A 57,094-nucleotide genomic window follows, 5' to 3' on the forward strand; every position below is an offset into this window, starting at 1 on the left:
CATCCGCCAGGCGATCGCGGCCAAGACCAACATCACCTACAAGCTGCTGTACAACGACGCGGTCGCGATGACCGGCGGGCAGCCGGTGGACGGCACGATCAGCGTGCCCGAGATCGCGCGCCAGGTGCAGGCCGAGGGCGCCAAGCGCGTCGTGATCGTCTCCGACGAGATCGACAAGTACGACGGCCACCACGGCGAGTTCCCCGCCGGCACCACCTTCTTCCCCCGCACCGAGATGGATGCGGTGCAGCGCGAGCTGCGCGAGGTCGAAGGCGTGACGCTGCTGATCTACGACCAGACCTGCGCGGCCGAGAAGCGCCGGCGCCGCAAGAAAAAGGAGTTCCCGGATCCGCCGCGCCGCGTCTTCATCAACCAGGCGGTGTGCGAGGGCTGCGGCGACTGCGGCCAGGCCTCCAACTGCCTGAGCGTGATCCCGGTGGAGACCGACTGGGGCCGCAAGCGCCAGATCGAGCAGAGCTCGTGCAACAAGGACTTCTCCTGCCTGAACGGCTTCTGCCCGAGCTTCGTGACGGTCGAAGGCGCGGTGCTGAAAAAGCGTGCCGGCGCGGCCTTCAGCGCCGAAGACCTGGCCGCCGAGATCCGCCGCATCGGCCCGCCGGCGCCCTGGGACTGGACCGGCCCGTTCGACATGCTGGTGACCGGCGTGGGCGGCACGGGGGTGGTGACGGTGGGCGCGCTGATCACCATGGCCGCGCACCTGGAAGGCAAGCAAAGCTCGGTGCTGGATTTCATGGGCTTCGCGCAAAAGGGCGGCGCGGTGCTGAGCTTCGTGCGCGTGGCGCCGACGCCGGACCTGCTGAACCAGGTGCGCATCGACACCCAGCAGGCCGACGTGCTGCTGGCCTGCGACATGGTGGTGGGCGCCTCGGGCGACGCGCTGGGCACGGTCAAGCACGGGCGCACCGTGGTGCTGGCCAACACGCATGAGCTGGCCACCGCGGCCTTCGTGCGCAATCCGGATGCGAGCCTGCAGGCGAAAGGTTTGCTCGCCAAGCTGCATCACGCCGCCGGCACCGAACGCGTGTCGACCCTCGACGCGCAAGCCATCGCGCAAGCGCTCATGGGCGACACCATGCCGAGCAACATCGTGATGCTCGGCGCAGCCTTCCAGAAAGGCCTGGTGCCGGTCGGCGAGGCCGCGCTGCTGCGCGCGATCGAGCTCAATGGCGTGGCCATCGAATCGAACAAGGTGGCGTTTGCGTTGGGCCGCATCGCGGCCGTCGACCCCTCGGCGCTGGAGCGCCTGGCCGGCCACAAGACGGTGGAGGATCCGGGGGCCGGCCAGCTCTTCGGCACCGGCGGCCTGGTCGAGCGGCGAGTGGCTTTCCTCACCGACTACCAGGACGAGGCACTCGCCAGGCGCTATCAGGCCCTGGTGGATGCGGTGCACGCACAAGAGTCCGCGCTCGGCATCGATGGCACGCCGATGACCGAGGCCGTGGCTCGGCAGTTCTCTCGCCTGCTGGCCATCAAGGACGAGTACGAGGTCGCGCGTCTTTACACCGATGGCCGCTTCCAGGCCGCGTTGGCCGAGACCTTCGAGTCCGGCACGCTCAACTTTCACCTGGCACCGCCGCTGCTGGCGCGGCCCGGCCCCGACGGCCGGCCCCGAAAGATGCGCTTCGGGCCGTGGATGATGACCGCCTTCCGCTGGCTGGCGCAGGCGCGTCGCGTGCGCGGCACCTGGCTCGATCCCTTCGGCCACACCGAGGAGCGCAAGCTCGAACGGCAGCTCGCTGACGACTATGAGGAGCTGCTACGCGGCACGCTGCTGCCGGCCTTGTCCACGGCCAACCATGCCGCCGCCGTGGCGCTCGCCCGCTTGCCCGAGCGCATCCGCGGCTACGGCCACGTGAAGCTGGCCAACCTCGCCACCGCCCGCGCCCAGCAGACCGACCTGCTGCAACGCTTTGCGTCCGGCGAAGCGCCTGCAGCCGCCCCTGCGCCCGAGCGCAAGGTCATCGCGATCAGCGCGCTCTAGCAGCTGCGCGCAAGACAAGCGGCGCGGCCCTGCGCCGGCCGCCAGGCCGGCTCGTCAAACATGCTGGAACCTCCCTCCTGGAGGGAGGCCCGGAGGGAGCGGCCCAACAAGCTGGAGCCCCTTCCCGGAAGGGGCCTGGGGAAGCCTTACGTTCGGGCCCCACGGGCCCGTTCTGATCCGAGCGGCAAGCCGCCGCTCGGATCAGAACGGCCCGGCCGCCAGCCACTGCTCGATCTGCGGCTTTCGGTCGTTGCCCCAGAAGGGCTCGCCGTCGATGACGAAGTAAGGGGCGCCGAACACGCCGGCCGCTATCGCCTCTTCGTTGGCGCGCTTCAGGCGCTCCTTCCACATCGGGTTGTTCCAGGCGTGCTCCGCCGCATCGGCGTCCAGGCCGGCTTCGGCCGCGAGGGCTTTCAGCGAGGCCGGCTCGTTCAGCGGCACGCCGCGCGTGAAGTAGGCGCGAAAGCCGGCGCGCGCCCAGGAGGCGGCAGCGTCCTCGCCCTCGCTGTCCTTGAGCCACCAGAAGACGCGCGCGGCGTTCTGGGTCGGGATCGGGAAGGGCTCGGGCTGGGTGAAGGGCACGCGCTCGAAGCCGGCCGAACGCTGGAAGTCGCGGAACGCATAGTCCCGCTTGATCGGGTAGGCGACCGGGCTGCGAAGCTCCGCCGCGGAAAAGGTCACCCCCAGCAGGATGGCCTGGCGTCGAACGGTGCGGCCGTGACGCGCCGCCAGCGCGTCTATCCATTCGTTGGCGATGTACGAGTAGGGCGACGAGAAGTCGAAGTAGAAGTCGATCGGCGCTTTCATGCGGCAGACGATACGACGAAGTCGGACGGCCCGACAGGGGGCCCGCTCACCCGGGCGACAGGGGCCGGACCGCCTCGGGGAACAGGCTCGGCGACGCCGTGCAAAGCTGCCGAACTGGGTCCCGGCGCTGGCACCGATCTGCATGCGGACACTGAGAATCCGTAGTTACCCGGATCCGACGACAGCACTCCCCGATGCCAACCCTCTTTCAACCCGCCTCGCGGCGCGCAGTCCTCGCGGCACTTGCCGTTTTGACGTTTTCCATCGACGCCCAAAGCGCGCCACCGGCCGCCGCCCCGGCGTTCGCCGCCTCCGCGGCGGCCACACCGCCCTCGCCCGTGCTCGACCGCCTTCGCCAGGGCGGCACGCTGGTCCTGGCGCACCGCGAATCCTCGGTGCCTTTCTCCTACCTCGATGCCGACAAGAAGCCGATCGGCTATGCGATGGACATCTGCCTTCGGCTCGCCGAGGCCCTCAGGAAGGACCTGGGCCTGAAGAACCTGCCGGTGGCTTTCAAGCTCGTCACGCCGGCCAACCGCATCGCCGTCATCGAACAGCACGAGGCCGATCTCGAGTGTGGCGCCACGACCAACAACGCCGAGCGCCGGCAGAAGGTGGCCTTCACCGTGCCGCACTACATCACCGGCGCGCGGATCATGGTGCGTGCCGACACCAAGCTCGAGGAGCTGCCGCAGTTCGAGGGTCGTCGCCTGGTGTCCACCAAGGGCACGACGCCGATGAAGGTGATCGACCAGGCCAACCGCGAGCGCATGCTGCGCATCCAGGTCCTGGAGGCGCCGGACCACGCCCGCGCCGTCGAGATGGTGGAAAAGGGCGAGGCCGACGGCTTCGCGATGGACGACGTGCAGCTCTACGGTCTCATCGCCGGCCGTCCCGACCCGAGCCGGCTGAAGGTCGTCGGCAAGCTGCTGACGATCGAGCCGCTGGCCATCATGCTGCCCAAGGACGACCCGGGCCTGAAGCACCTCGTCGACGACGAGATGAAGCGCCTGATCCACAGCCACGAGGCCTACGCGCTGTACGAGAAGTGGTTCGAAAAGCCCATCCCCCCCAAGGCAGCCGCGCTCAACCTGCCGATGAACTACCTGCTACGGGACTTCTGGAAGTACCCCACCGACGTGGTGCCCTTCTGATGGCTACGCCGGGGTCATGCCAAGGCCCCTGCCGCCTCAGCGCCGGAACGTCCCGTCGTCGCTGATGAACGACAGGTCGACGTAGGCCAGGCCGGAGTGGTCGTTCGGGCCGTAGGTCAGCTCCACGCCGCCTACCCCGCCGCCGATGTTGGCGTGGTTCAGTGCCTCGAGTGCGCGCTTGAAGCTGGCCCGGGTGATCTGGCCGTTGCCCTCGGCGGCCTTCCTCAGGCCGGCGACCAGCACCTTGGCCGCGGCATAGCCTTCGATCATGGCGGGCGTGAGTTCCTTGATCCCCTTCGCGGCAGCCAGTCGGCTGGCCTCGGCAATCATGGGCGTCGCCAGATGGCGCTCGGACGGGAACACCTGGCTCACGATCACCCCGGTCCGGTCGCGGCCGAGATCGTTCACGAAGCCGGTCGACGCGTTGTTGGACAGCGTGCCGACGGTGATGGACGAGCCGCCGCCGATGCGCAAAGCCTTGATCCCCGCCGCGACCGACACCGGCGAGCCGATCATGATCACGGCCAGCTGCTTCTTCTCGACGAGCTTCTTGATGCAGGTCGTGTAGTCGGGCTTGGTCTTGTCGATCGGCTCGCTGACGGCGGGCGTCTTGCCGGCCGCCTTGAAGACCTTGAGCGCACCCTGCATCGCATCGGTGCCGAAGGAGTCGTTCACGTAGCACAGCCCGACCTGCTCTATCCCGGTCATCCCGAGGTGGCGCGCCAGGCGTTCGGACTCCGCCTGGTAGGTCGTGCGCACGTTGAAGATCCAGGGGTTGACCGGCTGGTGCAGCACCATGGCGCCGGAGGACGGCGCGAGCAGCACGATCCTGGCCTCCTCCAGCACCGGCATGATGGCCTGGGTGTGGGGCGTCCCGCGGTTGAGGAACAGGGCGACGACCCTGGAATCCGCGACCAGTTTCTTCGCGTTCTCGAGGCTGAGATCCGGCTGGTTCTTGTCGTCCAGCGTGACCAGATCGATGGACTGGCCCGCGATGCCGCCGTCGGCATTCACATCGTCCAGGTACAGCTTGGCACCGAGGTTGATGTCCGCCACCGAGGCCGCCACCGGGCCGGTGATGCCGGTGGTCTGGCCGATGCGGATCTCGGCACCGGCCGGGAGGGACGACAGGCTCAGGAAGGCGCTGAGGACGAGGGTTCCGAACTTGGGGTACTGCATGGGTTTCAGTCGGCTGGGTTGGCAACGGCGTCGTCGGACGGACCGACGCCGGGAACGGGATCCTGCTGGGAGCTGGGGCGGCTGCTCGCCGCGATGCAGGCGATGGACCCGAGCAGGGCCACTGCGCTGGCGCAGAACAGCGGCTGGTAGGAGTCGATCCTCGAGGCCGCGAACGCCATCAGGGCACCACCCGCAGCCTGCGCCAGTGCGAAGCCGGTGGTGAGCAGGCCCCAGGTCTTGCGGTGGTGCGCGGCCCCTACGCGATCGAGGGCATATGCCGAGACGAGCGAAGCGATGCCCGGCGTGAAGATGCCCATCAGCAATGAAGAAGCGAACAGCGCCGCCGGGCTGCTGCTCAGCACGGGCAGGACAGCCGCGATTGCCTTGAGGACGAAGCCCGCGAGCAGGCAGCGCCTGAGGCCCAGCGAATCCGCCAGCGTGCCGGTCAGCAGCGGCCCGGCCGCCGCACCGATGCCGAACATCGCCCAGTAGGCGCCCCCGGCGGCCAGCGGCAGGCCCAGTTCGCGCACGAGGTAGTCGACCCAGAACATGGTGTGCGCGAGGTAGCCCACTGCATTCAGGCCATAGGCCAGCAGGAGAAGGCCCACCGTCATCCGGACCGCAGAAGGAAGCGGTTCGGGGGTGCTCGCCGCACCGGTCGCTTCTGCCTTCTGCTCCACGGGCCAGGGCCTCCAGGCCAGCACGGTCGCCAGGAGGCACACGCCACCCATGCCGATCCAGGCCCCGGAAACGCCCCGCAGGCTGGAAAGGCCCGACCAGGCGGCGCCGGTGACGAGCAGCGGCACGAGCGACCCGGACACCACCGCCCCGAGGCCGACGCCGGAGAACACCACCCCGCTCGCCCGGCCGCGGACCCGTGGACTGTGCGCCGGCAGCACCACCGCCGCGGGCAGCACCATCAGGACGGCGCCGCTGACGCCTGCCATCGTCCGCCAGAAGCCGTACCACGGCATGGCGGCTCCCTCGACGGCGCACGCGAAGAAGCTCGCGGTGCACACCAGCATGGCACCGCGCAGCAGCGTGGCGCTGGACAGGCGCCTTCCCAGCCAGTCGGCCAGGGGCGCGCCCACGACATAGCCGACCAGCGTGGCGACTCCCAGGTAGGAGGCCTCGGCCTTGCTGAACCAGCCGGCCCCGACCAGCGCCGGCATCAGCGCGATGAAGGCAAAGCGGCCAATGCCGTTGCCGATGAAGGTCGCGCACAGGCCCGCCAGGCTCAGGCGGTTGAACACCCGCTCAAGCAAGCCCGGCCCCTTTCCGAGACGACATCCGGCGCCCGCCGCGACAGGGACCGCGCTTCAAAGCGCACCGAACAGCGAGGCGGTGGCGAAGGCCTCCTCTTCGCTGGGCAGGGCTTCGGGCGGACCGCAAGGCGATGCCGCCTGCCCGCCGCGGACCATGGACAACATCCGGCCGACCGCCCGGCCGGCGTCCACGAGTGCGGTGGAGTTGACGCCCGGCCGCGGGATGACGAAGGTGCAGAACTTCGAGCCTTCGGTCGGGATGCCCAGGGCCCAGGCGTTCTCGATGACGCTGCCATCGCGGGCTATCCAGTGGTGCTGTCGATCGATGTCTATGCCGCCGGGATGGAACCCCTCGTTGTGGAACAGGCGGACGTGACCGTCCGCCAGCAGGCCTTGGAGCAGCGGCGAAGCATCCTCGGCCGGGCTGTGCATCGAGATCCTGGCCTTGACGAGCACATCGACCGGGGGCGATGCGGCTTCCCAGTGCCTGGCGCGAATGCGCCTCCGCCGATCGGGAGCCGAAGCCTCGCAGGCCGCGCCCGGGCCGTAGCCCGCTTCGAGCACGCCCGCCTCGATGAGCGCCAGCATCTCGCTGATCCGCGACTCGGGCGGCCCGACGGCGAGGCGGTTCATGACGGGGAGGAACTCGGCCAGCACCCAGCGATGGGAAGCCTCGGTGAGGCCGCCGAACTCTATGGCCGCGCGAAGGTTGTCGCGCAGGTCTCGCAGCACGTCGCAGGCGGCCTTCAACGCACTGCCCCGATTGCCCTTGCGGGCCTCGTTCACGTCGTGGCGAAGGTGCTCGATGAACCACCGTTCGTAAGCCTCGCGCCCGCCCAACGCGTGCGCAGGCACCGGCTGCGCAAGGGCGCCCCACGAGAACCTGTCCTCAAGGGGAATGTGGCGGGCGACGAGCTCCCGGCGTTGATGCGCATCGGCCGCCGCGGCGAACTGCTCACCGAACCGCAGCGCTGCCGCCTCGCCCTGGTGCTCGCGCAGGTAGGCATCGCACCAGGCGTACTCCATGTCGGCTGCCAGCAGCGGCAGCACGTCTTCGACGAAGTCGAGCTTTCGCTGGGCAGCCCACTCCCGCACCTTCGCCAATTGAAGAAAGTGCGCGCGGTACTGCCCTGACACGCCCTTCTGGTTGACGGCCCGCGCACTCAGCGGGAGGCCGGAGCGGGAGAAGAGCAGCAGGCGCGGTTCGTGGCCCGAGCGCACATAGGCCTTCCTTCGCGAGTCCGGGTCCGTCACGAAACGCCCCCCTCGCCCCACGGTGAGGTCGGCCACCACGTCGAAGGCGGTCAAGCCCATGCCCTCCACCGCGACGGTCATCCCCGCCGAGACCCCGGCCAGCTTCGCCGCCATGGGGTAGGGATCGTCGACGACCAGCGTGCCGCGGGGGCCAGCGGCCGCCGCCACCGGCAGGCGGGCCCGCGACGACATCGGCTTGGTGTGTCCGGTGGTCAGGAAGAGATGGTCGACATGGACCTCCTCGTGCCCGGCTTTCAGCGCCCAGTGACCCTTGGGCTCCCGGCGGGCGTGCTCCACCTCGGTCGGCTTGAAGTGAATGTGGAGGTGCGGCGGGGCCAAGGCACGGACGTAACGGAAGGCCCACATGAGATATCGACCGAACAAGCCCCGGGGGTAGTAGGCATCGGGACTGATCTCCGCCCCCGACAGCGAAGGCTCCAGGCCCATCCGGGCCTGCTCCTGCAGCCATTGGAAGAAGGTCGGACCGCTCATCACCGGCCCGGCTCCGACGACGGACGCGTCGCAGAACTGCGTGAGCTGGCCGGCGACCGTGTTGACCAGGTGGACGCTCGATTGGCGAGGGTCGTGGCAACCGGCACCCGGAGGATCCGGATCGAAGAGGAAGACCTCCAGTTCGCCGGACTGGTGCTGCCGCTCATGGGCCACGATGCGTTCCAGGACGGTCAGGCCACGCGAGCCGACCCCCACGATACCGATTCGAACGACTCCCAACGCGCTCCTCCCGCAGGGCCTCGGGAACCAGTCACACGTCGTCGCTGGTTCTTGCTCTCGGCCGTCTCTCCCCAACTATAGGGGGATGTCCGGCGTGTCCACCTTCTATCGAGTTACGTGGACGTATCAACATGTAAAACAACCGGCCTGACCAGTGAGTTTGCCGGCGCGGCACAGAACACTTGATCAGGCCAGGGCGCGCCCGATGAGGATCTTCTGGACCTCGGAGGTGCCTTCGTAGATCTGGCACACGCGCACATCGCGGTAGATGCGCTCGACCGGGAAGTCGCTGACGTAGCCATAGCCGCCATGGACCTGGATTGCCATGGAGCACACGCGCTCGGCCATCTCGCTGGCGAACAGCTTGGCCATCGCGGCCTCCTTCAGGCAGGGGCGGCCGGCGTCCTTCAGGCTGGCGGCATGCCAGATCAGCTGGCGCGCGGCCTCGATCTGGGTGGCCATGTCGGCCAGCTTGTGCTGCACCGCCTGGTGCTCGAAGATCGGCTGGCCGAAGGCCACGCGCTCCTTGGCGTACTTCAGCGCGGCCTCGAAAGCCGCCCGTGCCATGCCGACCGATTGGCTGGCGATGCCTATGCGCCCGCCCTCCAGACCCGACAGCGCGATCTTCAGGCCCTGCCCCTCTTCGCCCAGCCGGTGGGACACCGGCACGCGGCAGTTCTCGAACAGGATCTGGGCGGTGTCGCTGGAGTGCTGGCCCATCTTGTCCTCGATGCGCGCCACCGCGTAGCCAGGCGTGTTCGTCGGCACCACGAAGGCCGAGATGCCTTTCTTGCCCGCCGCCTTGTCGGTCACCGCCATCACGATGGCCAGGTCGCCGTTCTGGCCCGAGGTGATGAACTGCTTGACGCCGTTGAGCACGTAGTGGTCGCCATCGCGCGTGGCGGTGGTGCGCAATCCACCCGCCTCGGAGCCGACATGCGGCTCGGTGAGGCAGAAGGCGCCCAGCATCTCGCCCCGGGCCAGGGGCTTGAGGAAGCGCTGCTTCTGGTCCTCGTCGGCAAATGCCATGAGGATGGAGCAGACCGGGCAGTTGTTGACACTGACCACCGTCGACGTGCCCCCGTCTCCGGCCGCGATCTCCTCCAGGATCAGCGACAGCGAGAGGTAGTCCATCCCGGCACCGTCGTACTCGGCGGGCACGGCGACGCCATAGCAGCCGAGCTCCGCCAGCCCCTTCAGCTCGGCGGCCGGGAAGTGGTGCTCCTTGTCCCAGCGCGCCGCGTTCGGCGCGATCTGGTCCTGCACGAAGGCACGGACGGCGTCCTGCACGGCACGGTGGTCGTCGCTGAGCAACATGATGTGATGTCCTGCTGGAAAGTCGTTGGAAACGGGCCCGCCGTCACACGCGAGCCAGGGGAATGCGAATGAGATCCTGGGGGCGGTTCATGCCACGGGTGGCGCCGAGGTGATCCACCACCAGCACGTCGCCTTCCAACCGGGTGCGCCCGCGAAGCTGCGGCGCTAGAACCTGTGTGTCGAGCCAGGCCGGTCGCCGGTCGACCGGGACGTGTTCCCGCGTCAGGGCGAAGGCGAGTTGCAGTGCCGCATGGTGCAGCGCCACGTCGGCCTGCCGCGCGACATAGGGCGCGTAAAGCGGCGTGCCGATGTCGAGCAGCACACCACCCAAGGTGTTGCGCCACGCGAGGCGGGGCCAGTCGGACTGAGGCTCCACGAAAGGCGGACGAGACAGGGCCGGCGGCAAACCCTGCCGAACTGCGGCGAGGGCCTGGAGCCAGACGGCATCGCTCCGGGTCTTGGTGAGGTTGGGGAGCAGGCCGAGGCACACCAGCCGGTCTCCCCAGCCACGGTCCGGGCTCACGGTTTCAAGCGGGGTCCGGCAGGCAGCGCCCGTGGCTTCGGCGATGCTCGCCCGCGCGAAGTTTGCTTCGTAGGCCATCCAGCGCGTGGCGTCAGTCGCTCCTTCGGACAGGGTGGACGTCGCCCGACTGGCGGGCTCGAGCAGGGAGGGATAGGCCGCGACGATGGCGGCCGCCACACGCCAGGTGCGGCGAGCCACGCCCCAGGCCACGGCGTGGCCCAGCAGGCTTCGACTGCCGGCGAGCAACGCGTTGCCCAGGCGGCTGGCGTGATCCAGGGCGTCGGCCACGCCCACCCTGTCGCCGCGCGCCGCAGCCGAGAGTGCGACCCCAGCCCACCAGCGCCCACACGTGGACGCCCCCAGCGCGTGCGACGCATTGCGCAGCAGCATGCGCTGCGCCTCTTCGACTGGCGGCAGCCGTTCCTCGAAGGGCATGTCGTCGATGGCCGCAAGGCAACGGCGACCCAGCTCTGCATGACGCCCCACTTCGTCCGCCAGTCTGGCGGAATCCCGCTCGAGGGCCGCTTTGCACCCGAGGTCTGCCTCCGCGCAATCCAGCATTCCCTCGAACGGCTGCTTCACTGCCTGCCATGAGGAACGTGCGCCATCCTCGTTGGCGCTCCACTGTTCACGACCCCACGCTGACGGATCCGCCCCTGGCGGCGCGGCGACACCAACCAGCACGAAGAAGGCATTGCGCTCGTCCGGCACAGCGGGGGCCGGCAAACGCAGGACGGAAGGCAGCTCCGTGGGAGCACTGTCGACAAGGTTGCTGGCCACCCATGCAGCGGCCAGGGCGAGCACCGCGGCCAGGACACCGACGAGCCCGCGGAGCAGCCGGCGAAACAAGGGCCGCTTGCCTGCCCGCGCCCCCGCGCCGCCGGCCCATGCCGCGTCAGCAGGCATCACCAGTCCAGGCCCTGGCCGTCATGGTTCAGGAAGCGGCCGTTGTCGGCCGGCGTGAGCGCGGCCAGGGTGTTGCGCAGGGCGCGCACGCTCTCGGCCACGTCGAGGTCGGCGCCGTCGCCGCCCATGTCGGTGCGTACCCAGCCGGGGTGCAGCGCAACGCAGATGGCCCGGCCGGCCAGGGCGATGGAAGCATCCTTCAGCACCGAGTTCACCGCGGCCTTGGAAGCGCGGTAGAGCCAGCCGTCGGCGCCGGCGCGCAAGCCCATCGAGCCCATGCGCGAGGAGATGACGCCCAGCCGCGCGCCTTCGGCCAGCGCATCGACCAGCTGCGGGATGACGCGCATCGGACCGAGCACGTTGGTGTGCATGACGCGGTCGAAGTCGGTGGCCGTGGGCGTTTCGAGGCCGCTGGTCTTGGGGCCGTAGACCCCGGCATTGACGACGATGGTGTCGAAACCTTCTCCGTCGACCTGCCAGGCCAGGCCCGACACGCTGGCCGCATCCGTCACGTCCAGCCTGAGCACGCGCGCGCCCAGGCTGCGCAGGCGCGCCAGCGAAGCGTCGTCTCGCGCAGTGGCGAAGACCCGCGCACCGTCGGCCAGGTACTGCGTCGCCAGCTCCAGGCCGATGCCTCGCGAGGCCCCGACGATCAGCACGGTCGGTGTCATGGCCTGACCTCCGCCTGCACCAGCCGCCCGGCCAGGCCGAGGAACAACACGCCGCCCGCCGCGTTCAGCAGGCGCTTGAGCCCGGGCGAGCCGCCGAGGCGCCGCAGGGAGGCGGTGATGACGACGAGCCCCAGCAGGAACGACATCCCCTGCACGATGGACCACGCGCCCAGCACGAGGAAGGCCACGGTCTCGTGCCCCGACCCCGGCGTGATGAACTGCGGCAGGAAGGCCAGGAAGAACAGCGCCACCTTCGGGTTCAGCACGTTGGTGAGGACGCCCTGCCGGAACACGGCAGCAAAGGACGCGCTCGTCAAAGGCCGGGCTGCAGCCGCAGCGGCCTCGCCTCGCAGCGCCTGCCTCAGCATGCCGATGGCCAGCCAGACGAGGTAGGCCGCGCCGGCCCACTTGACGATCGAGAAGGCCCAGACCGAGACTGCCATCAGCGCCGCCAGGCCGAAGGCCGCCGCGAGCGTGTGCACAACGCAGCCCGCGCACACGCCCAGCGTGGCGGCCAGGCCCGCGCGCCATCCGCCGGTGAGCGTGCGGCTGACGGTGTAGAGCATGTCGACGCCTGGTGTCGCGTTGAGCACGAACACCGTCAGCGTGAACAGCGCCAGGTCGTGGATGCCGAGCGCCTGCAGCATGTCAGAGCAGCTCGACAGCCATCGCCGTGGCCTCGCCGCCACCGATGCACAGGGCCGCGACGCCGCGCTTCCTGCCCTGCTTGCGCAAGGCGCCCAGCAGCGTCACCACGATGCGGGCCCCCGAGGCGCCGATGGGGTGGCCCAGCGCGCAGGCGCCGCCGTGCACGTTGACGATCTCGTGCGGCAGCTGGAACTCGGCCATGGCTGCCATGGTGACCGCGGCGAAGGCTTCGTTGACCTCCCACAGGTCGACCTGGCTCGACGTCCAGCCGGCCTTCTTCAACGCCTTCGCGATGGCGCCTGCCGGCGCCGTGGAGAACCACTCGGGCGCCTGGGCATGCACCGCATGCGAAACGATGCGCGCCACCGGCTTCGCACCCAGCCGCGCGGCGGTGGACTCGCGCATCAGCACCAGCGCGGCGGCGCCGTCGGAGATGGAGGAGGAGGACGCCGCGGTGATGGCGCCATCCTTCTTGAACGCGGGCTTCAGGCCGGGGATCTTGTCGAGCTTGGCCTTGAAGGGCTGCTCGTCGAACTTGACCACCGTGTCGCCCGCCTTGCCGGGCAGGGTGATGGGGGCCATCTCCCATTCGAAGCTGCCATCCTCGTTGGCCGCCTTGGCGCGCAGGGTGGACGAGATCGCGAACTGATCCATCGCCTCGCGGCTGAACTGGTACTTGGCGACGCAGGCCTCGGCGAACACGCCCATGGCCTTGCCGCGCTCGTAGGCGTCTTCCAGGCCGTCCATGGCCATGTGGTCGTACATCGCGGCCGAGCCGTACTTGACGCCCTTGCGCGCGAACATCAGGTGCGGCGCGTTGGTCATGCTCTCCATGCCGCCGGCGACCATCACCTCGGCCGAGCCGGCCAGCAGCATGTCGTGGGCGAACATCATCGAGCGCATGGCCGAGCCGCACATCTTGCTCAGGGTGACGGCGCCGGTCGAATCCGGCAGGCCGGCGCGGCGCATGGCCTGGCGGGCCGGCGCCTGGCCCTGGCCCGCCATCAGGCAATTGCCCATGAGGACTTCGTCGACGGCGTCACCCGGCACGCCGGCGCGCTCGACGGCGGCCTTGATCGCCGCGGCACCGAGCTCCCAGGCGGCGAGGGACGAGAAATCGCCGAGCAGGCCGCCGATGGGCGTGCGCGCGGCGGAGGCGATGACGATGGAATCAGCCATGGGGAAACTCCTTGCGAGAGAACTCAGGAAATTCAGAAGTGCGCGCTGCGCGCGCCGCCCCGCCGCTGCACCGAGAAGCGCTTGTCGGGGTCGTAGGGGAAAACATCATGCACATGGCCGGCGGCGATGCGCTGCTTGTGGCTTTGCCAGAAATCGGCGTCCAGCAGCTCGGCGTGGTGCTTCATGAAGATCTCCCGGACCGCGGGATTGCCCAGCAGGAAGGGGCCGAAGGTCTCGGGAAAGACATCGTGCCGGCCGACCGAATACCAGACCTCGCCCGACATCTCGTCCTCCTCGTGGCGCGGTGCCGGCACGCGCCGGAAGTTGCAGTCGGTGATGTACTCGATCTCGTCGTAGTCGTAGAACACGACCTTGCCGTGGCGGGTGACGCCGAAGTTCTTCCACAGCATGTCGCCGGGGAAGATGTTGGCCGCCACCAGGTCCTTGATGGCGTTGCCGTACTCGAGCACCGCGTGCTCCATCTGCTGGCGCGTGGCGTCGGCCAGGAAGATGTTCAGCGGGATCATCCGCCGCTCGATGTAGACGTGGTTCAGGATCACCTCGGGCTGGCCGTCGCCGTCGCGGTCGGAGATCTCCAGCAGGCTGGGGCAGAACTTCTGCAGCTCCTCGATCAGCTCGTCCTCGAAACGCGAGCGCGGGAAGGCCACGTTGCTGAACTCCAGCGTGTCGGCCATGCGCCCGACGCGGTCGTGCTCCTTGACCAGGCGGTACTTGCGCATGATCTCGGCACGCGTGGTGTCCTTCTGCGGCGGGTAGTAATCCTTGATGACCTTGAAGACGAAGGGAAAGCTCGGCAGGTCGAACACCAGCATCACCATGCCCTTGATGCCGGGCGCGATGCGGAAGCGGTCGGAGCTGTGCCGCAGGTGGTAGAGGAAGTCCCGGTAGAAGATGTTCTTGCCCTGCTTCTGCAGGCCGATCGCGTTGTAGAGCTCCCAGCGGGGCTTGCGCGGCATCAGCGAGCGCAGGAAGGTGACGTAGGCCGAAGGCACCTCCATGTCGACCAGGAAGTAGGCCCGCGCGAAGCTGAAAAGCAGCAGCAGGTCATCCTCGCCGAACAGGGCGGCGTCTATGGTCAGCTGGCCCTGGGCGTCATGCAGGATGGGCAGGGCGAACGGCAGCTCGGAGAAGCCGTTGACTATCTTGCCGACCGCATAGGCACCCTTGTTGCGGTAGAAGAGGCTGGACAGCACCTGGATCTGGAAGTTGGCGCGAGGACGGAAGTCGCCCAGCTTTCGCACCATGGCCGCCACCACGTCGTCCACGTCACGGTCCAGGTCGGCGAAGGGCCGCTGGAGCTGGAAGTTGGTGACCATGCGGACGACCGCTTCGTGCAGCGTGTCGCGCGTCGGGTAGTAGGCGCGGTAGGTCGGCGCGTCGCCGGGCTCGTCGTTCTCGATGTACTCGGTGGAGATCGCCGGCCGCACAAAGATGAATTCGTTGTGGAAATAGCTGCGGTGCAGGATCTTGGTGGTCACCGAGTTGAAGAAGGTCTCGGCGCACTCGGGCTGGTGGTGATTCGTCAGCAGGCCGATGTAGTGCAGCTTGATCTGCTGCCAGACGTCCATCGGCAGCGAGTGCGCCTTGAACTCGTTCTGCAGGCGCTCGGCGTTCTCTTCCACCCGGCGGTCGTAGAACTCGATGCGCTCGCGCTGCGCACGCTGCTGGCCGTGCCAATCCGCCTGCTCGTATCGCTGCTTCGCCGAGCGGCCGACCTCGCGAAAGAGCCGGTAGTGCTTGTTGAAGCCGTCGAGCATCGCGTGGGCGATGTCGAAGGCGCGGGTGTCCGTCAGCTGCTGAGGGAACATCGTCCGGCCGCCTTCAGGCATAGCGCGCATGGATGCCCGCGAGGGCCGTCGCATAGGCCTGTTCGACCTCCGCAGCGGCGGACACCGTCATCGACAGGTCGTTCAGCAGGCCGTTGTGCAGGCCGTAGACCCAGCCGTGCACGACGACCGTCTGGCCCCGCTCCCAGGCATCCTGCACGACGGTCGTCGTGCAGACGTTGCGCGCCTGTTCCAGCACGTTCAGCTCGACCAGGGCGTTGACCTGCGATTCGGCCGGCACGCCGTCGAGCCAGGCGCGGTGCTGGTGGCGCACGTCCTGCACGTGGCGCAGCCAGTTGTCGACCAGGCCGAGCCGGGTGTTGTGCAGCGCGGCTTTCACGCCGCCGCAATTCGAATGGCCGACGACGATGATGTGCTGCACCTGGAGCCCGTCGACGGCGAACTGGATCACCGACAGCGCGTTGAGATCCGAGTGAACCAGCACGTTGGCCACGTTGCGGTGGACGAACAACTCGCCCGGCAGCAGGCCGACCAGCTCGTTGGCAGGCACGCGGCTGTCGGCGCATCCGATCCACAGGTATTGCGGCGTCTGCTGGTTCAGCAGCCGGGTGAAGAAGCCCGGCTCGCGTGCCTCGGTGGCATCGGCCCAGGCGCGGTTGTTCTCGAACAGTTCAGTCAGCTGGATGGACATCGTCGGGCGGCTGCAAGCAGAGGATCGCGCCAGTGTACGAAGCGGTACCGGGGACCCAGGCAGTTGACGTTTACGTAAACGTCAATCATAACGCCTCAGCGACGTGCCCCCCACGCTCAGGGGATTGGGACCCCCCAGTCGCCTCGCCACACTGCCGCCTCCTCTAACCACAAACGTCAGGAGCTCCCGATGAAACGTCATTTCCTGCTGGCCAGCCTGCTCGCCGCCGCCATCGCCACCCCCGCCCTGGCTGCGGGCGACAAGTTCGACCGCACCTCGCTCGGAAGCAAGTGGGTGATCACCTCGGGCAACCTGTTCATCACCAACAACCAGCTGCAGGGCAGCGACACGGGCCTGGGCTACCTGAAGAAGGCCGCCGCCGGAGTCACCGGCCAGGCGCTGGTCCAGCTCAATGGCACCGGCCTGCAGTACGGCGCAGTGGCCGTCGGCAACATCGCCGGTGGCAACAACGCCTTCGTCAAGATCCAGTCGCAGGATGGCGGCGGCATGTTCGACCACGGCGGCTTCTACGTCGGCAACAACAGCGGCGTCCTGTTCTTCACGCTCGATGCCCCGATGGCCAGCCCGGCCACCTTGAAGGTCGTCCTCACTGGCAATGTCGCCACCATGACCATCAAGAGCTCGTCGGGCACGCAGGTCTACCAGTTCGACTACGGCCAGAACTTCGGCACCGGCGGCGGCCTGGGCACCTTCGGCCCGATCAGCCTCGACAACTTCAAGAGCAGGACGTCGGTGGAAGACGCCTTCGCGCCGGCGCCGCGCAAGGTGATGATGTCCGACGCGATCGACCTGTCGCTGTAAGCGCTCCGGCTTTTCCCCTTCAGGCCGCCTTGGCGCTTGCCCGCGCCTTGGCGGCCTTTGCGCTCTTGGCGCCTATGAGCGAGCGGCACCGCGCCTCATGCTGCGCGATCTCGGCCAGCGTCACCTGGATGTCCTCCAGCTGCTGCTCCAGCTGGCGCCGGTGGTCGCCCAGGACCCCGAGAAAGGCCTCGAGCTGGGGCCTTTCGTCGCTGCCCGACTCGTACATGTCGACCAGCTGCTTGATTTCCTGCAGGGTCAGGCCCAGGCGCTTGCCGCGCAGCGTGAGCTTCAGCCGCGTCCGGTCCCGGTGGGTGTAGACGCGGTTGCGGCCGGCGCGGGCCGGCTGCAGCAGGCCGACATCCTCGTAGAAGCGGATCGCCCTCGGGGTGATGTCGAACTCCTGGGCCAGCTCGGTGATGGTGAAGGTCGGCGCGGCCTCTTCGGCCGGGGCCAAGACCGTCTTCGGGCGGGCGGGAGCACTCATGGATAGACTTGACGTTAACGTAAACGTCAGTCTACGCGAGACTCCCCACCCATGATCGTCTTCATCGATTGGCGCCTGCGGCCTGATCGCAGCGCCGCTGCCCAGCCCCCGCGGGCCGAAGGGCACCCATGATCCATCCGCACGAGAGTCAACTTCGGTACCCGCTGGGCGACACGCTGCCCGCCCCGGGCGAAGCCATCGAGATAGCGCCCGGCGTGCGCTGGGTGCGCATGGGCCTGCCGTTCGCGCTCGACCACATCAACCTGTGGCTGCTGCGCGACCGATCGGAGGATGGCCGCGACGGCTGGGCGATCGTCGATTGCGGCATCGCCACCGACGCCACACGCGCCGCCTGGGAGCGAGTGTTCGATCACGCGCTGGAGGGATTGCCGGTGCTGCGGGTCATCGTGACGCACATGCACCCCGACCACATCGGCCTGGCCGACTGGCTGTGCGAGCGCTGGGCTTGCCGCCTGTGGGTCAGCGCGACCGACTGGAACGCCGCCCGCATGGCCAGCCAGCAGACCACCGGCTTCGGCGGCGAAAGCGCGGCGCGGTTCTTCGGTGAGCACGGCCTCACGGATCCTGAAGCACTGGACAAGGTGAGGGCACGCCGGAACTACTACGCCTCGATGGTGCCGTCCGTGCCCCAGGCCTTTCGCCGGCTGATGGATGGCCAGCGGCTGGCCATCGGTGCGGCCCAGTGGCACGCCATCGCAGGCTTCGGGCATGCACCCGAGCACATCGCGCTGCACAGCGAGGCGCAAGGCGTGCTCATTTCGGGCGACATGGTGCTGCCGCGCATTTCCACCAACGTCAGCGTGATCGATCTCGAGCCCGAGGGCGACCCGCTGCCGCTGTACCTGGCCTCGATCGAGCGCCTGCGGGCATTGCCGCCCGACACCCTGGTCCTGCCCTCGCATGGCAAGCCCTTCTTCGGCCTGCACCAGAGGATAGCCCAGTTGAAGGGCCACCACGACGAGCGCCTGGCCGAAGCGCTGGCCGCCTGCCGCGAGAAGCCCACCAGCGCGGCGGAGTTGCTGCCGGTGCTGTTCAAGCGAGTGCTGGACCTGCACCAGACGACCTTTGCCATGGGCGAGGCCATCGCCCATCTGCACGCGCTGCAGAGCCAGGGACTGGTTCGCCCGACGTCCGGCGCGGACGGCGTGAAGCGCTTCAGCGCACCGGTCTGAAGCCGTGAGACGGCCGTGGGCTCAAGAAAAAGGCCGGTCGGCTGTACAAGCCGACCGGCCACTTGGGTACACGGTATACGCTCGATCCTCCCTGGACCGCCCCTTCGCTCACACGTGATGACAGCGAATGGTGAGACTGTGCCTGCGAAGCGCCGCCCGAACCATCCCCCTTTGGGGGGAAACATGCTGCAAGAAGCGACAGAGCGTGCCGGTTGACGGCCGTCAGCCGAAGATCGGCAGGACGGGATCTCGCAGCTGGGCCTTGCGGTCTTCCAGGTCGGGGATGACCGATCGCACGACTTCCCAGAACGCGGCGCTGTGGTTCATCTCGCGCAGGTGCGCGAGTTCGTGGGCGACCACGTAGTCGATCACGGGCAGCCCGAAGTGGACCAGCCGCCAGTTGAGGTGGATGGAGCCGTCGGCCGAAGCGCTGCCCCAGCGCGTCTGGGCGGAGCTCAGGCGCAGGCGCTTGACCTTGACGCCCAGCCGCAACGCGAACTCGGCACAGCGCTCCTCGAAGACTCGGCGAGCCTGGCGCTGCAACCAGCTCTGAACCGCGTCGCAGATCTGGGCCGGCAGCGCCGTCTGGGGCAGGCCGATGTGCAGCGTCAGCCGCGGCACGCCGGGCAAGGCTTCGGCGTCGGTGTTGAGCACGGCACCGGCGACGCGCGGATCCAGCACCAGGATGATGGATTCGCCGAGGAAAGGCAGCGTGGCGCCGTCGCGCCAGTCGACGCGTGCGGCCTCCAGCCGGCGCTGCCGCTCGCGTTGCTCACCCAGCTTGCGCAGGATCCAGGCGCATTTCTCGCGCAGCGCGGATTCGATCTCGCTGACGCCCACCCAGCGCGGCGCGCTGACCGCCAGGCCTTCAGGACCGACGGTGAATCCGATCGACTTGCGCCGCGCCCTGCGCAGCAGGTAGGCCACCTGGCATTCGCCAAGGCGGATTTCGCGATCGGCACGCGGATGGCGGTGGACCACCGGCACCGGAGCGGCCGCCACGGGAGCGGGCGGCTGGGGCAAAGTGGGTCGCGGGACGGCGGTTCGGGGCGGCACAGGCGGCGGCACATCGAACAGTGACAACTGCTCGGGCACATCGGCAACGAACCTGCGCGGCATGAGCGCGGATTCTAGAGGCCGGGCAGTTGTTCAGGCCGGCGTGCGGTACGCCTCGGGATCCAGCCGGCGCATCTCGGCTTCGATCCAGGTCTCGACCTCGCGCGTGACCTCGTCGGGCTGGCGCCCCACGACGGGGATCGGGCGGCCGATGGACACATCGATCAGGCCAGGTCGCAACAGAAAGCTCTTGCGCGGCCAGCAGCGGGCCGAGGTGACGGCGATGGGCACCACCGGGGTGCCGGCGCTGATCGCCAGGCGGGTCGCCCCGCTCTTGTAGGTGCCCTGCTGCCCCCGCGCCGTGCGGGTGCCCTCGGGGAACATGATCACCCAGCTGCCCTGGCTCATGTAGCGCTTGCCCTGCTCGGCGACCTTGCTCCACGCCTCGTTGCGCTTGCTGCGATCGATGTGGATCATGTCCAGGCTGCCGATGGCCCAGCCGAAGAAGGGGATCCACAGCAGCTCGCGCTTGAACACGTAGCACAGCGGATGAGGCATGAGCATCGGGAAGGCGAAGGTCTCCCAGGTGGACTGGTGCTTGGGGGCCAGCAGCACGGCGGCGCGCTTGTCAGCGGCGGTGGGCACGTTCTCCATGCCCTGCACCCGCCAGCGCACCCCGCAGATGAGCCGCGCGCCCCAGATGGCGGTGGTCAGCCATCCCGCACAGATGCGATACAGCGGCGCGCCGCGCACCACCGGAGAGACGATGACGACGAAGGTCGCCCAGGGCACCACCGTCACGGCCAGGAAGAGGAAGAACAGCGCAGAACGAAGGATCCAGCCGAGACGTTGCATGTCAGGAAAGGGAGTGCGGCCGCCGCTCAGACGGCGAATCGGGAGGCCAGCTCCTGCTGGAGCAGGTGGCTGGCGAAGGCGGCGAGGTCGTCGTGCACGACCATGCCCGGCACCGCGGCCAGCCAGGGGGCGAGTTCTTCCTCGGTGAGATGGGCTGCCCGGCCCGTGCGCACCAGATGCGGCGGGCATCCCGCGGCACGTGCCGCCTGCAGATCCCGCAGCGTGTCGCCCACCATCGGGACGTCTTCCAGATCGACGCCGTAGCGCTCCGCGATGTCACGCATCATCCCGGGCAGCGGCTTGCGGCATTCGCAGTTGTCTTCGGGCGTGTGCGGACAGAAGAAGACCGCATCGATGCGGCCGCCCTTGGCTGCGAGCAGCTTCATCATCTGCAGGTGCACGGCATTGACGGCGGCCATGTCGATCATCCCGCGGCCTATGCCCGACTGGTTGGTGGCCACCACCACGTGCCAGCCCGAGTGGTTGAGCTTGGCCACCGCCTCGAGCGCCCCGGGGATCGACTCCCACTCGGCCGGCTCCTTGACGTGGTCCTCGCGGAAACGGTTGAGGATGCCGTCGCGGCCGAGGATGACGAGCTTGGGCGCTTGCATGGGCATGGCGGGCGTCCGGCTAGCTGGCCAGGCGGGAGAGGTCGGCCACGCGGTTCATCGCTGCATGCAGCCGACCCAGCAGCGCGAGGCGGTTCGCACGCAGCGCCGGATCCTCGGCATTGACCATCACATCGTCGAAGAACGCGTCGACCGGTGCCTTCATGGCGGCCAGCGCGCATAGCGACGCGGTGTAGTCGCGGCTGTCGAACAGCGCATCCGAGCGCGGCTGGATGCTGCCCAGCACCTCGAACAGCGCGCGCTCGGCGGCTTCGCCCAGCAGGGACTCGCGCACCTCGGTGGACAGCGCGCCTTCCACCTTCTTCAGGATGTTGCCGACGCGCTTGTTGGCGGCGGCCAGCGACTCGGCCTCGGGCAGCGCGGCGAATGCGCGCACCGCCGCCAGGCGTTGGGGCAATTCGGCCCAGATGTCGGGGCGCAGGGCCACCACCGCATCCACCTCCTTCGCGCTGTAGCCCAGCTCCCGCAGGTAGCCGACCAGCCGGTCGAACAGAAAGTTGAGCACCTCGGCATGCGCCTGACCATGGCTCGCGGGGAAGGCCGCGAAAGCTGCGTTCACCATCGCCGGCAGCGACACCTGCAGCCGGCGCTCCACCAGCATGCGGATCACGCCGAGGGCGTGGCGGCGCAGCGCGAACGGGTCCTTGTCGCCGGTGGGCTGCTGGCCGATGCCGAACAGGCCGGCCAGGGTCTCCAGCTTGTCGGCGAGGGCGACCACGACGCCCACCTCGTTGCGCGGCAACTCATCGCCGGCGAAGCGCGGCTTGTAGTGGTCCTCGACCGCGAAGGCCACGGCCTCGGGTTCGCCGTCGTGCCGGGCGTAGTAGCCGCCCATGATGCCCTGCAGCTCGGGGAACTCGCCGACCATGTCGGTCAGCAGGTCGGCCTTGGCCAGCAGGGCGGCACGGTCGGCCTGGCGGGCCAGCGACTCGCCGCCGCCGAGCTGCTGCGCCACGGCCCGCGCGATGGCCATCACCCGCTCCACCCGCTCGCCCTGCGAGCCCAGCTTGCCGTGGTAGACCACCTTGGCCAGGGCCGGCACGCGCGACTCCAGCGAGCGCTTGCGGTCCTGGTCGAAGAAGAACTTGGCGTCGGCCAGGCGCGGCCGCACCACGCGTTCATTGCCGCCGACCACTGCGCTCGCGTCAGCCGGGCGGATGTTGCTGACCACCAGGAACTGGTTGGTGAGCTTGCCGGCCTCGTCCAGCAGCGGGAAGTACTTCTGGTTGGCCTTCATCGTGAGGATGAGGCACTCCTGCGGCACGTCGAGGAATTCGGGCTCGAAACGACAGGCCAGCACGTTGGGCCGCTCCACGAGCGCGGTCACCTCGTCGAGCAGCGCCTCGTCATCGATCGGCGTGCCGCCCTGGGCCTTCGCCGCCGCGGCCAGCTGGCGCTGGATCTCGGCGCGGCGCTCGGCGAAGCTGGCGATGACCGCGCCCTGCTCGGCCAGTTGCGAGGCGTAGCCATCAGCGTCCGTGATGGCCACCTCTGGCGTCGCGGCCTCGAAGCGATGGCCCAAGGTGGTGCGCCCGGCGGCCAGGCCCAGCGCGGCGACCGGCACCACCTCGCTGCCGTGCAGCGCGACCAGCCGGTGTGCCGGGCGGACGAACTTCACGTCGGTCCAGCCGTCGGCGAGCTGGTAGGTCATGACCTTGGGAATCGGCAGCTTGGCGAGGGTCTCGTCGAGCGCCTTCTGCAGGCCCTCGGCGAGGGTGGCGCCGGCGACGGTGCTGTCCAGGAACAGGGCTTCGGCCTTGCCGTCCATCGCGCGCTTGAGCTGCGGCAGCGCGGAAGCATCCGCGCCCAGCGCGGCAAGCTTCTTCAGCAGGGCCGGCGTGGGCTGGCCCTCGGCGGTCAGCGCCACGGCCACAGGCATCAGCTTCTGCTGCACCGAGCGGTCAGCAGCCTTGGCAGCAACGCCACGGACCTGCACGGCCAGACGCCTCGGCGAGGCGTAGGGCGTCACGGTCGACTCCGCAGAGGCCAGGCCCTGCGACTTGAGGCTTTCGGCCAGCGTGGCGGCGAAGACCTCGCCCAGCTTCTTGAGTGCCTTGGGAGGCAGCTCTTCGACGAACAGTTCAACGAGAAGAGTCTGTGCAGTCATGATGTCAGGCGCCCTTCTTCTTCTCGATCTGCGCCATCACTTCGTCGGCCCATGCCCTGGGCGCGAGCGGGAAACCCAGGCGGGCACGGCTGTCGTAGTAGCTCTGCGCCACCGAACGCGCCAGGTTGCGGATGCGGCCGATGTAGGCGGCACGCTCGGTCACGCTGATCGCGCCGCGTGCATCCAGCAGGTTGAAGGTGTGGGCGGCCTTCAGCAGCTGCTCATAGGCCGGCAGGGCGAGCTGCTGGTCCATCAGGTACTTGCTCTGCTTCTCGTGAGCCGAGAAGGCCTGCAGCAGGAACTCGACGTCCGAGTGCTCGAAGTTGTAGGTGCTCTGCTCGATCTCGTTCTGCAGGAACACGTCGCCGTACTTGATGCCGGGCGCGTACTGCAGGTCGTAGACGTTCTCCACGCCCTGCAGGTACATCGCGAGGCGCTCGAGGCCGTAGGTGATCTCGCCGGTCGCCGGCTTGCAATCGATGCCGCCGACCTGCTGGAAGTAGGTGAACTGCGTCACCTCCATGCCGTTCAGCCAGACCTCCCAGCCCAGGCCCCAGCAGCCGAGCGTGGGGTTCTCCCAATCGTCCTCGACGAAGCGGACGTCGTTCTTCTGCAGGTCGAAGCCCAGGGCCTGCAGCGAGCCGAGGTAGAGCTCCAGGATGTTGGCCGGGGCGGGCTTGAGGACCACCTGGTACTGGTAGTAGTGCTGCAGCCGGTTCGGGTTCTGCCCGTAGCGCCCGTCCTTGGGCCGGCGGCTGGGCTGCACGTAGGCGGCCTTCCAGGGCTCCGGGCCGAGCGCCCGCAGGAAGGTGGCAGTGTGGCTGGTGCCCGCGCCGACCTCCATGTCGTAGGGCTGCAGCAGCGCGCAGCCTTGCGCGTCCCAGTAGTCCTGCAGGCGAAGGATCAGTTGCTGAAAGGTGAGCATGGTTCGAACGTGGAGCCGGCGCGGCTGCAGCGCGGGGCCGAACCGGGCCGACGAGGCTGGCGCGCGGGCCAGGGTCGACGGGCGATTCTACGGTTGCAGGGCGTGCGGGCCCGTCGCCGCCCCTCGTTCTCGGCCCCCTGCCTGCGGGGCGGCGCCACCTAGGCGGCGGGATGCGCGGCGCGGGGCGGGATACGGATCATCCTCACACCCCGACAGGCCACTCGGCGGGTCGACACGGCGCGGCGGACCGGCGGGGCCACCTCCCCATCCTTCACGAGGAAGCCATCATGAAACTCGCCCATGCCCTGATCCCCGCCCTGTTGCTTTCCCTGGCCGCCGGCGCCGCTTCGGCCAAGGTCCTCGCCAGCGCCACGCGCTCGACCAACTTCACCTACACGGCAGACGGAACGCCCGTCCCGCTCAACGACAGCGGCAGCACGTCCATGGTCTTCAACGTCGCCAAGGCCGGCACCTATTCGCTGACCTACTCGGCGGAATGCTCGGCCGACAACGGCGCGAACAGCAACTCGGGCTGGGTGCACCTGGACCTCGAGGTCAACGGCGTGGTGGTCGCACCGACCGTCGGCTCGTCCGACGCCTTCTGCTCGCCGGACAACGTCGCGGGCTCGTCGGGCTGGGTGCGGGTGTCCATCACCGTTCCGGTTCGTCTGCTCGCAGGCAACAACACCGTGCGGGTGCTTGGCGGCCTCGTCTCGGTCAGCACCGGGTGGCTGGGCGACACCGCTCTGGTGATCCAGTAAGCCTCAAGCCTGGCGGCCGCGCCCGCGCGCACCGAGCGAGGGCGCGGCCCTGGCCGCCACCAGAACCGCCAGGGCCACGCCCCACAGCGGCCACAAGCCGCACAGCCCCAGCCAGCGCGCATAGGGCGTGGCGCCGCTGCGGCCCTCCACCTCGGCCTCCAGGGTGCCGTAGGTGTCCGCCTCCAGCCGCGCGGACAGGCGACCGCCATGGTCCACCACCGCCGTCGCCCCGGTGTTGGTTGCGCGGATCACGGGCCGCTGGAATTCGAGCGCGCGCAAGCGGGTGAACTGCAGGTCCTGCGCCTGCACCATGTGCCGGCCGAACCAGGCCAGGTTGCTCACGTTGACCAGGATGGTCGCCGCCTCGGGACCTTCGCCGGCGCTGTCCACCATCCCCTCGGCGAACAGGTTTTCATAGCAGATCAGTGGCCGGAGCCGCTGGCCGCCCGCCAGGAAGGGCGCCTGGCTGCGGCCGCTGGCCTGGTCGCCCAGGGGGATCTGCATCATGTCGACGAACCAGCGGAAGCCCGGCGGCACGTACTCGCCGAAGGGCAGGAGGTGGCGCTTGCCGTAGGCATAGCCGTCGCCGGCGGCCGACACGCCGACCAGCGAGTTCACGTAGCCCTCCTGTTCATTGCCGAGGAACGTCCCGATCAGCGCGGCCCTCGTGCCGCTGCGGAAGGGCGCGATGAGCTGCCGCCAATAGGCATCGTCGAGCCGATCCCGCGGAACCGGCAGCACGGACTCCGGAGTGACGACGAGATCGCCGCGGGCGGCTTGCAATTGCAGTTGCAGCGCCGCCATGTCGGAGGCGATGCGCTCGGGATCGAACTTGAGGTCTTGCGGGACGTTGGGCTGCAGCAGGCTCACGCGAAGGCGCCCGGTGGTCTGGCTGAATTCACGCGGAGCCACCCAGGGAGCAGCCACCACCACGAGGGCCGCGGCCAGCGGCACCCAGGCGGGGCGCCGACCCGCGAGCGGGCGCACCAGGCTTGCAATGGCGGCCGCCAGCAAGGCCGCCACCGCGCCCATCCCGTAGACCCCCACCCAGGGGGCGAGCGCGGCCAGCGGACCGTCGCTGTGGGCATAACCCGAGGCGACCCAGGGAAAACCGGTGAACCACTGGGCCCGCGCCAGCTCGGCCAGCAGCCAGCAGGCCGCGAAGGCGGGGACGTCCAACATCGGCCGGCCGGTGCGCAACCATGCGCACAACGCCATGGCCCCGGCGAAATACAGGGACAGCACCGCCGCGAGCACGACGACCGCCAGGGCCGCCAGGGGCGCCGGCAGGCCGCCGTAGTCATGCATGCTGATATAGAGCCACCAAAGCCCGGACACCAGCCAGCCCATGCCGAAGGCGAACCCTCTCCAGGCGGCTTGACGGGGCGTGGCCCCTTGAACGCCGAGGACCAGCAGCACGAGCGCCGCGATCTGCAGGGGCCACCAGCCCAGAGGTGCGAAGGACGCCGTATGAAGCGCCCCCGAGGCCAGCAGCGCCGGCCCCCACAAGCCGGGGCGCCTCACGCCTCGGCTTCGGCCGCGTCGGCCGGCTTGGGCAGGCGCTGCACCTTGAACCAGCGCACCGCACCGCCACGCGTGAGCATCACCGAGAAGCTGAGGTTGGCCACCTCGACCGATTCGCCTCTCCGAGGCACACGACCCAGCTGATGGGCGATCAGCCCGCCGATGGTGTCGAAATCCTCGTCCGGCAGCGCGACGCCGAAGGCCTCGTTGATGGAGGCGATGGAGGCGTCGCCGGCCACCCGATGGCTGCCGTCGGCGAGGGTGTAGACCGCATCGGTCGCATCCGCCTCGTCGAACTCGTCCTCGATCTCGCCGACGATCTCTTCCAGCACGTCCTCGATGGTGAGCAGCCCGGCGGTGTTGCCGAACTCGTCGATCACGATCGCCAGATGGTTGCGGTTGGTGCGGAAGTCGCGCAGCAGCTCGTTCAGGCCCTTGCTCTCCGGCACGAACACGGCCGGCCTGAGCAGCGTGCGCAGGTTCAGCTCGGGCGCGCGCTGCAGCTTGAGCAGGTCCTTGGCCAGAAGGATGCCGATGATGTTGTCGCGCGAGCCCTCGGTGACCGGGAAGCGGGAGTGGCCGGTGTCGATGACCACGGCCAGCAGCTCGTCGTAGGGAGCCTCGATGTCCAGCAGATCCATCCTCGGCGCCGCGACCATCACGTCGCCGGCCGCCATGTCGGCCATGCGGAGCACACCCTCCAGCATGGCACGCGACTGCGGCTCGATCAGCTCGCGCTGCTCGGCCTCGGCCAGGGTCTCGATCAGCTCGTCCTTGGAATCCGGGCCGGGCGAGATGAACTCGACCAGTCGCTCGAACAGGGTGCGCTTGTCGGCTTTCTCGGGCGCGTCGGCGGGATGGCCGCGATGATGGTGCGTGGCGGCGCCCTTGCGGGTCGGGCCGGCGGGCCGGGTTGGCTGGGGATCGGACACGACGGTGCCGCAAATGACGGAAGGTCAAGGATACCTGATGGGCCGGGCTTGAATCGGCCGCCGGCGGCCCCACTTTCACCGGGCCAGAATGTCATGCCCCGGGCTTGACAGGGCCCCGCCGCTGTTTCAGAGTCCAGGCCCCGCATCGTCGCCAGGGGCTGGCCGCGTTGCCGAAAGCATCCACTCCACCCCCTCGCCCCACCATGTCCCTCATCCCCGCCACCATCCTCACCGGCTTCCTCGGCTCCGGCAAGACGACCCTGCTCAAGCGGGTCCTGACCGAGGCGCACGGCCAGAAGATCGCCGTCATCGAGAACGAGTTCGGCGAGGAGAACATCGACACCGAGATCCTGGTCACCGAAGGCAAGGAGCAGGTGATCCAGATGAGCAACGGCTGCGTCTGCTGCACCATCCGCGAGGATCTGCGCTCGACGCTGGCCGACCTGGCGGCCCGGCGCCGCAAGGGCGAGCTGGATTTCGAGCGGGTGGTGATCGAGACCACCGGCCTGGCCGACCCGGGTCCGGTGGCGCAGACCTTCTTCATGGACGACGAGGTGGCCGAGAGCTACCTCCTGGATTCCATCCTCACGCTGGTCGATGCCAAGCATGCCAACGACCAGCTCGACACCCGCCAGGAGGCCCGCCGCCAGGTCGGCTTCGCCGACCAGATCTTCATCAGCAAGACCGACCTGGTCGACGAGGTCGCGGTCGATGACCTGGTTCACCGCCTCAAGCACATGAACCCGCGCGCCCCGCAGCGCCGCGTGAACTTCGGTGACGTGCCCCTGTCGTCGGTGTTCGACCTCAAGGGCTTCAACCTCAATGCCAAGCTCGACATCGACCCCGAGTTCCTCGAGAACGACGGCCATGCCCATGATCATGACCACGAGCACGAGCACGGCGAGCATTGCGACCACCCGCACCACCACCACCACGACGATGACGTGAAGTCCTTCGTCTTCCGTGCCGACAAGCCGCTGAATCCCGCCAAGCTGGAGGATTTCCTGGGCGCCATCGTGCAGGTCTACGGCCCGAAGATGCTCCGCTACAAGGGCGTTCTGCACCTCAAGGGCAGCGATCGGAAGGTCATCTTCCAGGGCGTGCACCAACTGATGGGCAGCGATCTGGGCCCCAAGTGGGCACCGGGCGAGAAAAAGACCAGCAAGATGGTCTTCATCGGCATCGATCTGCCGAAGGACATCCTGGTGCAAGGCCTGGAGGGCTGCGTGGCCTGACCATGGCGTCGCCGGTGCGAGGCATGGCTACAATCCGCGCGCCCAAAACGTGGCGGTTGCACCACAAGCTACCCCGCCCAAGGGGTATAACCGCCATATCCCGTGCCACGTGGTGAGGAGACGGATCGTGAGCAGCAAGACCCCGGCCAAGAGCGCCATCGCCGAGAAGGAGAGCGCCAAAAAGCCCGCCGCCGCACCGAAACCTGCCGCCAAGGCGCCCTCCACGAAGGCCGACAGTGTGAAATCCGCCGCCGAAGCGCCTCCCAAGCCCACCACGGCCAAGGCAGCACCCGCCAAACTGCCAAGCGATGCGCCCGCCCCGACCCGGGCCCATGCGCCCACACCGTCCACCGCCAGTTTCACCGACCGCTTCGCCCCTGCGAAGCCGACGACCAAGACCTACCCTGAACCGATGAACGCCGTGAAGACCGCCGCCAAGGCGGACCCGAAGCTCGCCAATGCCTGGAAGACCAAATCCGGCCGCGACCTGACCGAGGCCGAGCTGTTGGCGATGCCCGAGTCCGAGTACATGAACGAGAAGCAGCTCGAGTTCTTCCGCAACCGGCTGCAGGAGCAAAAGGACGCCCTGCTCTCCAATGCCGGCGAGACGACCGAGCACCTGCGCGAAGACACCTCCATCGTGCCCGATCCTGCCGATCGCGCCACGATCGAGGAGGAGCACGCGCTGGAGCTGCGCACGCGCGACCGCGAACGCAAGCTGCTGAAGAAGATCTCCCAGTCGCTGGGCCGGATCGAGGCCGGCGACTACGGCTACTGCGACGAGACGGGCGAGCCCATCGGCCTGGGCCGCCTGCTGGCCCGTCCGACCGCCACCCTCTCCCTCGAAGCGCAGCAGCGCCGCGAGATGAAGCAGAAGATGTTCGGCGACTGACACCCGCTGTCCCGACAGTCCCCAGCAGTCCTCATGTCGAACGGCAACGATGGTGGTGAAGGCATTCTGCGCCGCGTCGTGCGCTCGATCGCCGGCCCGGCGCGGGACCTGATCCAGCGCGCCGAGGACAGCCGCCTCAGCCAGTTCGACGATTCCGATCGCGCCGAACTGAAGGCGATGATCGAGCGCAAGCGCCGCAACGATTTCGTGCGCAAGCGCGAGCTCGACATGCTGCGCCGCATCCGCCGCGAGGGCCTGACGCCCGAGCAAGCCGCGGCGCTCGCCAATGCCAACCTGGACGAGGCCGACGCCCGCTCCAGCCGGCCCTCGGGCCTGGCCGACGGCACCGTCAAGGCCAAGATTGACGCCATCGAGAAGCAGATGGTCGGCATCGCACCGATGGTGCCGTCGCGTCCTGCACCGCTGGCGGGCCAGGCTGCCGTGCCCACTTCCGGCGCGCCGACGGCACCGGCCCATCTGCGGGTGCCGCCGCCAGTGCTCACCCACCCGCTGGATCCGGAGGCGACCGTGCCGCTGGACCTGCGCCACGAGCCGCTGCGCCCACCTGGCGCGGCCGGCCCTCGCCCAATGACAGCGCCCATGGCGGGCGTCGTGGAGCCGACGCCCCCGGCACCGCCCGCGCTCAGCCCTGTTCCGAGCCCGGCAACGCCGGCCCCGCGCGAGCTGCCACCGCTGGCGTTCGACTTCGAGCCGACCCCGGAACCTGAGAAGCCCAAGGCGCCGGCGCCGGCCGCTGCGGCGCCCTCGCCTCGCCCGGCCGCAGGTCGCCTGGTGGCCGCCGAGCTGCCCGAGGTCGAGGTGCTGGAGATCAAGCACGACCCCGAGCTGGACGAGGCCGTGATCTCGTTCGCCAACGCGGATTTCGCCCACAGCGAGCACGTGCTCGTGCAGATGACCAGTGCGGGCGCGCCTAGAGAGCGCCACGAGGACACCTGGCTGGTGCTCTTCGACCTGTACCGGGCCACCGGCCAGCAACAGCGTTTCGACAGCTTGTCGCTGGAGTTCGCCGAGCGCTGCGACCGTTCGCCTCCGCAGTGGTATTCGCTGCCCAAGTTGCTGGCCGACGCGACCGCACCGCAGCGTGCCGCCGGCAATGACAACGGGCAGGTCGGCTGGGTCTGCCCGCCCCGCCTCGACACCGAGGGGCTGTCGCAGCTGGCCTCCCAGCTCCTGCAGTTGCCGCAGCCCTGGGTGCTGGACTGGACCCACCTCAAGCGCATAGAGCCCGCAGCGGCAGCCGCGCTCCGGCAGCAGTTCCAGCAATGGGCCGGCGAGAAGCTCGCCATGCGCTGGCTGGCGGCCGACAAGCTGTTCGACGTGCTGCAGGAAGCCGCGCCCGTCGGCGTGCGGGACGCCGATCCGGCCTTCTGGCTGATGCGGCTGGACGCCCTGCGCCTGGTGAATCGGCCCGACCAGTTCGACGATGTCGCGATCGACTACTGCGTCACCTACGAGGTGTCTCCGCCCAGCTGGGAGCCTGCGCGTTGCACCGTGCGGATCAGCGGCCCGTCGGCCAACACGCGCTCGGCGATCCTGTCCTCGGTCGGCGATGTCAGCACCTCCATCCTGGACGACGGCAGCGGCGAGGTCGCCGTCACCACCCTGGAAATATCGGGCCAGTTGGCAGGCGACCAGGGGGCGCTGCTGCAGCACCTGGACCAGCGCCTGGGTGACTCGAAGGTGGTGCGCATCTGCTGTGCGCTGCTGATCCGCGTCGATTTCGTCGCCGCCGGCGACCTGCTGAACTGGGTCATCGCCAAGCGGGCCGAAGGGCGGCAGGTCACCTTCTTCGACGTCAACCGGCTGGTCGCGCTGATGTTCGGCGCGATGGGCATCAGCGAACACGTCTCGACCCAGCTACGGCAGGCGTAGACGAAGCCCCCGCGCCCCTTGCCAGGGGCTGCCCCCTGGAGGGGGCTCGTGAAATGGAGCCCCCACGCCCCTTGCCAGGGGCTGCCCCCCGAGGGGCTCGCGCAGCGGACCGGCCAAGCCGGATCCGCGCACGCCCGTGAAGATGGCGGTGCAAGCGGGCGTCAGATGCATCGGCGCCTTGAACGGAGGCGGGACGGCGCCATGTGCAGCGTGGCATGCTCGCGCTTCGAACTGAGATCGAACACTCCATGGATTCCTATCACGGCACCACGATCCTGAGCGCGCGTCGCCGCCTGCCGGACGGGCGCTGGCAGGTCGCTCTGGGCGGCGACGGCCAGGTCACCCTCGGCAATACCGTCGTCAAGTCCAGCGCGCGCAAGGTGCGCCGGCTGCATCACGACAAGGTGCTGGCCGGCTTTGCCGGCGCCACGGCCGACGCCTTCACCCTCTTTGAACGCTTCGAGGCCAAGCTCGACAAGCATTCCGGCCACCTGGTGCGCGCCGCCATCGAACTCACCCGGGACTGGCGGACCGACAAGGTGCTGCGCAACCTCGAGGCCATGCTGGCCGTGGCCGACCGCGACGCCTCGCTCATCATCACCGGCAATGGCGACGTGCTGGAGCCGGAGCACGGCCTGGTCGCCATCGGCTCGGGCGGCCCCTTTGCACAGGCGGCCGCGCGGGCGCTGCTCGCACACAGCGAGATGAGTGCGGTCGACATCGTCAAGCGCTCGCTGGAGATCGCCGGCGACATCTGCATCTACACCAACCAGAACCACACGATCGAGACCCTCGATTGAGGCACCTCCGATGAGCATGACCCCGCGCGAGATCGTTTCCGAGCTCGACCGCCACATCGTCGGCCAGGCCGAGGCCAAGCGCGCCGTCGCGATCGCCCTGCGCAACCGCTGGCGCCGCCAGCAGGTGGAGCCGACGCTGCGTGCCGAGATCACGCCCAAGAACATCCTGATGATCGGCCCCACCGGCGTGGGCAAGACCGAAATCGCCCGCCGGCTGGCCAAGCTGGTCGACGCGCCTTTCATCAAGGTCGAGGCCACCAAGTTCACCGAGGTCGGGTACGTCGGCAAGGACGTGGATTCCATCGTGCGCGACTTGGTGGAGGTGGCCATCAAGCAGGAACGAGCGACCGCGCTGGCCAGGGCCCGCACGCGCGCCGAGGAGGCTGCCGAGGATCGCGTGCTCGACATCCTGGTGCCTCCGCCGCGCCACGTCGGCTTCGGCAGCGGCGGCATGGAGGACGCCAGTGACTCGACGGCGCGCCAGGTGATGCGCAAGCGCCTGCGCGAAGGCTCGCTCGACGACAAGGAGATCGAGCTCGAGTTGTCCGAGGCCCGCCCGGGCATGGACATCATGACCCCGCCCGGCATGGAGGAGATGGCCGAGCAGCTCAAGGGCCTGTTCACCCAGATGGGCCCGGCCCGCAAGACCACCCGCAAACTGCGCATCGCCGAGGCGCTGAAAGTGCTCACCGAGGAGGAGGCCTCCAAGCTCGTCAACGACGAGGACCTGCGCGCCAAGGCCCTGGCCAACGCCGAGCAGAACGGCATCGTCTTCATCGACGAGATCGACAAGGTCGCCGCGCGCACCAACACCCAGGGCGCCGACGTGTCGCGCCAGGGCGTGCAGCGCGACCTGCTGCCGCTCGTGGAAGGCACGACGGTCAACACCAAGCACGGCATGGTGAGGACCGACCACATCCTGTTCATCGCCTCGGGCGCCTTCCACCTTTCCAAGCCGAGCGACCTGATCCCCGAGCTGCAGGGCCGCTTCCCGATCCGGGTGGAGCTGCAGGCCTTGTCGGTGGCCGACTTCGAAGCCATTCTCGGCAGCACGCAGGCCAACCTGATCCAGCAGTACGTCGCACTGTTGGCTACGGAGGGCGTGACGCTGGAGATCACCTCCGATGCCATCCACCGGCTGGCCGAGATCGCCTACGAGGTGAACGAGCGCACAGAGAACATAGGTGCCCGCCGCCTGGCGACCGTGCTGGAGCGCCTGCTCGACGAACTGAGCTTCGACGCGCCGCAGCGCAGCGGCCAGACGGTGACGCTGGACGGCGCGGCCGTCTCGGCCAAGCTGGGCGAGCTGGCCCGCAACGAAGACCTCTCGCGCTACATCCTCTGAGGCCCGCAGGCCTGCTGCGCCGGGACTTGAGCCGCATCAAGGGTGCGGCCGGCGGCGCGGCTAGCCTGCGGGGATGAGCTGGCGCCGCCTGTCACTGGATACCCACGCCTTCGGCGGCGCCCCGGCGCGCTGGGGCCTGCTGAGGGCGCCGCGCGAGAACCAACGCGCCGCCCGCGTGGAAAGGCGTTGGCGCTGGCCCTTGCTCCTGGCGCTGGTCGCCACCATTCCCGCGTTCTACGTCGACCTGCTGCCGCAGACGCCATCGTCCGTCGCGGTGGCGCTCTACGTCGCCGCAGCCTGCACTCTCGCGGCGGCCCTGGGCCACGTGGCGATCGTCTCCGGCGCAGCCCTGACGCACCTGCGCGCCAACGCCACCGACGTGTTGCTGATCGCCGGCCTGCTGATGTCGGCGGCGCTGCCGAGCAGCGAGCATTCGTCGATCGCCCTGAGCGCACGCCTCGGCGTGGCATTCCTCACCCTGGCCCGCATGGTGTGGACGGTCCAGCACCTCATCAATCGCGGCGGACTGGGCTACCTGTTGCTGACGTCACTGGCCGTGCTGGGCGCTTGTGGCGTGGGGTTCCGCCTGCTCGAGCCGACCACGCCCGACCTGGCCAGCGGACTGTGGCTCGCCTTCACCACCGCCGCGACGGTGGGCTACGGCGACCTGGTGCCGACCACGCCGGCCTCCCGCATCTTTGCCGTGTTCGTGGTGCTGCTGGGCTACGGCGTGCTTTCGCTGGTCACGGCGGCGATCGCGGCGCGCTGGATAGAAACCGAGGAGCGCCGCATCGAACGCCAGATCCTGCGCGACATGCGACGCGAGATGGCCGCGCTGCGGCGGGACATGGCCGCCCTGCGCGAGGCGCTGCCGGCGGCAGCCGTGCTACAGCGCCAGGCGGTGCGACTGGATGTGCAGCAGGCCGTCGAAGATCAGTGAATCGATCAGCTCGTGCGGGTGGTCGATGTAGGGCGCGACCTTCCAGCCCGCACCGCCGGTGACGAGCACCACCGGCTCCTCGCCGCACAGGCCGGACAGGTGCCGGTGCATGCGCTCGATGGCCCCGGTGATGGCGTAGGTGCCGCCGCTGGTCAGTGCATCCGAGGTGTTGGCCGGGAAGCGTCGCACTTCGCCGGTGGGCACCCGCAGGCCCGCCGTCCCGCTTTCGAGGGCGCGCAGCATGATGCCGTGCCCGGGGAGGATCAGGCCACCCAGGAACTTGCCATCGCCGTCCAGCGCATCCACCGTCACCGCGGTGCCGATCATCACCACCAGCACCGGCCGGGCGGGACCACGAGCCAGCACGTGGCCGCGGGCACCGATCATGGCGACCCAGCGATCCGCGCCCAGGCGTGCCGGGTGGTCGTAGCCGTTGGTCACGCCCGCCTCGTGGGCCGAGGGCACGACCCAGCGCGGCGTCAGGTCCCATAGCTCCAGCTGCTCCTCGACCCGGCGGCGCACCGCCTCGCCGGCCACCACGCAGCCGAGCATGCTGCGCGGCGCGCCGAGCACCTTCCATTCCCTGTCGGCGAGCTCGTCGATGGTCTCGAGGAAGGACGCGCCATGCGACAGCAACGCCGCGCCGGGCTGCGGCGATGAATACAGCGCCCACTTCAGCCGGGTGTTGCCTATGTCGATGGCCAGGAAGCTCATGGTGGCGCAGGGTAACAGTCGCGGCGGCGTCAGGCGGACCCGGGGAAAACCCGCGTCGCTGCCCGCGAGGCAGTGCCAGACTGCCGACAAGCTCCCGCCCTTCATGCACAATTGACGTTTACGTAAACGTCAATCAACCCAGCCTCCGCCGAGCCCACCATGACCGACCTGTCCGCCGAATTCAAGGCCCTGGCCGCCTACCGCCCGACGAACAAGGTGCGCTTCGTCACCGCCGCGTCGCTGTTCGACGGCCATGACGCCGCGATCAACATCATGCGGCGCATCCTGCAGGGCATGGGGGCGGAAGTGGTCCACCTCGGACACAACCGCTCGGTCGACGAGGTCGTGACCGCAGCGCTGCAGGAGGACGCCCAGGCCATCGCGGTGTCCAGTTACCAGGGCGGGCACAACGAGTATTTCGCCTACATGGTGGAGCTGCTGCGCTCCCGCGGCGGTGCCCACATCCAGGTCTTCGGGGGCGGCGGCGGCGTCATCGTGCCGGCCGAGATCCGCGCGCTGGCCGACCTGGGCGTGCGCATCTACAGCCCGGAAGACGGCCAGCGCATGGGCTTGCAGGGCATGATCGGCGAGATGGTCATGCGCGCCGACGCCGACCTGTCGGTTCATGCGCCCAAGCGCGTGGAGGCTATCCAGGGCCACACCGAGGCCGCCTGGCGTGCGCTCGCCCAGGCCGTCACGGCGCTCGAGAACGGCCGGGCCGACGAAGGCTTCGTCCAGGCGATCCACGAGGCGGCCAAGACCCATCCGGCCCCCGTGCTGGGCATCACTGGTACCGGCGGCGCCGGCAAGTCCAGCCTCACCGACGAGCTCATCCGCCGACTGAGGCTGGACCAGGACGACACCCTGCGGATCGCCGTCATCTCGATCGACCCTTCGCGCCGCAAGAGCGGCGGCGCGCTTCTGGGTGACCGCATCCGCATGAACGCCATCGGCCCCTGGTCACAGGGCCACCGCGTCTACGTGCGCAGCCTGGCCACGCGCGACACCGGCAGCGAGGTCTCGGCGGCCCTGCCCGACGTGATCGCCGCCTGCCGCGCCGCCGGCTTCGACCTGGTCATTGTCGAGACCTCGGGCATAGGCCAGGGCGATGCGGCCATCGTGCCGATGGTCGACGTGCCGATGTACGTGATGACGCCGGAATTCGGCGCCGCCAGCCAGCTCGAGAAGATCGACATGCTCGACTTCGCCGAGTTCGTGGCCATCAACAAGTTCGACCGCAAGGGCGCGGCCGATGCGCTGCGCGACGTGAGCAAGCAGGTGCAGCGCAACCGCGAGGCCTTCACCACCTCGGCTGACCAGATGCCGGTCTTCGGCACCATGGCCAGCCGCTTCAACGACGATGGCGTGACGGCGCTCTACCAGGCCCTGAAGGTTCGCCTGGGCGCGCTCGGACTGCCGCTGGGCGAGGGTCGCCTGCCCACCGTGAACACGCGCCACAGCACCCACCAGACGCCCATCGTGCCGCCGGCCCGCGTGCGCTACCTGGCCGAAATCTCCGAAACCGTGCGCGGCTACAAGGCCCGCGCCCGCGCGCAGGCCCGCCTGGCGCGCGAGATCCAGCAGCTGCGCGAGTCCAGCCGCATGCTGCACGAGGCCATCCCCGAGAAGCACCGGGCCCGCGACGCACTGGCCGAGCAGGCCGAGCTGAGGGAGGCCAGGCTCGACGCCGATGCGAAGCGCCTGCTGGGGCAGTGGCCCGACATGGTGAAGGCCTACGCCGGCGACGAGTACGTGGTGAAGATCCGGGACAAGGAGGTCCGCACCCAGCTCGTGCACACCACGCTGTCGGGGTCGAAGATCCGCAAGGTGGCGCTGCCCGGCTACGAGGACCACGGCGAGATCCTCAAGTGGCTGATGCTGGACAACGTGCCGGGCAGCTTCCCCTACACCGCCGGCGTCTTCGCCTTCAAGCGCGAGGGCGAGGACCCGACCCGCATGTTCGCCGGCGAGGGCGACGCCTTCCGCACCAACCGGCGCTTCAAGCTCGTCTCCGAGGGCATGCCGGCCAAGCGCTTGTCGACGGCCTTCGACTCGGTGACGCTGTACGGCGCCGACCCGGCCCCGCGGCCCGACATCTACGGCAAGGTCGGCAACTCCGGCGTCTCCATCGCCACGCTGGACGACATGAAAGTGCTGTACTCCGGCTTCGACCTGTGCAGCCCGACGACCTCGGTGTCGATGACGATCAACGGCCCGGCGCCGACCATCCTCGCGATGTTCATGAACACCGCGGTCGACCAGCAGCTCGACAAGTTCCGCGCCGACAACCAGCGCGAGCCGACCGACACCGAGGCCGCCAAGATCAAGGAATGGGTGCTGGCCAATGTGCGCGGCACCGTGCAGGCCGACATCCTGAAGGAGGACCAGGGCCAGAACACCTGCATCTTCTCCACCGAGTTCAGCCTGAAGGTCATGGGCGACATCGCCGAGTACTTCGTGCACCACGACGTGCGCAACTTCTACTCGGTGTCGATCTCGGGCTACCACATCGCCGAAGCCGGGGCCAACCCGATCTCGCAGCTGGCTTTCACGCTGAGCAACGGCTTCACCTTCGTCGAGGCGTACCTCGCGAGGGGCATGCACATCGACGACTTCGCGCCCAATCTCAGCTTCTTCTTCAGCAACGGGATGGACCCGGAGTACACCGTGCTCGGCCGCGTCGCGCGCCGCATCTGGGCGGTGGCGATGAAGGAGAAGTACGGCGCCAACGAGCGCTCGCAGAAGTTGAAGTACCACATCCAGACCTCGGGCCGCAGCCTGCACGCGCAGGAGATCGCCTTCAACGACATCCGCACGACCTTGCAGGCGCTGATCGCGATCTACGACAACTGCAACTCGCTGCACACCAACGCCTACGACGAGGCGATCACCACGCCGACGGAGGAGTCGGTGCGCCGCGCGATGGCGATCCAGCTCATCATCAACCGCGAGTGGGGCCTAGCGAAGAACGAGAACCCGAACCAGGGCGCCTTCGTGATCGAGGAGCTGACCGAGCTGGTCGAGGAGGCGGTGCTGGCCGAGTTCGAGAAGATCGCCGAGCGCGGCGGCGTGCTGGGTGCGATGGAGACCGGCTACCAGCGCAGCAAGATCCAGGAAGAGTCGATGCACTACGAGATGCTCAAGCACACCGGCGAGTACCCCATCATCGGCGTCAACACCTTCCGCAATCCGCACGGCGACCCGGTGTCCGACCACATCGAGCTGGCGCGCTCGACCGAAGAGGAAAAGCAAAGCCAGCTGGACCGCCTGGGCGAGTTCCAACAGCGCCATTCGGCCCAGGCGCCGGCAATTCTCAAGCGGCTTCAGGCCGCGGTGATCGAGAACCGCAACGTGTTCGAGGTCCTGATGGACGCGGTGCGTGTGTGTTCGCTCGGCCAGATCACCTCGGCGCTTTTCGAGGTCGGCGGGCAGTACCGTCGCAGCATGTGATCGCGCGGGTTCCGGGACTTTGACCGGCCTGTTCAGGGCCTTGCAGACGGACGGGCCGCCCGACAATCGGGCATGTCCCGCCAGGCCGGTCGCCACCCCCTGAGCCGCGAGCACGCGATGCTGCGCGGCTTGCTGCTGGCCGGCTGCGTGGCGATCACCGTGATCTGGGCGATGGAAGCGGTGCGCGGCGAGCTGGCCACCTGGGATCGCTGGGCCTACCCTGGCCTGCTGGCTGCGCTCGGAACGTGCTCCGCGCTACTGACCTGGTGGCCGCAAAGGGCCGACCTGGCCCGGTTGATCGCCGTGGCGTCCTTCAACGCCTACTCGCCGTTCGCGCTGTTCAACATCCTGTTCGTCGGCGTAGGGCCGCCGGACGAATACCAGCTGCTGACCAACCTGTACTGGCTGCCCATGGCCTACGGCACGGCTTTCGTCTTCCTGACGATGCGCGCCGCCCTGGTCCTGTCAGGCGCCGTCTATGCCGGCACCTTCGGCGTGATCCTGTGGCATCTGCACAGAGGCGACATGCTGCACTGGCCGACCTGGCTGGCACCGATGATGAGCAACCTGGCCGTCGCGCAGGTGGTGTACGTCATCGTGCTGCTGGCGGTCTCGCGGCTGCGAGCCGACTACTACCGCAACGAGGCGGTGATGCAGACCATGCAGCAGGTCGCGTCCACCGACCCGCTGACCGGGCTGCTGAATCGGCGCGCGCTGAGTGACCATCTCGCGGCCGCGCGCTCCCTCGTGCAACGCGGCGCGCAGCCGATGTCGGCGATCCTCATCGACGTCGACCATTTCAAGCAGATCAATGACTCCGGAGGGCATGCGCTGGGCGACCGTGCCCTGGTCGAGCTGGCCGCCAGGCTGCAGGATCAACTGCGGCTGTCCGACCGGCTGGGCCGCTGGGGCGGCGAAGAGTTCCTGGTCATGGCCGCGGCGACGCCGCTGCCCGCGGCCGGCGAGCTGGCCGAGCGGATCCGCCGCGCGGCGGCCGACAAGGAGTGTGCCGGGCGCCGGATCACCTTGAGTCTGGGCGTCGCCCAGTGCCGCCTCGACGACACGATCGACAGCCTCATCCAGCGCGCCGACCGGGCGCTCTACGCCGCCAAGGCCGGCGGACGCAATCGCGTGTGCCTGGAAGATGACCCGGTGACGCTCAGCCCCAGCGAGTCGTTGGCGTGATCTCGATGTAGTCGTCGTCGCCCGGCGCGGGCTTGTCCGCACTGCGGCCACGGCGGCTCAGCACCGTCTCCATCATCTCGTTCCAGGCGTCCTGCGGCGTCTGGTGCAGATCGGCCTCGCGCTGGCGCATCAGCTCGGCGAACTCCTCGGACGACTTGTCGGGGTACCGATCCGTCGCGCGGCTCGGCACGTTGCCGAAGTGGATCGCCACCCGGCGCACCACCGAGTGGTAGATCTGCGAGACGCGCGAAGGCGTGACCTTGAGCGACTTGGCGACCTCCAGCGGCGTGAGCCCGATGCCCAGGTAGGCGTCGATCACCATGCGCTCGCGCTCGGGCAGGTCGGCGAAGAAGCTCTCGAGGCGGCGCATCACGATGCCGGTGTCGACGCGGGCCTCGACCTCTTCCTGCGGCGTGGCGGGGTGGTAGCGGTGGCTGTGGTCCCCGCCCTCGTCGCTGTCCTCGCCATCGAGGTTGACCTGATGACGGCCCATCTGGTCGGCCTGCATCAGGGAGTTGATCTCTTCGGCAGGCATGCCCGTGGCGGCCGCCAGCTGGGTGTTGTTCGGCTCGACGCCATGCACCTGGCGATGGCGCTCGCGCGCGATCTGGATGACCTTGATCTTGCGGCGCTCGCCTCGGCTGAGGAAATCCATCTGGCGCAGTTCGTCCAGCATGGCGCCCTTCACGCGCATGCGGGCGTAGCGTACGAAGGCTTCCTGTGCCTCAGGGCTGTCGCGGTCGCCCTCCCACTCGAAGCTGACGGCAGCCTGGGCGACGGCGATCAGCCCGACCTGGATCAGGTCAGCCCGTTCGACATTGGCCGGCAGATGGCGTACCAGCGCCTGTGCCTGCTTGCGAACCCAGGACTGGTTCTTCGCGATCAGGACCGACGGGACACCCTGCATCGAGATCATGGTGTCCCATCATAGGCCTGCCGCCGCGGTTGCAAGTCATCCAAAAGTGGGGGGAATTGCCGCCATTGGCGGCCCTTGCCCCCTGCCGGGCCGCAACCCGGCCGGCGCCGGTCAGCGACCGCGCATGGCGGCCATTTCGTCGGCCGTCACGCGGCCGTCATGGTCGGCGTCGGCCGCCTCGAAGCGCTTCATCGCCTTTGGATTGGCGGCGACTTCATCCCGAGTGATGATGCCGTCGTGGTTGGCGTCCAACGACATCAGGTCCTTGCCGACCTTGCCGGCGGCCTTGGCCTCGGTGCCGCGGTGCGTCTTGGCATAGGCCTTGAGCTCCGCCGGCAGGACGCGGCCGTCGTGGTCGGCGTCGATCTCGTCGAACTTGCCGGCCAGGTTGGGGGCCGCGGCCGCCTCTTCGCGGCTGATGGCGCCGTCGTGGTTGGTGTCGATCGCGGCGAACTTGTCGGCCCCCATGCGGTGCGGCTTGGCTCCGGGCGTCGTCGTCATCGACGACGGCGGAGCAGTGGGCGTGGCCGGCGGCTGGATGGGCGGGGCGGGCGGCGTCGACGTCTGCGAGTACGAGACGACGGGCGCCAGCAGCGCGAGCGACGCGGCCAGCAAGGCGATGGTGTGTCGGTTCAAAACTTTCTCCTTGAAAAGCAGCGCGGCTGCATGAGGCCGCTGACCGAGCAACGCGCCGCAGGGTCCTCCGGGGCGACCGGCCCTCCCCGCGTTTACGCGAATTTACCCGCGGATTCGGCACCGCCGACGAGCTGTCCGAGGCGCGAGAATGGACCATGACCGAAGCCCCTTTCACGCCACGACAGACCTTCGACGATGCCGACGCCGCCCTGGCCCAGGTGGTTGCGCTGTACCAGAGCCAGGTCCAGCATCTGCGGCAACACCTGCAGGACTTCGTGTCAGGCCAGGAGCCCACCAGCAGGGTGCGTGCCTGGTACCCCAGCGTGCGGGTGCAGACCGACACGGTCGCCCGGGCCGACACCCGGCTGAGCTTCGGCTTCGTGGCCGGGCCGGGCGCCTACGAGACCACCCTCACTCGCCCCGACCTGTTCTCGGAGTACTACCGCGAGCAGTTCAAACTGCTGCTGCGCAACCACGGCGTGGCGCTGGACATCGGCCTGGGCACGCAGCCCATCCCGGTGCATTTTTCGCTGGCCGAGGCCGATCACCTCGAAGGCACGCTCACGCCCGCGCGGCGCGTGCGCCTGCGCGACCTGTTCGACCTGCCGGACCTGGCCGCCATGGACGACGGCATCGCCAATGGCACCCACGAGCCGGCACCGCGCGAGCCGCATCCGCTGGCGCTGTTCACCGCGCCCCGGGTGGACTACTCGCTGCACAGGATGCGGCACTACACCGGCACCGCGCCGGAGCATTTCCAGAACTTCGTCCTGTTCACCAACTACCAGTTCTACATCGACGAGTTCATCCGGCTGGGCCACCAGTGGATGAACGACCCGGCCAGCGACTACGTGGCCTTCGTGGAGCCCGGCAACGTGGTCACGCCCCGTGTGGGGACGGGGGGCCAGGCCAGCGGTACCGCCCCGGCCCGGCTGCCGCAGATGCCGGCCTACCACCTGATGCGGCGAGGCCATGGCGGCATCACCATGATCAACATCGGCGTCGGGCCCGCCAACGCCAAGAACATCACGGACCACGTGGCAGTGCTCAGGCCGCATGCCTGGATCATGCTCGGCCACTGCGCCGGCCTTCGCAACACCCAGCAGCTGGGCGACTACGTGCTGGCGCACGGCTATGTGCGCGAGGACCACGTGCTCGATGAGGAGCTGCCCCTGTGGGTGCCTATCCCGCCGCTGGCCGAGGTCCAGCTGGCGCTGGAGCACGCCGTGGCCGAGGTGACGCAGCTGTCGGGCTACGAGCTGAAGAAGATCATGCGTACTGGCACCGTCGCTTCCACCGACAACCGCAATTGGGAGCTCCTGCCGCATCCGGGCCCCGAGCGCCGCTTCAGCCAGAGCCGGGCGATCGCGCTCGACATGGAATCGGCCACGATCGCGGCCAACGGCTTCCGCTTCCGCGTGCCCTACGGGACCTTGCTGTGCGTGAGCGACAAGCCCCTGCACGGTGAGATCAAGCTGCCCGGGATGGCCAACCACTTCTACCGGGAGCGGGTCGACCAGCACCTGCGCATAGGCGTGCGGGCCCTGGAACTGCTGCGCGAATCCAGCGTCGGCCAACTGCACAGCCGCAAGCTGCGGGGGTTTGCGGAGGTGGCGTTCCAATAGCGGAGGCCGGCGCACGAAGTGCGTGATGAATGCCCCGCATATCTCCCGGCGCCCCTCGGGGACGAGCTGTACGCTCGTTCAGTGGGCCGAATGCCGCGTCCAAGGGAGATCAAGACATGTTTTTCAATCGTTTCCGCGTGAAGGCCAAGCTGATGCTTGCCTTCGCCGTACTGGCGGGCGTTGTCGTGCTCGTCTCTGGACTGTCGCTGCGGTCGCTCGGCCGCTCCAATGACCGCTTCGCCGACTACCTGTCGGGCGTCGGGCTGCGCGAATCCATCGCCACCGACATTCGCAGCGCCGCCGCGCAACGCGCCATCTCCGCGCGCAACCTGGTGCTGGTCACCCAGCCGGCCGACCGGGAGTCGGAGAAGGCCGCTGTCGAACGGGCTCACCAGGAAGTGCAAACCCACATCTCCCGGCTGAAGCAGTCGATCGAAGGCGCCACCGACGCCACCGCCGAGGAGCGCGGCCTGGTCACGCAGATCGAGCACATCGAAGGGCGATACGGCCCGGTCGCGCTGGCCATCGTGGGCATGGCGCTCGAGGGCAAGCGCGACGAGGCGATTGCCAAGATGAACGCCGAATGCCGCCCGCTGCTGGCTGAACTCCTCAAGACCTCCGAGACCCTGATCGAGAGCGATCAGGCCGCTGCCAAGGCACGAGCCGCGACGGCCGAGGCGGCCTATTCGGAGGATCGACTCCTCCTCGTCCTGGCCTGCGTGGCCGCGGTGGCCGCCGCCGTGGGCCTGGGATGGGTGCTTTCGAACGCCGTGACAGTGCCGCTGAACCGTGCGGTGCGCGTGGCCGAAGCCGTCGCATCGGGTGACTTGAGCACCCAGATCGCCGTCGATCGCACGGACGAGACGGGGCTCCTGCTGTCCTCGCTCAAGCGCATGAACGACAGCCTTTCCGGCATGGTGGGCCAGGTGCGGCGCTCGGCCGACCAGATCGCCACGGCGTCTTCGCAGATAGCCACAGGGAACCAGGACCTGTCGAATCGCACCGAGGAGCAGGCCGCCGCGCTGCAACAGACGGTCGCCTCCATGGCGCAGATGACCAGCACCGTGCAGCACAACGCCGAGAACTCCCGCCAGGCCAGCGAACTCGCCCAGTCCGCCGCCGAGGCGGCCGGGCGTGGCGGCGAGGTGGTGCGGCGGGTCGTCGCCACGATGGGTGAAATCAGCGCCTCCAGCCGGCAGATCGGCGACATCATCGGCGTGATCGACGGCATCGCCTTCCAGACCAACATCCTCGCGTTGAACGCTGCCGTGGAAGCCGCGCGGGCGGGCGAGCAGGGCCGCGGCTTTGCGGTGGTCGCGGGTGAAGTGCGTTCGCTCGCGCAGCGCAGCGCGCAGGCCGCGCGCGAGATCAAGGGACTCATAGGCACCAGCGTCGACAAGGTCGAGGCCGGCAGCCAGTTGGTCGGCGAGGCGGGCGATGCGATGCAGGACATCGTCACCCAGGTACAGCGCATGAATGGCCTGATGGCCGAGATCGACGCCTCCACGCGGGAGCAGAGCCGGGGCATAGAGCAGGTCAACGACGCCATAGGCTCCATCGACCGCGGCACGCAACAGAACGCTGCCCTGGTCGAGCAGAGCTCGGCGGCCGCCGAGAGCCTGACGCAACAGGCCGGGGGGCTGCTGCAGTCGATCGCCGTGTTCAGGACCGCGACGGCCTGAGCGCCCGGCCCGCCGCCGCCGGCCGGCCTTCTCGGTGTTCGGTCGCTTGCGCCCTCTGGCGGGCAGGCGTAGGCTGGCTCTCACGCCTCGTTCATCGAGAGGAGAGCCAACATGTCAAGCCCAGATGTTCCGGCGGCCGGGGCCTCGGCCGCCGGTGCGACGGAGATTGCCGGCATCCGAACCCTAGCGCTCGTCGGGCCGGCCGCCGCAGGAAAGACCTCGCTGTCCGAAGCCATGCTCGTCAAGGCGGGCATGATCGGCGCCCCAGGAACCCTGGAACGAGGCACCACCGTCAGCGACCACGACCCGCTCGAGCGCCGCCTTCAGCACTCGCTGAACTCCTCGGTGATGCACCTGAAGCACGCCGATACCCGGATCCACTTCATCGACACGCCGGGCGCCCCCGATTTCATTGGGCAGTCCCTGCCCTCGCTGGAAGCCGTCGAGACGGCGGCCATCGTCATCAGCGCCACGACCGGCATCGAACCGATGGCGGTGCGCATGATGCGACACGCGGCCGATCGCCACCTCGACCGCATGATCATCGTCAACAAGATCGATGCGCCCGGAGTGGACCTGGCCGGCCTGCTGGCGCAGATCCAGGCGACGTTCGGCAAGGAATGCCTGCCGCTGAACCTGCCCGCCGGCGGCGGCAACACCGTCATCGACTGCTTCTACAACCGCGAGGGATCGGCCGACATCTCGTCGGTCGAGGCGGCGCACCGCGCGCTGGTGGAACAGGTGGTCGAGGTCGATGCGGATTTCGTCGAGCGCTACCTGAACGACGGCGACGTGGATGCGAAGGAACTCCACGCGCCCCTGGAAGAAGCCCTGCGCCAGGGCCACCTGATCCCAGTGTGCTTCGTCTCGGCCCGCACCGGCGCCGGCATCCGGGAACTGCTCGACGTGATCGTGCGGCTGCTGCCCAATCCCGCTGAAGGCAATCCGCCCGACTTCCTTCGCGGAGAAGGCGCCGAAGCCCAGCCCATGCACGCCACGCCGGATCCGGACCTGCACGTGCTCGCCCAGGTCTTCAGGGTCACCGTCGACCCCTACGTCGGCAAGATGGGTGTCTTCCGCGTGCACCAGGGCACCATCACGCCGAACAGCCTGCTGTACGTCGGCGATGGCCGCAAGCCGTTCAAGGTGGGCCACCTGTTCATGCTGCAGGGCAAGGACCACGTCGAGGTGCAGAAGGCGGTGCCTGGCGACATCTGCGCGGTGGCGAAGGTCGATGCCCTGCACTTCGACGCGGTGCTGCACGACGCGGCCGAGGACGACCACATCCACCTCGCGCCGCTGGACTTTCCGGTACCGGTGCACGGCCTCGCCATCGAGCCCAAGCGGCACGGCGACGAGCAACGCATGTGGGAAATCCTGCAGAAGCTCGTCGACGAGGACCCGTGCCTGAAGGTGGAGCACGTGGCCGCCACCAACGAAACCATCGTCAACGGCCTGGGCGACCTGCACCTGCGCATCCTGCTGGACCGCCTGCGCGACGTCTACAAGTTCGAGGTCAACACGCGGCCGCCCCGAGTGGCCTACCGCGAGACCATCACCGGCAAGGCCGAGGGCCACCACCGCCACAAGAAGCAGACCGGCGGGGCCGGCCAGTTCGGCGAGGTGTTCCTGCGCGTCGAGCCCCTTCCGCGCGGCAGCGGCTTCCAGTTTGCCGACGAGGTCAAGGGCGGCACGATCCCCAACACCTTCATCCCGGCGGTCGAGAAAGGCGTGCGCGAGGCGCTGGCCGCAGGCGTGATCGCCGGCTACTCGGTGGTGGACATCAAGGTCACCGTCTACGACGGCAAGAGCCACAGCGTGGACAGCAAGGAGATCGCCTTCGTCACCGCCGGCCGCAAGGCCACGGTGGCCGGCATCCTGGAGGCGCGGCCCATCGTGCTGGAGCCCATCGTCAACGTGGAGATCACCGCGCCGGAAAGCTCGACCGGCGACATCACCGGCGACCTGTCGTCCCGCCGCGCGCAGGTGGCCGGCACCGACGCGCAGATGGCGGGCCTGATGCTGGTGCGCGCGCAGGCGCCGCTGGCCGAACTGATGAACTACCAGAGCCGCCTCAACGCCCTGACCAGCGGCCAGGGCCGCTACACCCTGAGCCTGTCGCACTACGAGGCGGTGCCGCCCAATGTGCAGCAGCAATTGATCAGCCAGCACAAGGTGGCACCGACCGAGGAATGACGCCCGCCGGCCCCGGATGACCGCAAGCCGCGCCCGCAAGGCAACGCGGCTTTATCATCCGGGCCATGGAGTTTCCCCGCGACGTGGCGGCGATTCGCCTCGACAACGCCCTGCTGTTGTTCGACGAGTTCGTCCGAGCCACCGTCAAGCACCCGGATGCCGCCACCTTGCGCGGCCTTGAAAGGCGATTCGCAGAGCGCCTGCAGATCCAGCCGAGCTATTGGAGCCAGATCAAGGGCCGATCGCGCCAGATCGGCGAGCGGCTGGCGCGCCAGTTCGAACAGTGCTGCCAGAAGCCCTACGGCTGGATGGACCAGCCCCAGGGTGGCGGGCGCGCCGCGCTGGGCGCCTCGGCGCCTGAGGCGGATGCCGACGCACCGCTGCCGCAGGACGACGACGAGCGCTTCATCGTCGGCCTGGTGCTGACCTACTACCGGCGCCACCCCCAGCGAGCGCGGACGCGCCTGCTGGACCTGCTGGGCGAAGTGCTGATGCCGCCGGCCGTCCTGGCTCCCTCGACGCCGGCCACCGCGCCCAGGGCGTCGCCTCCGGTGAAACCGCCGGCGCCTTCGGGCGCGCCCGTCCGGCCCGCCGCGGCCGTCGATGATGCGCATGCCCTGTGGCTGCAGACCCAGAGCAGGGTCGCCCCCCTGAAGAAGAAGCGCTGATTCCGCACCGGCCGGCCGTGCGAGGGCCCGGCATCCCCAGTTGTGGGGATGCCTTCCTGATAAAAAGTGCTTGCGCAAGATAATCACTCGTTTATCATTGCGCCCAGCTCAGGGAATGAGCCTTCGCTCCGGTTGCTAGCAGCCGGCCCGCCCACCCAACCCGGATCACCGATGCTGCTGAACTCGTCCCGCAAGACGTTTGCCTGCCTGGCCGCCATCCCGGTTGCCGGCGAGGCCGTCGCCCAGACCCCGGTGAACCGCCACCGACGCCCGCGCTGACCCTGCCGCCTTTGGCGGCTTCATCAGCACCACGGCCCGGGCGGTTCTCCTCCCGGGCCGTTTGCATTGGTCACTCCGAAACCCCGACTCAGTCGCAGGAGCCTTCATGAAGTTCGTCATCGCCACCGCCAAGCCACGCAATCCGCTGGTCGGTCCGTCGCGACTGCGTCGCGCCGGCCGCCACGGGGCCTCCCGCAAGGCGCAGCGCCAGCAAGCCCGCCAAGCCCTGCGCCGCGACCTGAACCACGCCGGGGCCGAACAACACGGCCCGTGAAAAGACCACCCGGCACGCGCCGCCGAAGACGGCGCCGTGCCCGATCCGGAGATCCGCCATGTATCGCCCGTTCTATCTTCCCCAGCCCGCGCAAGGCGCCGCCTCCTGGCAACCGGTCAGCGCGGCTCATCCGGCTCGCAGGCTCGCCGCGCGGCAACTGCGACGCGCCGGCGCCTGGCTCGCCTGGATGGCACGTCAGCTGGCCGTTCCCGCGCGCCGCCCGGCAGCGCCCGGCCCCCTGCCCGAGGTCGAGTTCTGCGCCGAGGCCGGTGCGCCCGAAGGCGCGCTGTTCGTCAACGGCCAGTACGTCGGCCGCCTCGACGTCAGCCGGCTTTGATCCGGCCGATCATCGCCCCCTCAACTCGGGCGATCGCTGGCCGATAAACCGAAGGCCGGGCTGCCACAAGCGCCCGGCCTTCGGCCATGAACGCACCAGATGCCCCCCTGTTCCCCTCTCGCCGCACGCCGATGGACGTGGCCGGATGGGTGCGCTATTTCCAGCTGGCGGAGATTCCCGTGCAACGCCACACGGCCGAGGCACTCGAAGACCTGCGCCTCAACGAGGACGCCGTCGACGCCCGCATGCTGGCCGAGCTGATCTCGGTCGACCCGCTGATGACGCTGAAGCTGCTGGCCTATACGGCCGCGCTGCCACGCAGCCGGCGCCTGACCGACGTGGAGACCGCGCGCGAGGCGCTGGTGCTGATCGGCATCACGCCCTTCTTTCGTGATTTCGGACCGCAACCGACCATCGAAGCCCATCTGCAAGGTCAGCCCGAGGCCCTGCAGGGACTCCACGAGGTGATCCACCGGGCGCACCGAGCGGCCCGCTTCGCGCTGGCCTTTGCCGTTCATCGCGGCGACCACGATGCGCCCGTGATCCACGAGGCGGCCCTGTTGCACGACTTCGCCGAGATGCTGCTGTGGCTGCACGCGCCTCACCTCGCCCTGGACATCGCCTATCGCCAGAAGGCCGATCCCACGCTGCGCAGTGCAGCCGCCCAGCGAGCGCTGCTGGGCGTGCCGCTGTCCGACATCCAGCATGCGCTGATGGTGGCGTGGCGGCTGCCCGAGCTGCTGGTGCAGATCACCGACGACACCAAGGCCGGCGCCAGCCAGGTCCGCAACGTCATGCTGGCCATCCGCCTGGCACGGCACACCACGCGCGGCTGGGACAACCCGGCGCTGCCCGACGACCTGCACGACATCGCGCAGCTGCTGAATCTCGGTCCGGGGCCCACCGAAACCCTGGTGCACGGACTGGACCACTGAAGGCTCAGGGCGGCGCCGGGATCCCGAGGGCCCGCCACAGCGCCGCCATCACCTCCCCGCGGTGCACGAGCTCTATGTGCGCGGTGCCCGGCACATGCTGGCCGCTGGCGCCGGGCAGCAGGGCGTTCGATGCGGGGAACACGATGTTGTCCCCATGGCCGTAGATGCAGTGGAAAAGACGTGAGCGCGACGGCGGCTCCGCCGCCTCGAGCGCCCGCAGCCAGTCCCCGCCGGGCTTCATCTGCCTCGCGTTGATGCCGAGATGGGCGAAGTTCGCCAGCCAGGTCCCGCGGTGGGGCGTCCCGATCGTGACGACGCCACGCACCCGGCCATCAGACTGCTTCGCCGCCAGCCACGCACGGATCGCCAGCCCGCCCATGCTGTGCCCCACCAGCAGCGGCCGTTCGCCGGTGGCCTGCTCCAGGCGCACCACCGCCGCTTCGATGATGGGCACGTAGTCATCGATGGAACCGAAGACCGGCTCGAGGTCCACCGCGACGAACGGCACGCCAGCCCTGCGCAGTTGCCTGAGCCACGGAGTCCAGAGGCCGCGGTTGCAGACAAAGCCATGGACGAGCACCACCCCCGTCCGCCCCCGCCCGTCGGCAGGGACGAAGTCTGGCTCGGCCCGGGACCGAAACGGTTGGCGCCAGCCGAAGACGAGCGGCGCCGCCCGCACCTCGCCCCACCAGGCCGAGAGCCAGTCGCCCCAGCTGGCAGGTGGAGCAGGATCGCTGCGGTTGTGCCAGCGCATCAGGGCGAAGCTGACGCCGAGCCAGGCGGCATGCGCGCCGAGCACGGCGCCCGCCGCCACGAGGGCGATCAGCGGATGCCCGGCGCGCCAGGGCAGCACGCAGGCGGCGACCAGAGCGGCGAGCCACCCCAGCACCAGCGCCTGTTGCAATCGGGCCAGTCTCATCGAGCCAGTGTTGCATTGAATGATCCCGGCGCACCCACGTCCGGCTAGACCTCCCACTCCATGTCAAGGCGGCGCCCGCTCGGCTGCGTTAGGCTGCTTCGCGACATGGCGGACGACCCACACCCTTCAAGCACCGGCTCCGGCGCAAGCATCCTGGCCCACCTGCGGCAGGTCGAGGCCGAGCGCGCCGCGCGCGCGGCCGAACCCGACTGGGCCACCCGTGTAGCGGCGTTGAAGGCTTATCAGCACGCCCGCTTCGCTCGCACCCATGCGGATCTGCTGGCGGACCCGCGCCATGCGGCTGCCGCCCGGTTCTTCCTCGATGACCTGTACGGCCCGCAGGACTTTGCCGAACGGGATGCCCAGTTCGCGCGCATCGTGCCCGCGCTGGTCCGCCTGTTCCCGGCCGAGGTGGTGGCGACGGTGGACTCCCTGGCGGCCTTGCATGCCCTGTCGGAGTCGCTCGACAGCCAGATGGCCCGATCGTTGCCCGGGCCGGCCATCGACGCGCCGTCGTACCTCCGTGCCTGGCAGGCGACCGGGCGTCGCGCCGATCGGCAGCGACAGATCGAGCTGGTCGTCGCCCTCGGACGACAGCTCGAGCACTACACGCGCAACCGCTGGCTCGGCGGCAGCCTGCGGCTCATGCGCGGGCCGGCCCGCGCCGCAGGGCTGGGTTCGCTGCAGGCTTTTCTCGAGCGGGGCTTCGACACCTTTGCGGGCCTGAACCGTCACCCGGCCGGAGCCGCCGATTTCATGCGCCGCATCGAGACCCGCGAGGTCCTGCTGATGAACGCCTTGTTCGACACGGGAGCCGGCGCCGGCCCGGCCATCTTGTCCGAGCCGCTAGGACAACTCCCGTAGCCGGCAACGCGCGGCAGCCGCCAGCATCCGGTTGCGGGCTCCCCGCGCCGTCCTGCACCTTCTTCTTGCGCATTCATCGTGAACGACACCGTCCTGCCGCGTTCGGCCGCCGAACCCACTTCCCCTGCCTTGGCCAGCATCACGGCGCCCGCGCCACCGCGGCCCTGGCTTTCGCACTACCCAGCCGGCGTGCCGGCCCAGGTGGACGCGGCGAGGTACCCGTCGCTGGTGGCCCTGCTGGAAGAGGCCTGGCGTCGTCACGGCCAGCGCGACGCCGCGATCTGCATGGGGCGTCGCCTGCGCTTCCGCGAGGTCGACGAGTTTTCGCACGCCCTGGCCGCCTGGCTGCAGGCACAGGGGCTGGCCAAGGGCGATCGCGTCGCCTTGATGATGCCCAACCTGCCGCAGTACATGGTGGCCATAGGTGCCGTGCTGCGTGCCGGCTGCGTCGTGGTCAACGTGAACCCGCTGTACACCGCCCGCGAACTCGCCCATCAGCTCAAGGACAGTGGAGCACGCGCCATCATCGTGCTCGAGAACTTCGCGCACACACTGGAGGAGGTCATCGAGGGCACCGACGTCCGGCACGTGGTGCTGGCCAGCATGGGTGATCTGCTCGGCTTCTGGAAGGGGCAGCTCGTCAACTTCGCGGTGCGTCACCTCAAGAAGCTCGTGCCGGAATATCGCCTGCCGCTGGGCGAAGGCCGCGGTGTCACCCGCTTCAACATGGCCGTGGCCGAGGGCACGCGGCTTTCGCTCAAGCCGGTGAGCGTCGGGCCCGAGGACGTGGCCTTCCTGCAGTACACCGGCGGGACCACCGGCGTATCCAAGGGCGCCACGCTGCTGCACCGCAATGTGGTGGCCAACATCCTGCAATCGGAGGCCTGGTTCAGCCCGGTGCTGGCCAGGCTGGGCGACAGGCCGTTGACCATCGTCTGTGCCCTGCCGCTCTACCACATCTTCGCGCTGACGGTGTGCTACATGTTTGGCGCGCGCATGGGCATGACGAACCTGCTCATCCCGAATCCGCGCGACATCCCGGGGCTGATCGCGACGCTAGCCCAGCATCGGGTGAACATGTTTCCCGCGGTCAACACGCTGTTCAACGCACTCGTCAACGAGCCCGCCTTCGCCCAGCTCGATTTCACCGAACTCGTGGTCAGCAACGGCGGCGGCATGGCGGTGCAGAAGGCCACGGCCGAGAAGTGGCTGAAGGTGACCGGCTGCCCCATCGTCGAAGGCTACGGGCTGTCCGAGACTTCACCCGTCGCCACGAGCAACCGGCTCGACAGCACCGAGTTCAGCGGCACCATCGGCATGCCCGTGCCCTCGACGGAGATCGCGATCCGGGACGAGGAAGGTCGCGACCTGCCCTTTGGCACGCCTGGCGAGATCTGCATCCGTGGTCCGCAGGTCATGGCGGGGTACTGGAAGCGGCCCGACGAGACGGCGCTGGCGATGTACGCCGACGGCTTCTTCCGCAGCGGAGACATCGGGGTGATGGACGAGCGCGGCCTGGTGCGCATCGTCGACCGCAAGAAGGACATGATCCTGGTCTCCGGCTTCAACGTCTACCCGACCGAGATCGAGCAGGTGGTCAACCTCCATCCCGGCGTGCTCGAGTGCGCCGCGATCGGGATCCCCGACGCGCGCTCGGGCGAGGCGGTCAAGCTCTTCGTGGTGAAGAAGGATCTTGGCCTGATGGAGGAAGACGTCGCCGCCTGGTGTCGGGACAACTTCACCGCCTACAAGCGCCCGAAGGTGATCGAGTTCCGCGACGAGCTGCCCAAGTCGAACGTGGGCAAGGTGCTGCGGCGCGAGTTGCGCGCGCCGGCTTCATGACGAGCGAGTGGGCCGGGGTCCTGGCCACCCTGGGCGCGCAGGTCCTGCAGCGCGACTGGCTGTCTGCGAACCAGGTGGTGTTCGCCGATGGGGGTGCTCAGGCCCCGCCGACGGTCGTGGACACGGGTTACGCGCGACATGAAGGGATGACGCTGGATCTCGTCGGCCACGCCCTGGCCGGCAAGCCACTCGGGCGCATCGTCAACACGCACTTGCACTCGGATCACTGCGGTGGCAATCGGGCGCTGCAGGAGCGGTATCCCGGCGCGGTCACGCTGGTGCCCACGCCGTCGCTCGAGCCGGCCGGCGCCTGGGACGAGGAGCGCCTGACCTATCGCCTGACCGGCCAGCGATGCGACCGGTTCAGGGTCGACGGCGGGATGGCACCAGGCTCGTCGCTGCTGCTGGGCCCCACCGAATGGCAGGTCCATGGGGCCCCGGGCCACGATCCGGATGCCGTGCTGCTTTTCGAGCCGCAGACGCGCACCCTGATCTCGGGCGACGCCCTGTGGGAGGACAGGCTGGCGATCATCTTCCCGGAGCTCTTCGGCGAGGACGGTTTCGGCGCCACGCGGCGCACCCTCGCGCTGATCGAATCGCTCTCGCCGCGGCTCGTGATCCCAGGCCATGGCGCGGTCTTCGGCGACGTGGCGGCCGCCCTGGCCAGCAGCCGCCGCCGGCTCGATGCCTTCGAAAAGGATCCGCTGCGCCACGTACAGCATGCAGCGCGCGCGCTGGCCATGTTCCACATGATGGAGCACCAGGTGCGGGTGCGGGAAGAACTCGAGCGCTGGCTGGTCGACACACCCATCTTCGGGCTGGCCGCCTCGCGAGCGGCCCGCGTCGCGCCTGAGCCGGCGCGCTGGGCGCTTGAGCTGGTCGAGAAACTGGTGGACGACGGCCTGCTGCGGGCCGAGGCCGAGTGGGTTCGCCTGCCCACGGCCTGAGCATTCGAGCGAGCGGACACAATCCCCGCATGCAGCTGTACCGGCGCGTGTTCTTCATCGCAGGCTTCGATCCCAAGAGTCCTCGCTACTATCACCAGCTGTACCGGGGCCTGGCGCGTCACCGCGCGCCCGGGGCTGAAGGGCATGGTGGCCCGCCGCCCGAGGTGGGTCCGCGTCGCGCCTTGAACAATTGGGCAGATGAATGGGACGTCTCCTGGCCAGGCCCGGATGGCTCGCCGCCACTGATGACCCGCTACACCGTGCTGCGCTGGGACGACATCGTGCGCAGGCATTGGGCTCGGGGGATGCGCACGGTGTGGCGCGACCACTGGCTGTTCTACGTCGACGGCTGGCGGCAGGGGTTCTTTCGGCGGACCTGGCAGGGTTCTCGCCGGAACTGGATGTTCGTCACCTTTCCGCTAGCGCTGCTCGTGGCGTGGATGCTGTTGGCGCTGGCCCTGGGGGCCGGAGTGATCGGCGTCCTGCCCTCTACCTGGGCCCCTCTCGCACCGGTGGTCGCGGTGGCGATCGTCGTCGCAGGGGCGCACTGGAGCTGGCGCCGGGTGTCTCATTGGCTCGGCGCCGACTGGCTCATGCGGCTGTACGGTTTTTCGCACGCGCAGGCCGCCAGCCAGCTCGACGGCCTGCAACAGCGCATCGACGCCATGGCAGCCCTGATCCGCGAATCTGCGGCGGCCGACGCGCCGGCTCGCGAACTGCTGGTGGTCGGACACAGCGCGGGCGCGACTCTGGCGGCCAGCGCCTTGTCGCGTGCCCTGGCTCGCCTGCCTTCGACTCTCGGGCTCACGCCGGAATTCGGCCTGCTGACTCTGGGGCACTGCATCCCGCTGGTCTACTTGTTCGAAACCGCCGAAGACCTGCGTGAGGAACTCGACTCCCTGGTCGCCGACAGGCGATTGACCTGGGTCGACTACACAGCTCCTGCGGATTGGGCCGGCTGTGCGGAAATCCCCCCCTGGCCCCGCCCGGGCGCGGCGCGCCTGCTGCGCTTGTCGCCCCGGTTTCCCCAGATCCTCGATGCACAGCGATACCGGTCGCTGCGACGCAACCGGCTCGCCATGCACATGCAGTACCTGAAGCCTCCCGACCGCGCGGGCAGCTACGATCTGCTGGCCTTCACCGCGGGCGCGCAAACCCTCAGGGAACGTCACCCGAGCGCGACCCCCGGCATGCCATGACCGAACGCTTCTGCCCTCACTATCCTCCGCCACAAGCCGAACGCCCCTCGGCATGGCGCATGTTCTTCAGCAAGCGTCGCTCATGGCTGGATGCGCTTTACGCCCGCAGCTATCACATGAAGATGGGCGAAGTGCACCTGCCGGGCGTCGACCTCTACATGGTCAATGAACCTTCGCTCGTGCGCCGGGTGATGGTCGAGGAGGCGGCAGCCTTTCCGAAGCACGAGATGCTGGGCGATGCCCTGCGGCCGCTGCTGGGCGACAGCATCTTCACCACCAACGGCGAGGTCTGGCGGCGGCAGCGCGCGCTGATGGATCCGTCCTTCGAGGCGGCCCGCATCCGGCACGTCTTCGGCCGCATGCGCGAGGCCTCGGAGGCCATGGCCGCCAGGTTGCGCCAGGTGCCCGAAGGGGCCGAGCACGACGTGGAGATAGAGATGACCCACGTCGCGGCCGACATCATCCTGCGCACCATTCTTTCCCAGCCTCTGGACAGCGCGGCCGCGCGCCAGATCTTCGAGGCCTTTGCACGCTACCAGTCGCTGGCGCCGCGCCTGATGATGCCGGCCTTCTTCGGCCTGCGGTGGTTGCAGCCCTGGTGGCAGATCGGCCGCAGCCGCCGAGCGGCCGCGGAGATCCGTTCGTTGCTGGCGACGCTGATTCGGCCGCGTTTCGATGCTGCTCGTGCGGGCAACGCCACCGAGGAAGGTGACATCCTGGCCACGCTGCTTCGGGTGCGCGACGAGCACAGTGGAGCGGGTTTCGAATTCGACGAGCTGGTCGACCAGGTCGCCATGCTGTTCCTGGCGGGTCACGAGACCTCGGCCAGCGCGCTGTCCTGGGCGTTGCACCTGTTGGCCCACGCGCCGGACGTTCAGCAGCGCCTGCATGACGAAGCCGCGCAGGTGTTCGACCCGGCCAGTGACGATCCCGGCGCGATGAAGGATCTCGTTCTGGCCCGCAACGTCTTCCGGGAGGCGCTTCGCCTGTTCCCACCCGTGGGCTTTCTGGCGCGCCAGTCAGCGCAGGACTGCACCATGCGCGACAAGCGGGTTTCCCGCGGTGCTTCGGTCGTGATTTCTCCTTGGCTGATACAGCGGCATCGCGCGCTCTGGGCTCGTCCGGACGAGTTCGACCCGGACCGGTATGACGATGCGGCCAAGGGGGCACCGGGTGACGATGCCTTGCCGGTTCGTGAGTCGCTGCGCCGGGCCTACCTGCCGTTCGGCATGGGCCCCCGTGTGTGCATAGGCGCAGCGTTCGCTCAGCAGGAGGCCAGCTTGATCCTGGCGACGCTGGCGCGCGAGTTCCGCTTCGAGCCAGTGGCCGGACACGTCCCGGAGCCGGTCGGACGCCTGACGATTCGCGCGGGCAACGGCATCCGGCTTCGAGTGCACCAGCGGCGCGGCGGTGAGCGGCGATGAAGGAGCGGATGGCGGGATTCCTGGTGATGACGGCCATCGTGCCGATGGCGATCGCCGGCTACCTGTTGCTGGTGCTGATCGGCCTCGGCGGGCCGACGTCGCGCGGCCGCGCCGGCGTGCGGGCGCTGGATCACTTCGTGAACGCCTCGCTGTTCAACGGGTACGCCTGGGAGTCGGTGTCGTCTCACGCGTGGCGGGCGCGCGATCGCCGTTGGGCGCGGGGCGTGATCTGGCTCACCGACCGGTTCCAGCCTGGCCATTGCCGCCGCGCGAACAAGCGCGAGCAGCCGATCGTGGACCTGATGCTGGCCAAGGGCCTGCACAAGCAGACGATCTTCTGATGCCGGCAAGCGACGCAGCGACGTCCCCTGCGCCCACGCAGCCGGTCCGCAGACGCCACGTGCTGTACGTGAGCGGCTTCGATCCCCAGGGGCCCGGGCACTATCACTCGCTCTATGTGGAGCAGGCCGCCG

The 57,094-nt window shown here is 68.9% G+C and carries 50 protein-coding genes (1 of these 50 cut by a window edge); 27 read left to right on the forward strand and 23 right to left on the reverse strand.

What is annotated here, in order from left to right:
• A partial coding sequence (locus ACS5PM_RS06860) for an indolepyruvate ferredoxin oxidoreductase family protein (RefSeq protein ID WP_439386855.1) occupies window positions 1-2,002 on the forward strand: 2,002 nt, incomplete at its 5' end.
• A gap of 201 nt (window positions 2,003-2,203) precedes the next feature.
• On the opposite strand, the gene ACS5PM_RS06865 is transcribed toward ACS5PM_RS06860, so the two are convergent.
• Entirely contained in the window at window positions 2,204-2,809 is a 606-nt protein-coding gene (locus ACS5PM_RS06865) for a 2-hydroxychromene-2-carboxylate isomerase (RefSeq protein ID WP_439386856.1), read from the reverse strand.
• Between the two features lie 251 nt (window positions 2,810-3,060).
• Between ACS5PM_RS06865 and ACS5PM_RS06870 the strand changes: the two genes are divergently transcribed.
• On the forward strand, window positions 3,061-3,963 hold the full coding sequence (locus ACS5PM_RS06870; protein WP_439386857.1) for an amino acid ABC transporter substrate-binding protein: 903 nt from the start codon (window positions 3,061-3,063) through the stop codon (window positions 3,961-3,963).
• A gap of 36 nt (window positions 3,964-3,999) precedes the next feature.
• Here ACS5PM_RS06870 and ACS5PM_RS06875 read toward each other — a convergent pair whose 3' ends face one another.
• The 10 genes from ACS5PM_RS06875 to can form a co-directional block, all read right to left on the reverse strand.
• A complete protein-coding gene (locus tag ACS5PM_RS06875) occupies window positions 4,000-5,142 on the reverse strand; it encodes an ABC transporter substrate-binding protein (protein WP_439386858.1) in 1,143 nt (380 codons plus the stop codon).
• A 5-nt stretch (window positions 5,143-5,147) separates the two neighbouring features.
• The gene (locus ACS5PM_RS06880; RefSeq protein ID WP_439386859.1) at window positions 5,148-6,407 is read right to left on the reverse strand and encodes a YbfB/YjiJ family MFS transporter; all 1,260 of its coding nucleotides are present in this window, start codon (window positions 6,405-6,407) and stop codon (window positions 5,148-5,150) included.
• Window positions 6,408-6,461: 54 nt separating this feature from the next.
• Window positions 6,462-8,393 carry an FAD/NAD(P)-binding protein gene (locus tag ACS5PM_RS06885; RefSeq protein ID WP_439386860.1) on the reverse strand — a complete coding sequence of 644 codons (1,932 nt, stop codon included), beginning with the start codon at window positions 8,391-8,393 and terminating at the stop codon, window positions 6,462-6,464.
• A gap of 186 nt (window positions 8,394-8,579) precedes the next feature.
• Window positions 8,580-9,710 (reverse strand): acyl-CoA dehydrogenase family protein, encoded by a 1,131-nt coding sequence (locus ACS5PM_RS06890; RefSeq protein WP_439386861.1) that lies wholly within the window; start codon window positions 9,708-9,710, stop codon window positions 8,580-8,582.
• A gap of 43 nt (window positions 9,711-9,753) precedes the next feature.
• A complete protein-coding gene (locus ACS5PM_RS06895) occupies window positions 9,754-11,139 on the reverse strand; it encodes a hypothetical protein (RefSeq protein WP_439386862.1) in 1,386 nt (461 codons plus the stop codon).
• Window positions 11,139-11,810, reverse strand: a complete 672-nt coding sequence (locus ACS5PM_RS06900; protein ID WP_439386863.1) for an SDR family oxidoreductase — start codon at window positions 11,808-11,810, stop codon at window positions 11,139-11,141. The genes ACS5PM_RS06895 and ACS5PM_RS06900 overlap by 1 nt, the downstream gene beginning before the upstream one ends.
• A complete protein-coding gene (locus tag ACS5PM_RS06905) occupies window positions 11,807-12,454 on the reverse strand; it encodes a LysE family translocator (RefSeq protein WP_439387287.1) in 648 nt (215 codons plus the stop codon). The genes ACS5PM_RS06900 and ACS5PM_RS06905 overlap by 4 nt, the downstream gene beginning before the upstream one ends.
• A 4-nt stretch (window positions 12,455-12,458) precedes the next feature.
• Window positions 12,459-13,637, reverse strand: a complete 1,179-nt coding sequence (locus ACS5PM_RS06910) for an acetyl-CoA C-acyltransferase (RefSeq protein ID WP_439386864.1) — start codon at window positions 13,635-13,637, stop codon at window positions 12,459-12,461.
• Between the two features lie 32 nt (window positions 13,638-13,669).
• Complete coding sequence (gene aceK / locus ACS5PM_RS06915) at window positions 13,670-15,466, reverse strand: bifunctional isocitrate dehydrogenase kinase/phosphatase (RefSeq protein WP_439386865.1); 1,797 nt, start codon at window positions 15,464-15,466, stop codon at window positions 13,670-13,672.
• Window positions 15,467-15,479: 13 nt separating this feature from the next.
• Complete coding sequence (gene can / locus ACS5PM_RS06920; RefSeq protein WP_439386866.1) at window positions 15,480-16,136, reverse strand: carbonate dehydratase; 657 nt, start codon at window positions 16,134-16,136, stop codon at window positions 15,480-15,482.
• Window positions 16,137-16,325: 189 nt separating this feature from the next.
• On the opposite strand from can, the gene ACS5PM_RS06925 reads away from it, so the two are divergent.
• A complete protein-coding gene (locus ACS5PM_RS06925) occupies window positions 16,326-16,958 on the forward strand; it encodes a hypothetical protein (RefSeq protein WP_439386867.1) in 633 nt (210 codons plus the stop codon).
• A 19-nt stretch (window positions 16,959-16,977) separates the two neighbouring features.
• On the opposite strand, the gene ACS5PM_RS06930 is transcribed toward ACS5PM_RS06925, so the two are convergent.
• On the reverse strand, window positions 16,978-17,442 hold the full coding sequence (locus tag ACS5PM_RS06930; RefSeq protein WP_439386868.1) for a MerR family transcriptional regulator: 465 nt from the start codon (window positions 17,440-17,442) through the stop codon (window positions 16,978-16,980).
• Window positions 17,443-17,573: 131 nt separating this feature from the next.
• Between ACS5PM_RS06930 and ACS5PM_RS06935 the strand changes: the two genes are divergently transcribed.
• Window positions 17,574-18,635 (forward strand): MBL fold metallo-hydrolase, encoded by a 1,062-nt coding sequence (locus ACS5PM_RS06935; protein WP_500684345.1) that lies wholly within the window; start codon window positions 17,574-17,576, stop codon window positions 18,633-18,635.
• A 222-nt stretch (window positions 18,636-18,857) separates the two neighbouring features.
• Here the strand turns inward: ACS5PM_RS06935 and ACS5PM_RS06940 are convergent, their stop codons facing one another.
• Genes ACS5PM_RS06940 through glyQ form a run of 5 tightly spaced genes read right to left on the reverse strand, consistent with a single transcriptional unit; the run spans window position 18,858 to window position 24,207 of the window.
• The gene (locus ACS5PM_RS06940) at window positions 18,858-19,754 is read right to left on the reverse strand and encodes a M48 family metallopeptidase (protein WP_439386870.1); all 897 of its coding nucleotides are present in this window, start codon (window positions 19,752-19,754) and stop codon (window positions 18,858-18,860) included.
• Between the two features lie 30 nt (window positions 19,755-19,784).
• A complete protein-coding gene (locus ACS5PM_RS06945) occupies window positions 19,785-20,546 on the reverse strand; it encodes a lysophospholipid acyltransferase family protein (protein WP_439386871.1) in 762 nt (253 codons plus the stop codon).
• 26 nt (window positions 20,547-20,572) lie between these two features.
• Window positions 20,573-21,163 (reverse strand): D-glycero-beta-D-manno-heptose 1,7-bisphosphate 7-phosphatase, encoded by a 591-nt coding sequence (gmhB, locus tag ACS5PM_RS06950; protein WP_439386872.1) that lies wholly within the window; start codon window positions 21,161-21,163, stop codon window positions 20,573-20,575.
• A 13-nt stretch (window positions 21,164-21,176) separates the two neighbouring features.
• On the reverse strand, window positions 21,177-23,282 hold the full coding sequence (gene glyS / locus ACS5PM_RS06955; RefSeq protein ID WP_439386873.1) for a glycine--tRNA ligase subunit beta: 2,106 nt from the start codon (window positions 23,280-23,282) through the stop codon (window positions 21,177-21,179).
• A gap of 4 nt (window positions 23,283-23,286) precedes the next feature.
• Entirely contained in the window at window positions 23,287-24,207 is a 921-nt protein-coding gene (gene glyQ / locus ACS5PM_RS06960) for a glycine--tRNA ligase subunit alpha (protein ID WP_439386874.1), read from the reverse strand.
• A gap of 287 nt (window positions 24,208-24,494) precedes the next feature.
• Between glyQ and ACS5PM_RS06965 the strand changes: the two genes are divergently transcribed.
• Window positions 24,495-24,968, forward strand: coding sequence for a carbohydrate-binding protein (locus ACS5PM_RS06965; protein WP_439386875.1), 474 nt, complete (start codon window positions 24,495-24,497; stop codon window positions 24,966-24,968).
• A 3-nt stretch (window positions 24,969-24,971) separates the two neighbouring features.
• On the opposite strand, the gene lnt is transcribed toward ACS5PM_RS06965, so the two are convergent.
• On the reverse strand, window positions 24,972-26,492 hold the full coding sequence (gene lnt / locus ACS5PM_RS06970) for an apolipoprotein N-acyltransferase (protein WP_439386876.1): 1,521 nt from the start codon (window positions 26,490-26,492) through the stop codon (window positions 24,972-24,974).
• Complete coding sequence (locus tag ACS5PM_RS06975; RefSeq protein WP_439386877.1) at window positions 26,489-27,424, reverse strand: CorC family transporter; 936 nt, start codon at window positions 27,422-27,424, stop codon at window positions 26,489-26,491. The genes lnt and ACS5PM_RS06975 overlap by 4 nt, the downstream gene beginning before the upstream one ends.
• A gap of 203 nt (window positions 27,425-27,627) precedes the next feature.
• On the opposite strand from ACS5PM_RS06975, the gene ACS5PM_RS06980 reads away from it, so the two are divergent.
• From ACS5PM_RS06980 to ACS5PM_RS07005, 6 genes are all read left to right on the forward strand, one after another.
• Window positions 27,628-28,659 (forward strand): CobW family GTP-binding protein, encoded by a 1,032-nt coding sequence (locus ACS5PM_RS06980; protein WP_439386878.1) that lies wholly within the window; start codon window positions 27,628-27,630, stop codon window positions 28,657-28,659.
• Window positions 28,660-28,786: 127 nt separating this feature from the next.
• Complete coding sequence (gene dksA, locus ACS5PM_RS06985; protein ID WP_439386879.1) at window positions 28,787-29,551, forward strand: RNA polymerase-binding protein DksA; 765 nt, start codon at window positions 28,787-28,789, stop codon at window positions 29,549-29,551.
• Between the two features lie 33 nt (window positions 29,552-29,584).
• Window positions 29,585-31,444, forward strand: a complete 1,860-nt coding sequence (locus tag ACS5PM_RS06990) for a hypothetical protein (protein ID WP_439386880.1) — start codon at window positions 29,585-29,587, stop codon at window positions 31,442-31,444.
• 248 nt (window positions 31,445-31,692) lie between these two features.
• Window positions 31,693-32,244 carry an ATP-dependent protease subunit HslV gene (hslV, locus tag ACS5PM_RS06995; RefSeq protein ID WP_439386881.1) on the forward strand — a complete coding sequence of 184 codons (552 nt, stop codon included), beginning with the start codon at window positions 31,693-31,695 and terminating at the stop codon, window positions 32,242-32,244.
• Window positions 32,245-32,254: 10 nt separating this feature from the next.
• Window positions 32,255-33,589, forward strand: a complete 1,335-nt coding sequence (gene hslU / locus ACS5PM_RS07000; RefSeq protein WP_439386882.1) for an ATP-dependent protease ATPase subunit HslU — start codon at window positions 32,255-32,257, stop codon at window positions 33,587-33,589.
• A gap of 73 nt (window positions 33,590-33,662) precedes the next feature.
• Window positions 33,663-34,529 carry a potassium channel family protein gene (locus tag ACS5PM_RS07005; protein WP_439386883.1) on the forward strand — a complete coding sequence of 289 codons (867 nt, stop codon included), beginning with the start codon at window positions 33,663-33,665 and terminating at the stop codon, window positions 34,527-34,529.
• On the opposite strand, the gene ACS5PM_RS07010 is transcribed toward ACS5PM_RS07005, so the two are convergent.
• On the reverse strand, window positions 34,476-35,243 hold the full coding sequence (locus tag ACS5PM_RS07010) for a type III pantothenate kinase (RefSeq protein WP_439386884.1): 768 nt from the start codon (window positions 35,241-35,243) through the stop codon (window positions 34,476-34,478). The two genes, ACS5PM_RS07005 and ACS5PM_RS07010, sit on opposite strands and share 54 nt — an antisense overlap.
• A gap of 159 nt (window positions 35,244-35,402) precedes the next feature.
• On the opposite strand from ACS5PM_RS07010, the gene icmF reads away from it, so the two are divergent.
• Together icmF and ACS5PM_RS07020 are read left to right on the forward strand one after the other, a co-directional pair.
• The gene (gene icmF, locus ACS5PM_RS07015) at window positions 35,403-38,693 is read left to right on the forward strand and encodes a fused isobutyryl-CoA mutase/GTPase IcmF (protein WP_439386885.1); all 3,291 of its coding nucleotides are present in this window, start codon (window positions 35,403-35,405) and stop codon (window positions 38,691-38,693) included.
• A 72-nt stretch (window positions 38,694-38,765) separates the two neighbouring features.
• Window positions 38,766-39,878 (forward strand): GGDEF domain-containing protein, encoded by a 1,113-nt coding sequence (locus ACS5PM_RS07020; RefSeq protein WP_439386886.1) that lies wholly within the window; start codon window positions 38,766-38,768, stop codon window positions 39,876-39,878.
• Here ACS5PM_RS07020 and ACS5PM_RS07025 read toward each other — a convergent pair.
• Together ACS5PM_RS07025 and ACS5PM_RS07030 are read right to left on the reverse strand one after the other, a co-directional pair.
• Complete coding sequence (locus tag ACS5PM_RS07025) at window positions 39,853-40,794, reverse strand: sigma-70 family RNA polymerase sigma factor (RefSeq protein ID WP_439386887.1); 942 nt, start codon at window positions 40,792-40,794, stop codon at window positions 39,853-39,855. The genes ACS5PM_RS07020 and ACS5PM_RS07025 overlap by 26 nt on opposite strands.
• 111 nt (window positions 40,795-40,905) lie before the next feature.
• Window positions 40,906-41,430, reverse strand: a complete 525-nt coding sequence (locus tag ACS5PM_RS07030) for an EF-hand domain-containing protein (protein ID WP_439386888.1) — start codon at window positions 41,428-41,430, stop codon at window positions 40,906-40,908.
• A gap of 155 nt (window positions 41,431-41,585) precedes the next feature.
• Between ACS5PM_RS07030 and ACS5PM_RS07035 the strand changes: the two genes are divergently transcribed.
• From ACS5PM_RS07035 to ACS5PM_RS07065, 7 genes are all read left to right on the forward strand, one after another.
• Entirely contained in the window at window positions 41,586-43,055 is a 1,470-nt protein-coding gene (locus tag ACS5PM_RS07035; protein ID WP_439386889.1) for an AMP nucleosidase, read from the forward strand.
• 116 nt (window positions 43,056-43,171) lie between these two features.
• On the forward strand, window positions 43,172-44,737 hold the full coding sequence (locus ACS5PM_RS07040) for a methyl-accepting chemotaxis protein (RefSeq protein ID WP_439386890.1): 1,566 nt from the start codon (window positions 43,172-43,174) through the stop codon (window positions 44,735-44,737).
• Between the two features lie 111 nt (window positions 44,738-44,848).
• The gene (gene fusA / locus ACS5PM_RS07045; protein WP_439386891.1) at window positions 44,849-46,933 is read left to right on the forward strand and encodes an elongation factor G; all 2,085 of its coding nucleotides are present in this window, start codon (window positions 44,849-44,851) and stop codon (window positions 46,931-46,933) included.
• Window positions 46,934-46,998: 65 nt separating this feature from the next.
• Window positions 46,999-47,601 (forward strand): hypothetical protein, encoded by a 603-nt coding sequence (locus tag ACS5PM_RS07050; protein ID WP_439386892.1) that lies wholly within the window; start codon window positions 46,999-47,001, stop codon window positions 47,599-47,601.
• Between the two features lie 385 nt (window positions 47,602-47,986).
• On the forward strand, window positions 47,987-48,154 hold the full coding sequence (locus ACS5PM_RS07055; protein ID WP_439386893.1) for a hypothetical protein: 168 nt from the start codon (window positions 47,987-47,989) through the stop codon (window positions 48,152-48,154).
• 58 nt (window positions 48,155-48,212) lie between these two features.
• Window positions 48,213-48,491 (forward strand): hypothetical protein, encoded by a 279-nt coding sequence (locus tag ACS5PM_RS07060; protein ID WP_439386894.1) that lies wholly within the window; start codon window positions 48,213-48,215, stop codon window positions 48,489-48,491.
• Window positions 48,492-48,577: 86 nt separating this feature from the next.
• Window positions 48,578-49,426, forward strand: a complete 849-nt coding sequence (locus ACS5PM_RS07065) for an HDOD domain-containing protein (RefSeq protein ID WP_439386895.1) — start codon at window positions 48,578-48,580, stop codon at window positions 49,424-49,426.
• Between the two features lie 4 nt (window positions 49,427-49,430).
• Here ACS5PM_RS07065 and ACS5PM_RS07070 read toward each other — a convergent pair whose 3' ends face one another.
• Entirely contained in the window at window positions 49,431-50,345 is a 915-nt protein-coding gene (locus ACS5PM_RS07070; RefSeq protein WP_439386896.1) for an esterase/lipase family protein, read from the reverse strand.
• Between the two features lie 105 nt (window positions 50,346-50,450).
• On the opposite strand from ACS5PM_RS07070, the gene ACS5PM_RS07075 reads away from it, so the two are divergent.
• The 7 genes from ACS5PM_RS07075 to ACS5PM_RS07105 all read left to right on the forward strand — a co-directional run.
• Window positions 50,451-51,209, forward strand: a complete 759-nt coding sequence (locus ACS5PM_RS07075; RefSeq protein ID WP_439386897.1) for a DUF8198 family protein — start codon at window positions 50,451-50,453, stop codon at window positions 51,207-51,209.
• A gap of 138 nt (window positions 51,210-51,347) precedes the next feature.
• Window positions 51,348-53,051 carry a long-chain-fatty-acid--CoA ligase gene (locus ACS5PM_RS07080; RefSeq protein WP_439387288.1) on the forward strand — a complete coding sequence of 568 codons (1,704 nt, stop codon included), beginning with the start codon at window positions 51,348-51,350 and terminating at the stop codon, window positions 53,049-53,051.
• On the forward strand, window positions 53,048-53,998 hold the full coding sequence (locus ACS5PM_RS07085; RefSeq protein WP_439386898.1) for an MBL fold metallo-hydrolase: 951 nt from the start codon (window positions 53,048-53,050) through the stop codon (window positions 53,996-53,998). Before ACS5PM_RS07080 ends, ACS5PM_RS07085 begins: the two co-directional genes overlap by 4 nt.
• A 245-nt stretch (window positions 53,999-54,243) precedes the next feature.
• The gene (locus ACS5PM_RS07090; RefSeq protein ID WP_439386899.1) at window positions 54,244-55,197 is read left to right on the forward strand and encodes a hypothetical protein; all 954 of its coding nucleotides are present in this window, start codon (window positions 54,244-54,246) and stop codon (window positions 55,195-55,197) included.
• Between the two features lie 59 nt (window positions 55,198-55,256).
• A complete protein-coding gene (locus ACS5PM_RS07095; protein WP_439386900.1) occupies window positions 55,257-56,621 on the forward strand; it encodes a cytochrome P450 in 1,365 nt (454 codons plus the stop codon).
• Between the two features lie 8 nt (window positions 56,622-56,629).
• Window positions 56,630-56,962, forward strand: coding sequence for a hypothetical protein (locus ACS5PM_RS07100; protein ID WP_439386901.1), 333 nt, complete (start codon window positions 56,630-56,632; stop codon window positions 56,960-56,962).
• Window positions 56,963-57,021: 59 nt separating this feature from the next.
• Window positions 57,022-57,094, forward strand: the beginning of a protein-coding gene (locus ACS5PM_RS07105) for a hypothetical protein (RefSeq protein WP_439386902.1). It continues 1,124 nt past the right edge of the window; the window shows 73 of its 1,197 coding nt (coding positions 1-73); the start codon lies at window positions 57,022-57,024; the stop codon falls past the right edge of the window.

This window comes from Ideonella flava, from assembly GCF_051857595.1.
Lineage (GTDB): Bacteria > Pseudomonadota > Gammaproteobacteria > Burkholderiales > Burkholderiaceae_C > Ideonella.

Excerpts from the sequence above, each read along its gene's own strand:
- ACS5PM_RS06865 (WP_439386856.1), bottom strand. The coding sequence starts at position 2,809 with ATGAAAGCGCCGATCGACTTCTACTTCGACTTCTCGTCGCCCTACTCG.
- ACS5PM_RS06875 (WP_439386858.1), bottom strand. The coding sequence starts at position 5,142 with ATGCAGTACCCCAAGTTCGGAACCCTCGTCCTCAGCGCCTTCCTGAGC.
- ACS5PM_RS06890 (WP_439386861.1), bottom strand. The coding sequence starts at position 9,710 with ATGTTGCTCAGCGACGACCACCGTGCCGTGCAGGACGCCGTCCGTGCC.
- ACS5PM_RS06895 (WP_439386862.1), bottom strand. The coding sequence starts at position 11,139 with ATGCCTGCTGACGCGGCATGGGCCGGCGGCGCGGGGGCGCGGGCAGGC.
- ACS5PM_RS06900 (WP_439386863.1), bottom strand. The coding sequence starts at position 11,810 with ATGACACCGACCGTGCTGATCGTCGGGGCCTCGCGAGGCATCGGCCTG.
- ACS5PM_RS06910 (WP_439386864.1), bottom strand. The coding sequence starts at position 13,637 with ATGGCTGATTCCATCGTCATCGCCTCCGCCGCGCGCACGCCCATCGGC.
- aceK (WP_439386865.1), bottom strand. The coding sequence starts at position 15,466 with ATGTTCCCTCAGCAGCTGACGGACACCCGCGCCTTCGACATCGCCCAC.
- can (WP_439386866.1), bottom strand. The coding sequence starts at position 16,136 with ATGTCCATCCAGCTGACTGAACTGTTCGAGAACAACCGCGCCTGGGCC.
- ACS5PM_RS06925 (WP_439386867.1), top strand. The coding sequence starts at position 16,326 with ATGAAACGTCATTTCCTGCTGGCCAGCCTGCTCGCCGCCGCCATCGCC.
- ACS5PM_RS06930 (WP_439386868.1), bottom strand. The coding sequence starts at position 17,442 with ATGAGTGCTCCCGCCCGCCCGAAGACGGTCTTGGCCCCGGCCGAAGAG.
- ACS5PM_RS06940 (WP_439386870.1), bottom strand. The coding sequence starts at position 19,754 with ATGCCGCGCAGGTTCGTTGCCGATGTGCCCGAGCAGTTGTCACTGTTC.
- ACS5PM_RS06945 (WP_439386871.1), bottom strand. The coding sequence starts at position 20,546 with ATGCAACGTCTCGGCTGGATCCTTCGTTCTGCGCTGTTCTTCCTCTTC.
- gmhB (WP_439386872.1), bottom strand. The coding sequence starts at position 21,163 with ATGCCCATGCAAGCGCCCAAGCTCGTCATCCTCGGCCGCGACGGCATC.
- glyS (WP_439386873.1), bottom strand. The coding sequence starts at position 23,282 with ATGACTGCACAGACTCTTCTCGTTGAACTGTTCGTCGAAGAGCTGCCT.
- glyQ (WP_439386874.1), bottom strand. The coding sequence starts at position 24,207 with ATGCTCACCTTTCAGCAACTGATCCTTCGCCTGCAGGACTACTGGGAC.
- ACS5PM_RS06965 (WP_439386875.1), top strand. The coding sequence starts at position 24,495 with ATGAAACTCGCCCATGCCCTGATCCCCGCCCTGTTGCTTTCCCTGGCC.
- ACS5PM_RS06980 (WP_439386878.1), top strand. The coding sequence starts at position 27,628 with ATGTCCCTCATCCCCGCCACCATCCTCACCGGCTTCCTCGGCTCCGGC.
- ACS5PM_RS06990 (WP_439386880.1), top strand. The coding sequence starts at position 29,585 with ATGTCGAACGGCAACGATGGTGGTGAAGGCATTCTGCGCCGCGTCGTG.
- hslV (WP_439386881.1), top strand. The coding sequence starts at position 31,693 with ATGGATTCCTATCACGGCACCACGATCCTGAGCGCGCGTCGCCGCCTG.
- hslU (WP_439386882.1), top strand. The coding sequence starts at position 32,255 with ATGAGCATGACCCCGCGCGAGATCGTTTCCGAGCTCGACCGCCACATC.
- ACS5PM_RS07005 (WP_439386883.1), top strand. The coding sequence starts at position 33,663 with ATGAGCTGGCGCCGCCTGTCACTGGATACCCACGCCTTCGGCGGCGCC.
- ACS5PM_RS07010 (WP_439386884.1), bottom strand. The coding sequence starts at position 35,243 with ATGAGCTTCCTGGCCATCGACATAGGCAACACCCGGCTGAAGTGGGCG.
- icmF (WP_439386885.1), top strand. The coding sequence starts at position 35,403 with ATGACCGACCTGTCCGCCGAATTCAAGGCCCTGGCCGCCTACCGCCCG.
- ACS5PM_RS07020 (WP_439386886.1), top strand. The coding sequence starts at position 38,766 with ATGTCCCGCCAGGCCGGTCGCCACCCCCTGAGCCGCGAGCACGCGATG.
- ACS5PM_RS07025 (WP_439386887.1), bottom strand. The coding sequence starts at position 40,794 with ATGATCTCGATGCAGGGTGTCCCGTCGGTCCTGATCGCGAAGAACCAG.
- ACS5PM_RS07035 (WP_439386889.1), top strand. The coding sequence starts at position 41,586 with ATGACCGAAGCCCCTTTCACGCCACGACAGACCTTCGACGATGCCGAC.
- ACS5PM_RS07040 (WP_439386890.1), top strand. The coding sequence starts at position 43,172 with ATGTTTTTCAATCGTTTCCGCGTGAAGGCCAAGCTGATGCTTGCCTTC.
- fusA (WP_439386891.1), top strand. The coding sequence starts at position 44,849 with ATGTCAAGCCCAGATGTTCCGGCGGCCGGGGCCTCGGCCGCCGGTGCG.
- ACS5PM_RS07050 (WP_439386892.1), top strand. The coding sequence starts at position 46,999 with ATGGAGTTTCCCCGCGACGTGGCGGCGATTCGCCTCGACAACGCCCTG.
- ACS5PM_RS07055 (WP_439386893.1), top strand. The coding sequence starts at position 47,987 with ATGAAGTTCGTCATCGCCACCGCCAAGCCACGCAATCCGCTGGTCGGT.
- ACS5PM_RS07060 (WP_439386894.1), top strand. The coding sequence starts at position 48,213 with ATGTATCGCCCGTTCTATCTTCCCCAGCCCGCGCAAGGCGCCGCCTCC.
- ACS5PM_RS07065 (WP_439386895.1), top strand. The coding sequence starts at position 48,578 with ATGAACGCACCAGATGCCCCCCTGTTCCCCTCTCGCCGCACGCCGATG.
- ACS5PM_RS07070 (WP_439386896.1), bottom strand. The coding sequence starts at position 50,345 with ATGAGACTGGCCCGATTGCAACAGGCGCTGGTGCTGGGGTGGCTCGCC.
- ACS5PM_RS07075 (WP_439386897.1), top strand. The coding sequence starts at position 50,451 with ATGGCGGACGACCCACACCCTTCAAGCACCGGCTCCGGCGCAAGCATC.
- ACS5PM_RS07085 (WP_439386898.1), top strand. The coding sequence starts at position 53,048 with ATGACGAGCGAGTGGGCCGGGGTCCTGGCCACCCTGGGCGCGCAGGTC.
- ACS5PM_RS07090 (WP_439386899.1), top strand. The coding sequence starts at position 54,244 with ATGACCCGCTACACCGTGCTGCGCTGGGACGACATCGTGCGCAGGCAT.
- ACS5PM_RS07095 (WP_439386900.1), top strand. The coding sequence starts at position 55,257 with ATGTTCTTCAGCAAGCGTCGCTCATGGCTGGATGCGCTTTACGCCCGC.
- ACS5PM_RS07100 (WP_439386901.1), top strand. The coding sequence starts at position 56,630 with ATGGCGGGATTCCTGGTGATGACGGCCATCGTGCCGATGGCGATCGCC.